Consider the following 57,671-nt stretch of genomic DNA (forward strand, 5'->3'; position numbering starts at 1 on the left):
TAGTAGCTTAACAGATTTTATAATGCTTGGATTTAAATTAAAATCTTCAAATGTTTTTTTATTCATATTTATTACCTTGTCCTTTAGTTATTGTTATATTGTAAGCTTATTTACTATTCTTTGCAAGTAACTATATAGTTATTATGAACCTTAAAGAGGGTAGAAATACTAATAAAAATAATAACTCTAGGTTTTAACTAGAGTTATCAATAAGACTATAAATTTATAGTTTCCTTTAATTCATAATTATTACATACACTTTCCTGTGGCAACATAACTTTTAATCCATTTGGAATTATATTAAATTCTGCATGATTTGTTCTCAACAGTTCTCCATCCACATTTAAAGCAAATTCCATAGGTGAGGAAATAATAGCTTTTTTACAATTATGATAAGAAACTTGTTTAATATCTTTTATATTACCATCAAGGGCTTTTTTTATAGAAAGTAATAATTTTAAAATAGTAACTTTTTCAATACTGCAAATGTCTAAATTACCATCAAAGATATTGGCATCAGGGGTAATATAAAAACCACCACCATAACATTTCCCATTTGATATAGCTAAAAGAAAGGTCTTTTGAGTTATATGTGTATTATCTACTAAAATTTTTAAATCCATAGATTTAAATTTAAAAGCAGTATAAAAAACACTAGTTAAGTATGAAAGTCTATTAGGGAAAAATTTATTATGCTTAAATTTTCTAGCATTGTAATTTACCTCTGCATCAAATCCTACAGAAGAGATATTAAGATAATATCTCTGATTTACAGAGGCTAAATCAACAGAACAAAGCTTTCCATTAATTAATAAGTGGAGATAATTATCAACTGTTAAGTCTCCATAAAGGGTCTTCACAAAATCATTACCAGTGCCACAAGGAATAATAGACAATAAGCTATTTGTGCCAATTAAACCATTAAGAACTTCATTAACAGTACCATCTCCACCAATAGCAAACACGTGGTAGGTGTCTTGTGAGCAGTAATCCCTAGTGATTTCTTCTCCATGACTTTTATATTGAGTTAACTTTATATGGAACTCTATATTTTTATCTTTAAAATATTCTTCAATTCTACTAATGTACTCTAATCCTCGTCCTTTACCGGCAACAGGATTAATTATAAATAAGTATTTCATAGAGTATACCCCCATGCAATTAATTTTTTAGTGGTTCATAATCAAACCTTAAACTTTAGATTCAATTCAAAATATAGTTTTATAATTTACCTACGTTTATTTTAGCATTTATCAATAATAAAGTCTAAACAAGATTTATGTAAGATAAGAAGAAGTTTAAATTTTAATAACAACTTTTAAAGTTTTGAATAGGATATAGTAGCGAAATTTTAACGCATAGCTAAATTAATACGGATTTTCCGTAGGGTTTCAATACCTAGGATAATAAAAGGGGTGATTATTATGGAGTGGTTACTTACCCTAAGCCCTGTGTATCAAGCATTACTTGCAACTTTATTTACTTGGGGAGTTACAGCGCTAGGGGCAGCATTGGTGTTTTTCTTTAAGAATATAAATAAAAAAGTTTTGGATGCGATGATGGGATTTGCCGCAGGAGTTATGATTGCAGCAAGTTTTTGGTCTCTTTTAGCTCCAGCCATTGAAATGGCGGCTGAAGCAGGAGGTGTTATCTGGCTTCCACCAGCTATTGGATTTATAGCAGGAGGAGTATTTTTACTTTTAGTTGATAGGATAATTCCGCATCTCCATGTAGGTTTTAAGACAGAAGAAGCGGAAGGTATAAAAACAAGTTGGAAAAGAAGTGTATTACTAGTTTTAGCAATAACTCTTCACAACATTCCAGAAGGTTTAGCAGTAGGGGTCGCTTTTGGAGCCGTAGCTGCCGGGCTTCCATCAGCAAGTTTAGCAAGTGCCATAGCTCTTGCTATAGGAATTGGGATTCAAAACTTTCCGGAGGGGGCAGCGGTATCTTTGCCATTAAGAAGAGAAGGTTTTTCTAGACTAAAAAGTTTTGCTTACGGGCAAGCATCAGGTATAGTAGAGCCAATTGCTGGAGTTATAGGAGTTATAGCAGTAATGACTATGAGATCCCTATTACCTTTCGCACTTTCATTTGCAGCAGGTGCAATGATCTTTGTAGTTATAGAAGAATTAATTCCAGAATCTCAGTTGGGAGGAAACACAGATTTAGCTACCATTGCTACCATCATGGGATTTGTTGTAATGATGATTTTAGATGTAGCTTTAGGTTAAATTATATTTAAATTATTAAAAGACTTAAGATTTAAGATAAAAATTCTTCTAATATGAAATAATAATATTAGAAGAATTTTTAAGTTTTTAATAACATTTTTTAAGTAGGATTATTAAATTTTCCTTAGAGAGAGTTTTAGGGGGAAAGTAAAGTTTGTTATAATAAAGGTAGTTTTGAACCAGTAAATTCTGTTTCAAAGCCATTGAAGAAATTAAGTTATCTATTACTTAAAAAGTTAAAAATGTTAATTAACTTAAATGTAAATATTATATAGACAATATATATGTTTTTGAGTAATAATTATTATATATAAATTGCAAAAAAATTTTTATATTACTCAATAAGCTAAAACCAATTTGTATGAAAGAGAATGCAAAAGAAGTTTTATTATTAGTGTAGTATCTTTATTGCAATATATATATTAAAAAGTTTTGTTGTAATTAATTATTAAATTTGAAGTTAGAGACAGACTATTAAATGATGATTTTTTATATTAAGATATGAACTAAAAAGCAAGTATAGGGACACAGAGTTGGAATTTAACTTATACATGAGTCCTAGCCTGTTCCCTTAAAGGTTTATGAAGATGGATAATTTAAAGTACCATCATAAAATCCTATGACAAGTAATATAAGTTAACTTATATTATGTTTCAAATCTGATTTAACTTAAAATAATTATAGAACTGAAGAGGTGGAAATACATTGAATAAAGTTATCGGAAGTAAAGTTAAAGAATTAAGAACGCAAAAGAAAATGACTCTAAAGGAGTTAAGTGAAAAAACTAATTTATCTACAGGCTTTCTTTCTCAACTTGAGAGAGGACTTACAAGCATTGCTACAGATTCACTTTTAAGTATCGCAGAGGCACTTGAAGTAGAACTATCTTATTTCTTTTCAAGTACGAAAAGAAGGGAAAGAGTTATTCAAAGAAGTTATGAAAGAGAAGTACATAATATAGATAACTGCATATATGTAAACTATGTTTTATCAAATAGTATAAACGATAAAACAATGTTGCCTAGACTTATAGAAATATTACCTAATTCTAGTGATGAAGAATTATCTTCCTTTCATCATGAAGGTGAGGAGTTTATTTATGTGCTAGAAGGAATACTTACTTTGTTTATCAATAATGAAAAACAAAACTTACATCCTGGTGATTGTGCTCATCTTGATTCAAAAGCATGTCATAACTTTACTAACTATACAAATAAAGTTACTAAAATATTAATTGTAAGTATACCTAATCATCTTAATGATTCAAACAAGTAAGGCATAAATAGGAGGAAGTTATGAACAAAAAAATTGGTTTTATAGGAACTGGAAATATGGGAAAAGCAATGATTGGAGGAATAGTAAACTCTAAGCTTGTTCCATCAAACAATGTAATTGTCTATGATTTAAACACTGATAAACTTAATGCTATAAGGGATGAGTATAACGTAGAAATAGTCAGTAGTGAAGAAGAAGTTGCAATGAGCTCAGATATATTATTTATAGCAGTAAAACCTAATATTTATGATTTGGTATTAGAAAAAATCAAAGGAAAACTAACAAAAGATAAAATTATCGTTACTATTGCAGCTGGAAAAACTATAAAAAGTGTAGAAGAAGTTATAGGAAAAGAGTATAAAGTAGTTAGAACTATGCCAAACACTCCTGCTTTAGTTAATGAAGGAATGAGTTCTCTTTGTGCTAATGAAATTGTTTCTGAGGAAGAACTTAATCAGGTAAAAACTATTTTTGAAAGCTTTGGTAAAGCAGAAATATTACCAGAACACCTAATTGAAAGCGTTATAGGTGTTAGTGGCTCTTCACCAGCATACACCTTTATGTTTATAGAAGCTCTTGCTGATGGTGCTGTACTAGCAGGAATGGCTAGAGATAAGGCTTACAAATTTGCCGCACAAGCTGTATTAGGAGCCGCTAAGATGGTGCTAGAAACAGGAAAACATCCAGGTGAATTAAAGGATATGGTGTGCTCACCAGGTGGCACAACTATAGAAGCTGTTAGAACTTTAGAAGAAAGAGGCTTTAGAAGTGCAGTTATTGAAGCAATGATAAATTGCATGGATAAATCAAAAGAAATGAGCCAAAAGTAACAGGAGAATATTAAAATATAATAACAATGAAGCTCATACATAAAACACCCTCATAATATGAATAATTATTATGAGGGTGTTTTTTTATGAAAATATGAAAAATTAAAATTAGAACCAAGGAGATTAATTAAGTCATTTAAGGAAGAAACTATAATTAAATATGAAAGCAAATAAACTAAGGAGGATATTATGAGATATATGCAAAAAGCTTTAATTTTATTATTAACCATTATTTTCATTAAAGCTTCTAATATAGAGGTGTACGGACAATCAATGAAAGTTGAAAAGATATATGAAATTCTTATAATAAACTCTTATGACAGAGAACAACTTTGGGAAAAAAATATAATATCGGGATTTCAAAAAAACTTGAATGGTAAATTTAATGTTATATATACAATAGAGTACCTAGACTTAAAAAGTAACAATTCTAATGAATACTTTAAAGAATTAAGTGATATTTTAAAGATAAAATACAAAGAAAAAAACTTTGATTTAATACTTGCGTCTAATGATGAATCATTAAATTTTATTAGAGAATATCATGAAATATTGTTTAAAAAAATTCCTGTGGTTTTTCTTGGTGTAAATAGCAAAATAGAATTAACCTCTGAAGAACAAAAATACTTTACAGGACTTTCAGATAATGTAGATGAGAGATTAAATATAGATATTATAAAAAAACTTTACCCTGAAATAAAAACTATTAATTTCTTATTAGATGATACTACTTATTCGAGAAATACTAAAATAAGATTAGAAAATGTTAGGCCTTATTATTATGATCTAGAATTTAATTACATTGAGGGTGTAAAGATAGATGAGGTTATTGAAAAGGTTTCAATGACTTCAAAACCCTGTGTAAACTTAATAATAGGAATTTTTTCAGATGGAGACGACAAAGAATCTTTCCCTAAAGAAGCAGTAAAAAAGTTAAAAGCTACTAATAATTATCCTATATTTTCAAAGTCTGAAAATTATTTAGGTCAAGGAGTTTTAGGTGGAAAGATGGATTTAGGAGAAGAACATGGAAAAATGGGAGCAGATATTGCTATGAGAATTTTAAGGGGAGAATCCATGAAAAATATTCCTATTCTTGAGGAACCTCCAGGAACGTACATCTTTGATTATGAGCAGATGAAGAAGTATGGGATTTCTATCAATGAAATACCACAAAATAGCGTAATAATAAACAAAGGAAATTACGAAATGATGGTAGTTGCTGGGGGAAAAGCTAAAGTCATACTAATGATGAATGGTTTAATAATAATAGTGTTTTTAATAGTTTTTTACAATATATATCTTAGAAAAAAAGGTGAAAATGATAGAAAAACTTATAATGAAGTTTTAAAATATGATAAGTTAAAAACAGAATTTTTTTCAAATATTTCTCATGAGCTTAGAACCCCATTAAATGTAATACTTAGCACTGTACAATTGTTAGAGGTATATATAAAACAAGGGAGAATTAAATTTGAGGATGAGAATTCCAAAAAGAAGATAACATACATAAAGCAAAATGGATATAGGTTGTTAAGACTGGTTAATAATATTATAGATATAACTAGGATAGAATCAGATTTTTATGAGTTACAATTAAAAAATAAAAATATAGTAGAAGTTATAGAGGATATTACCTTATCTGTAGCTGATTACATAGAGGGTCATTCTATTGAACTTATATTTGATACAAATGTTGAGGAAAAGATTATGGCTGTAGACCTACAGAAAATGGAAAGAATAATGTTAAACTTATTATCTAATGCTGTGAAGTTTACACCTAAAGAAGGTAGTATATTTGTAGAACTCCAGGATCAGGGAGAAAAAGTTAAAATTTCAGTTAAAGATAATGGAATAGGAATTCCTAAGGATAAACAAGGAAGTGTATTTGATAGATTTGCCCAAGTAGATACATCCCTTTCAAGAAAAAGTGAAGGAAGTGGTATAGGACTATCACTTGTGAAAGCCCTAGTGGAGCTTCATAGAGGAAGTATCCATATTGAAAGTGAGGAAGGACAGGGGACTACATTCATTGTAGAAATACCAGCAGAGATTGTTGAAAATGAAAATTTAGGAGGAGAACATAATTCAAATACAGAGTTAAAGAACAAAGTCATATTAGAGTTTTCTGATATATATGATTAGTAGAACAATGTAAAAATAAATTATATATAGACATTATTAAGCTATAAATTTTTTTGAATTTTAATATACTACAGGAATTTATAACTTACATAAATTATAGTAAATATTCCTACCAGGATATATGGATATAAATAGGGATTTAGTTAAAAGAGTTAAACCTCTTATGCTAAATCCCTGTCTTTATTTTTTACATCTAGGGTGAAAAGTAGTCATCCCCTAAAATCTTTCCAGGGATACCAACCACAGTTTTATTTTCTGGAACAGATTTTAAAACCACAGCATTAGCTCCTATTCTGGAGCCTTTACCAATATCAATAGGACCAAGAATTTTGGCACCTGCACCTATTATAACATTATCTCCTATAGAAGGGTGCCGTTTCCCTTTTTCTGTGCCAACTCCTCCTAATGTAACACCATGATAAATAGTAACATTGTTGCCGACTTCAGCAGTTTCTCCTATAACTACACCCATTCCATGGTCAATGAAAACTTTTTTGCCAATTTTGGCACCTGGATGAATCTCAATACCTGTAAAGAATCGAGAAATTTGAGATATTAACCTAGCTATAAAATAAAGTCTTAATCTGTAAAGTTTATGAGAAATATTGTGAAAAAATAGGGCATGAAGAGATGGATATAAAAAGACCTCCATCACGCTTCTAATTGCAGGATCCTTTGAAATTATATTATCTATATCTTCTTTAAGTCTATTGAACATATCACCACTACCTAAAAATTACTGAAAAAGACCCATGGATAAATACTTTTCCCCACTATCTGGTGCTATTACAAGGACTTTTTTCTCTTTTCCTAATTCTTTAGCAAGATCCAAAGCTACAGAAATTGCTGCTCCGGAAGAAATTCCTACTAAAATCCCTTCCTCACTAGCTAATAATCTTGCTGTATCGAAAGCGACTTCATCACTAACAGTTGAAATTTTATCAACAACCTTACTATCATAGTTATCAGGTATAAAACCAGCGCCAATACCTTGTATCTTATGGGGTGAATGAGTACCACCAGATAAAATTGAGGACTTTGAAGGCTCTACAGCATTAATAAGGATTGAACTTTTAAGCTCTTTTAATCTTCTGCCAACTCCTGTTATAGTACCGCCAGTACCAACACCTGCAATAAAAGCATTCAAGTCGGGTATATCTCTTAAAATTTCTTCTGCGGTTGTTTTATAATGCTTGTTAGGGTTTGCAATATTTACAAACTGTTGAGGTATAAAAAAGCTATCATCCACAGCAATTTCTTTAGCCTTTTCTATAGCACCTTTCATGCCTTTGGCACCTTCTGTTAGAACAAGTTCTGCGCCATAAGCTTTAATCATATTTCTTCTCTCTACACTCATAGTATCAGGCATTATTATTATAACTTTGTAACCTTTTAACTTTCCAAGCATTGCAAGAGCAATTCCTGTATTACCACTAGTTGGCTCTACAATTGTACTATTTGGTTTTAGAAGACCTAACTTTTCTGCTTCTTCTATCATTCCCAGTGCTGCTCTATCTTTAACACTACCAGCAGGGTTGTATTTTTCAAGCTTTACATAAACCTCTGCCATGTCTTCATGAACTATATTATTTAATTTTATTATTGGGGTATTGCCTACCATTTCTAAAACACTATTATATAACATTTGATTTCCTCCTTAGGCTTAATTTAATATTATTTATAACACAAATACATCATAATCAATAAAACATAAAAACTTACGAAATGGACTAAAAACATAATTGAAACAATACTAACAATGGTAAAGTATTCCTGGAAATTTAAGCGCTTAAATCCTCATACATATTGAAGTTAGTATAACCAGAATAATCAATAAAAAAAGCCTCGTCTCTATAATATATAGAGACGAGGCTTTGTATGCCTTCGCGGTTCCACCCTAATTAGATATAAAATATCTCACCTCATTCAGGTACAAAAATACCTTATCGCTATAACAGGCGAACCTGGATGGTCTTACTAAAACTTTCAGACTTCTGCTCCAAAGGGCACTTCACATAAATCATCAGTAGAAACTTCACACCATCGTTTCCTCTCTGGAACTTATATCTATGTTACTTTCCTTTTTCAATGCATTTAATTCTTAGTTAATTACTCTGATTTATATTTATATTATATGACAAAAATAAAATTTGTAAACCCCTAAATTGTGAAAAAATAAAAAATTACTTTAGAAACTTTTAATAATAATTAAATAAATCTATATAGATATGAAGGTATGTACTAAATAAAAAAAACAAAGGTTAAATTTTCAATTAAATTTATTCTTAATTTAATAATATTTTATTTAAAGAATTATAAAAAAAGCTTAAATTATGAATAAAAGAACCCTTAAAAATAAGAATATAGTTAAATTTTTGTAAAAATTATGTGTATTTTTTTTGTTGAAATGGAAAAATCTCAATATTATAATTGATACATAAGTGTACAAATATTTAAAATATTACAAAATGTACTGTTTTTGGATGTTATGTACATGTAGAAATAGGGGGTTAATAATATGAAGGATACTTTTAGAAAAAGTATGTCTAAAACTCTGGTTGGAATAGTTGTTTCAACAATAGTTCTAGGAAACCAAGTAGAAGATGTACAAGCTCAAGAGAATGGGGATACTCTATTAAGAAATGCTATCTACAAGAATATGAAAAGGGACTCTGTCTCAAAGAACATATTTGTAAATGATGAAAAAGAAAATGCTAGCGAGTTAGTAAGAGTCATTGTTGAAGTAGAAGCTCCAGCTGCAGCAGAAGTGGCAGGAAGTGCGAAGGCATCAGGTCAACAGATAAATGCAGCTAAGTCAGCACAGTTACCGGTTATGGGGGAAGTAAAAAAGATTATTGGTACTGACATTAAAAACTCATTTGGTAATTTAGTTAATGGTTTTAGTATAGAGGTTAGAAGAGGCGAATTAGAAAAGATTGAAAATTTGTCAGGAGTAAAAAATGTAACGGAAGTTAAAAAGTACAATGTAGATATGAACTCTGCTAAAGAACTTACTCAAGCAGAAAATGTTTGGAAAGATTATGGATATCAAGGAGAAGGCATGTTGATATCTATAATTGACACTGGAATAGATCATACTCACAAAGATATGAGACTAGACCAAGATGGTAAAGACAAAGCAAAGCTAAGTAAAAGTGCAGCTGAAGAAAAAATAAAAACTCTTGGTAAAGGAACATACTTAAGTGAAAAAGTTCCTTTTGGATATAATTATGCTGATAAAAATAATACAGCAAAAGATAATACTGATAGTATGCATGGAATGCATGTAGCAGGAATTGCAGCTGCTAATGGAAGTGATGAAGAAATAAAGGCAGGAAGTGCAGTTGATGGAGTAGCACCAGATGCTCAATTGTTAGCTATGAAGGTGTTTTCTAATGGGCCATTAAGTGCAGGAGCATACTCTGATGACATAGTAGCTGCAATTGAGGACTCAGTAACTCTTGGGGCAGATGTAATTAACATGAGTTTAGGATCTAGTTCAGGTTTTATGGACTCGGAAGATCCACAACAAATAGCTATAGAAAGAGCAACTAATGCAGGAGTTTCTGTTGTAGTTTCCGCAGGAAACTCTCAATATTCAACTGCACCTTATAAATTTAATTCTATGACAGATATAGGAATAGTAGGCTCACCAGGAGTTGCTAAAGATACTCTTCAAGTAGCAAACTTTGAGAATAATAGTATTACATCACCAGCTTTAACACTTAATGTAGATGGAGCTAAAGCTGGAATGTTTGGATATTCCCAATCAGATGCGCCAGTTTATACTGCGTTTAAACCGGATCAACAGCTAGAAGTTGTACTTTGTGGATATGGTGCTCCTGGTGATTTTGATGGAAAAGATGTTAAGGGTAAAATAGCCTTAATTGAAAGAGGCGGGGCTAAGAGTGCTGGTTTCGTGGAGAAGAAGGAACTTGCTCGTCAAGCAGGAGCAGCAGGAGTTATTGTTTATAATAACGTTAGAGATACTAAGGCAGAGGAAGAATCTTATATAAGCATGGCTGCAAATCCTAATGGAACAATTCCTGGATTGTTTATTAAACGTAGTTCAGGCTTAGCAATAAAAGGGGCAATAGATGCAGGAAAAACTGTAAGATTAACTTTTGGTGCAGAAACAATCTCAGAAGCAAATAGTGGTGCTGGGGATTTTGATAGCAGTACTTCTTGGGGAGTAACTCCAAGCTTAGATTTCAAACCAGAAATATCTGCTCCAGGCGGAGATATTTACTCTACAGTAAATGATAATAAGTATGAAACTATGAGTGGAACATCAATGGCTGCACCTCATGCCACTGGAGGACAAGCATTGATAATTCAAGGAATTAAAAAGAATAATCCTAGTATAAAAGGTAGAGACTTAAGCAGACTTGCTAGATTTACAGCTATTAATACTGCAGAGGTTAAGATGAATAAGTTTGATCCAACCACACCTTACTCTCCAAGAAGACAAGGTGCTGGTATGATGCAAATTGAAAATGCTATTAAAAATAATGTTATATTAACTTATAAGAAAGATGGTAACGCTGTTACTGCTTTAAAGGAAATTGGAAAAACAACAACCTTTGAATTAGAACTTGAAAACTTAGGGGATAAGCCTGTGACCTATGATGTAGAAAGTCTAGGAGTTTTAACAGATCAGTCTGATTCTATTAGCTCTATGCACTATGTTGAAAAAATAAATCAGGCAAGTGTGAAGTTTGACGTGAGCAAAGTAACTGTACCAGCAAAAGGAAAAGCAATGGTTAAAGCAACATTAGATGTGGCAGATGGAGTTTCAACCGAAAGATTTTTAGAGGGATTCATTAAATTCAATACTGCAGATGCTCCAGACTTAGTTATGCCTTATATAGGATATTATGGAGATTGGAGTAAGGAAGAAATTTTAAATATACCTATGTGGGAAACTAGTACAAAGGATCATCATTTATATTTAACTGATGCTAATAAAAGAGCATTGAAGTCTACTGTAGTTACTCAAGTTACTGAAGGAGATAAGGTTTACACTTCTTATCTTGGATATGATGGAGTAACTGGCAAGTATAATGAACCAAAAATTGATAAGAATACAATTGCAATTTCACCAAATGGAGACAAACAAGGAGATGTAATAATACCATCATTATATCATTTAAGAAATGCTAAGAATACAGTGGTAGTAGTTCTTGATAAGGATGGTAAGGAGCTTGGAGAAGTTGCTAAGCAGTCTAACATAAGAAAAAGAGAATATGCAAAAAATCCAAGTAGAGCAACTTTAATGGATCTTACTTGGGATGGAAGTATATATAATAAATCTACTGGAAAGAATGAAATATTGCCAGAGGGACAATATACAATAGATATAAGATCATCAGTGGATTTACCTAATGCAAAACCACAAAGCTTTATAGTTCCAGTAAAAATCGATTTAACAGCTCCAAAAATTGAAATTAAAGATGTAACAAAAGTAAGTGGAAACACTTATAAACTTCAATGGACAATGGAGGATATACAATCAAATCTAGAAGTTGGTGGAGCTACCATATTTGTTGATGGAAAAGAAGTTGCAGTAGACTGGAAAAAAGTAAATGTAGAAAATGGCGTTTATAGCTATGACTTAGATTTGACTAGTGGAGCATTAGAAATCACTGTAGGTGCTTTAGACAGAGCACAGAACTTAGGAGTTGCATCTAAAAAAGTGATGATAAACCTTCCACCAGCTAAGGTAACCTTTGAAACTGCTGCAACAGGTGAATTTGTTTCAGATTCTGCTGAAACCTATGTAATTAAAGGAAAGTTAAATAGGCCAGTTAAAGAGTTTACTATTGGGGGAGAAAATGTTGTATTGAAGGATGACTTATCATTTGCCCATGAAGTGAAATTAAAGCAGGGAATGAATCAAATAGGAGTCTATATAAAAGATTTCGATGATAAGGTTATAGCTGAATACGCTATAAAAGGAGAATGCGATACAATTTCTCCAGTGATAAACTTAGATGTGGCAAATGTAGACAATGATAAGAATACTTTGACAATAGCACCGAATCAGAAAAAGATAAATATAAAAGGTAAAGTATCTGATAATACCTTTGGATATAAGTTTTATATAAATGGAGATGCCCTAATAAACGTAAGTAACAGTGTTGCAGGAATTGAATACAATGAAAGAACATTTGAGAAGGAATTGGACGTTAAAGAAGGCGATATTGTACAGATTAAGGCTGTTGATTTATATGGACATGAGACTATTAAAAATTTAAAAGTTGAGATAGATAATGTTGCACCAGCAATTACTATCTCAGGAGTTGAAGACGGAAAAGTTTATGAGAATTCAGTAACACCAGAAATTACTGTAGATGACTCAAAAGCTATTGTAGAGCTTAAACTTAATGGGGAAAGTTATGTAAAGGGGACTGAAATTAAAAAATCAGGAAAGTATGAACTTCAAGTAAGTGCAACTGATGCAGTAGGAAATAAATCTGAGAAAGTTGTTAAGTTTGAAATCAAAGAAAAGGCAGCGAATAACACAGGTGGAGCAAACAATGGAGGCACAACTTCAGGTGGAAATACGGCAACAACTACTGGCGGTACTTCAAATGGTACAGTGACTGCAGGTATTCCACAAGCTGGAGCAGCAATGGGAGCTACGAATACAATTGCTGTAGGAACAATTTTATCAGTTATTGGGGGCGCAATATTCACATTATTTAGACGTAAACAAAAATAGCATTCTAAAGAAGGTCTACTTTATGTAGCCTTCTTTTGTTTATGGTAAGCATAATTTGTTTTATACTAATACAGTATTATGATAAAATTGTTATAAATATTAAATATATATGGATATCAATCTGTTTTAACAATTATTTTTAGTGTAAAATTAATTGAAAGTTTAAAGTTGAAAGTATTTAGTTTAGTATAAAATAAGTTTATAGTTAAAGATAGAGAATATGCTTTTTTATAAATTTGGCAAGCTAGATGATATAAAATATTATTTTAAATATAAGGAGGAGTAGTTTTGATATTAACTCAGCAGATTAACTTTTTAACTAAATGTGCAAAAAATATGGACAAGTTTCAACTGTACCTTAATATTGGTGATAAGAAGATAAGTTGTGAGCCATCATTAGCTTTAAAAAAATATTATAAATGGAGTTTGAAGTATTTATATAATGAGGACATGGAAGAAGGGGAAATAGAAGGTTATCTAAAGAAAATTATAGAAAAAGAAGATTATAAGGCTTTAATAAAAATGGAATATACTGATTTTAGAAACCTAGTAGTAGCTTACTACTCTTTAGGTGAAATGTATTTTCATGAAAATCAAGTAGAGTTAGCTAAAGAGTATTTTGTTAAGGTAATTGAGATTCTAGAGGAAACCTTAAAGTCAGGAAATAGATATGCTCATACACTAATGATTGAAAAAGATGATGTAAGCTTTTTTGAACTTATGATGTGGGCTAAAAAGAATTTAGCAGATATGAGGGAAGATACAGCATCAATTGAAGAATATGATGGGATTATAAGTGAAGGAGAACTTCTTTACCTTCAAAAGAATTATTCAATATACATAAGATGCAAGAAACTTGAAATAGTAGATAGAGCTTATGAAGCCGCAAGAAGTATTATCAAAGTCTATCCAGAGTATGAAAATGTAAATATAGATGCAGTAGAGTTTTTAAGAGAATCAAAGAGCTATTATAATGCATTAGACATTGCTATCAATGAATATAAAAGAACTGAAGAGGATAGATGGGTTGAGCTAGTTGAAAGTTTATGTGAAAAACACGAAAACTTCAATATTCAGTGTTTAGAAAAGGTCATTAACTTTCTAGATTTACTTCTTTGGAACTTAAAACTTAGTTCTTGGGGAAGTATTGCAGTAAAACTTTACGAAGCTATAGACTCTTGGGACACTGCATTAAATCAGTATGTAAGATATTTAAATAGTTCATTAAATAAAGTGAATTATAAAACTACAGATTTCTCCTACTTTCCTCACTGTATTGATATTATAAATAAAGTATTTAATCATATTAAACTTAATAAGTATGAAAATAAGGAGTTAAGATCATATGAGTTTAATTTCACATTTTTATTATTAAATGCAGCTATGAAGAATAAAAATTATGAAGATGTTTTTGAGAGCGTTACAAAATTAAATTTTATTTCAGGAGAAAATAACGAGGAAAAAAAATATATCGAAACAGTTATAGGAGAATACAAAAAAACATGTATTGAAAACTTGACCTTAGAAAGAGAAGATTTACAGGAAAAGCCATGGTTGTATCTATGGGAAAAGTTAGATTACTCAATTAAGCAATATGATGAAGCTAAAGATTGTCCTTTATTAGGAATTAATGCTAAAGTTTCAGATATGAAAAATGAAAGTGATTTGAAAGTCAATTTTTATAACTTTAAGGATTCAATATTTAAGGAAATCTCAAATATTGAAGAGAACATTACTAGGGAAGATGAAATAGTAAGTAATAAGCTTAAGGTTATGGAAGAAGGAATTTATGAAAATAAAACCATTGAAACAGGTATTGATACCGATCTAAAAGAGTTTGAAGAAAAAATTAAAAATGATTTAGAGTTTTTAAAGGAGTATAGCCATAATAAAATGAGCATAGCTATACCAGATTTGTTGGAAAAAAACTTAAGTGAAATTGATAAATTTGAGGATATAAAAACTGTAAGAAGTCTTTCAGAAGAAAAATTTAAGGAAGTTATAATAAAATGGTGTGATGAGAACCTAAATAGTTTACTATGGGAACAATTCAATGTTTACTTAGCTAAGTATAAAAATATTTACTTAGAGCATATGAGCATAATAAAAAACATTGAAGAAAATAGAAAAACTGTAGCTACTGTTTATGAGGAATTCACTAAAGAGATTTTACCAATAGAAATTAAAACTCCTGAAGAGGTTTTAGAAAGCTTTAAGAGCCATTACAGTGACTTCTCAAATGGAGTAAACTATGACATAAATATTTTTCCTCAAGAAAGTTTAGTTCAAAATTTTGCTCATTCTGCAAAAGGTTTATTTAAAAAGCCCGAGGATAAGATACAAATCCTAAGAAGTAGGATTAAAACTACAATTATTGAGGTGAAGTTAGATATAACTAATAAGCTAGTAGGAAACATATTTAAGGGGCTAGAGGATTTATGCTTAACACTTCAGAAGGAAGTTCATAGTTTATTTGGAGAAATATTAAAGTATACTACTAAAGATATAGAAATTATAGAAAAGAACTATGATAAGGTTAAACTTTATTACGAAGATTTAAAAAAACGTAATGAAGAGATGGATACTTTATTAGGCTTTATAAAAGCAGAAGTGAATAAATATGAAGCTCAATTGTCCTATAACATAATATATAGCAATGGCAAATGTTATAGAGTAAAAGGTGATTAGAGATATTAAAATAGGAAACCAAGATGGACTCATAGGTAAGATAACTTATATATGAGTCTATCTTGGTTTTCTTAACCTTTGTGTAGATAAATAAATATCTGCCTAAAGATATACAGCAAGATAGTAATTTATTTAACAATCTCATATTTTGATGAAGTTAAATGAAAATTACTCTTAAGGCCTTCAGTTAAATATAGTTTATGGTCTTTTGAAACAAATATAGCTTCAGTACCAGGTTGAGCATTGATAAATTCTAAGCCTTTGTCAATGCCTAGGGCAAAAAGAGTAGTGGAAAGAGAATCACCATCAATAGATTTATCCGTTAGTATGGATACTCCAAGTATTTCATTTTCATAGGGGTAGCCAGTCTTAGGGTTTAGTATGTGATGATATTTTTTTCCGTTTGATTCAAAAAATCTTTCATAAATACCAGAAGTTACAATAGATTTATTAGTGACCTCAATATAACCAATGCTTGAGCCTCTTGCATCTTCAGGATCTTGAACACCAATTTTCCAGTTGGAGCCATCAATCTTTGAACCTACAGCAAAAATATTCCCACCCAAATCGATTATTGCACTCTTCACATTGTTTTTAGTTAACAGGCTAGCAACTTCGTCAGCAGCATATCCTTTTGCTATGGCACCTAAATCTATTATCATATTTTCTCTTTTTAGGAAAATTGATTTATTATTTTCATCTAAAACTAAATCCTTATAATTAATTAAGGCTTTTTTTTCACTTATTTCTTCTTCAGTAGGAAGTTTTGCAGCATCTGTGCCTATGCCCCAAAGCTTAACAAGTGGACCAATTGTAATATCAAGAGCACCACCGGACAGTTTTGAGTACTTTAAGCCTTGAGAAACCACTAAAAAGGTATCATTACTAACTTCTACAGGGGCTTTTCCAGCCATTTCATTTACCTTGTCAAGTTCAGTGCCAAGTTTGTTAATGCTTAAGATGTCCTCTAATTCCTTTAATCTTGTAAAAGCTTCATCCAAGATTTTTGGATCCTTATTGTCATACAAACTTATAGTACAAGCTGTACCTATAATAACTTCAGTTTTTGCTAAGGGTTGCCCCTTGCTTGTTGAATTATTAGACTTACAACCTGATAAAGATAAAGTTGCAATAAAACACAATATAAATATAAGGAAAGATTTAAAAGATTTCATTTCATCCTCCAATAATATAAAATTTTAGCAGATGCTAAGCTATAGTATTAATTTATAGTTTACACTAATTTTAAAAATAAATTATAAGACTTTAACCATAGCCTAAAGGGTGAAGTACCTTAGCTTTATGAGAACTTAATGAATTTCTACTTTGAAAATTTGCATGTAAAAACAATAAATTCTTTAGCAGCAAAGGAGGTTAGGTTAATCTTATAGTTCTCTTTTAGAACTTTTAATAAATAAGGTTGATTAATAATAAAGTCAGTAAAAATCTTATGAGTAACATTATAAGATTTTTATTCACAGATGTAAATAAAAAAGCTGAGCGCTGCTTTATACTCCTAAATCTTTTATAAAATCCTCAGTGAAAGTGAATACTAGAAGAACATTTTATGTTATACTAGTTAATGTATGTAAGCCTTTATTTTGGCTAGACAAATTTATTAAAGTTGTTACTAGAATGGATGATAAGATGAAGATTGTGAAGAAGTGGGATGTAATAATTATCGTATTATTAGTAGTAATTTCATTTATACCATACTTGATTTTCATATATGGAGAAGGTTCAAGTAATGGAGAGATTTATGCAATAATCTCAGTTGATGGTAAGGAACAAAAAAGGATTAGATTAGATAACCATACTACCACAGAAGAATTTAATATAACTACTCATGAAGGAGTTAACAAGATTAAAGTTGAAGGAAGTAGGATTGGAGTAGTAGATGCAGATTGTCCAGATAAGGTCTGTGTATTACCTGGATTGGTAAATAGACCAGGAGAGCGGATTGTTTGTCTACCACATAGAGTGGTGATTGAAATTAGGGGAAGTAAAAATACAAGTGACACGGAAGACTTTATTTCTCGCTGAGGTGATTAAATGAAAGATATAAGAAAAATGACGTATATATCCTTATTGGTAGCAATGTCCTTAGTATTGCATATATTTGAAAATATGATTCCAGTACCATTCATAACTCCAGGAGCTAAGCTTGGCTTGGCAAACATCATAACAGTTATAGCATTATACACTCTAAATTATAAGGAAACCTTCCTAGTTTTATTGCTTAGAATAATTCTATCAGTAATGTTTGGAGGAAGTATATCAAGATTAATTTATAGTTTAAGTGGAGCAATTCTTAGTTACTTAGCTATGGTTGTTACAAAAAACATAGGAAAGAATCATGTAAGTATCATAGGGGTAAGTTCTGTAGGGGCTGTATTTCATAATATTGGACAACTAGCTGCTGCTGCATTGATAGTTAATACTTTTGGCGTAATGCTATATCTACCAATTATGACTATAGCCGGAGTAGGTACAGGGATTTTTGTTGGGTTAACAGGTAATTTTGCTGTAAGTCATTTAAAGAAAATATCAAAACAAATGGGGTTTGATTTTATATGAACATTGATGAAGAGTTACTGAATTTTATTTTTGATAGCTTTGAAGAATGTATTGTGGTTGTTGATGAAAATGGAATTGTAACTATGATGAGTAATGGGTATAAGGAGTTTTTAGGTTGTACTAATCCAGAAGGTAAGCATGTTACAGAGGTAATTCCAAATACTAAACTTCATATTGTAGCGAAGACAGGTTTAAAAGAATTTGGAGAAATACAAGAAGTAAACAGTCACAGAATAATATCTATTAGAGTACCTATAGTGCTAGAGGGAAAATTGAAGGGTGCTATCGGCAAGATTATGTTTAAGGATTTAAATAACTTTAAAATACTTAGTAGCAAAATCACAAATTTAGAAAAAGAGCTTCAGTATTATAAAAATGAATTAGACAGCGAAAAAAAAGCAAAATATACTTTTAATAATTTAATGGGAAAAAGTATAAAGTTTCAGGAAGTAGTAAATTTTGCACAAAGAGCAGCAAAAGGGGATTCCTCTATACTTATTACAGGTGAGAGTGGAACAGGAAAGGAACTATTTGCTCAAGCTATACACAATGGAAGTAAAAGGGCACTTAAGCCTTTTGTAAAAGTTAATTGTGCTGCTATTCCAGCTGAGCTTTTTGAATCTGAAATGTTTGGATATGAGGAAGGAGCATTTACTGGAGCAAAAAAAAGTGGGCTTAAGGGAAAATTTGAAATTGCTAATGGGGGAACTATACTTTTAGATGAAATAGGTGATATGCCATTAAGCATGCAAGTTAAGCTTTTAAGGGTATTACAAGAAAGAGAAATTATAAGGGTAGGTGGCAATGAAGTTATAAATATTAATGTAAGAGTTATTGCTGCCACAAATAAATCCTTACAAGAACTCATAGAACAAGAAAAGTTCAGAGAAGATTTATATTATAGATTAAATGTTATACATTTAAAACTTCCACCTTTAAGAGAAAGAGCCGAAGATATAGAATTGCTAGCAGATAGCTTAAGAGTAAAACTTTGCAATAAATATGGCATTTACTCAGAAGGGGTGTCTAAAGAAGCCTTAGAATACTTAAAAAATTACGATTGGCCTGGTAACATACGACAGCTTGAAAATGTTATTGAAAGGGCTATAAATCTTTTAGATACAGAACTTTTAATTCTACCTAAACACCTTCCAGATAAAATAGTAGAAACTAAAGGTAAAAAACATAACATTGATAATAGTGACTTGAAGGAAGCAGTTGACGAAATGGAAAAGGAAATAATAGTTAGTACCTTGGAGAAAACTAAAGGAAATAAGAACCAAACTGCCAAAATTCTAGGTATTAGTAGAGCGGGACTTTATAAAAAGATAAAAAGATTAGGGTTAGAATAATATAAAGTTGTGTAATAAAATCATAAATGTGTCAACTTAAGTGCACATGTAAACCTTGTTTACATGTGCTTATATTTTGTAGAATTAAAAGGGGATATTAATAAAATAAAAATAAGTTAACATAAAGTTAATAATAAAAACATGGTAACATGTTGAGATTCCTTTAAGTGATTAATTTAACATAGATGTTATAAAATTAACAAGAAACCCTTGAAAATACTTGGCTCCAATGTTGTGTATACTTTGTTTACAGTGGATAATTATAGGGAAAAGCAAGGCCCTTGGTATAACAGGGTTTTATTGACTTTGAAAGTTGGCATGAAAATTGCTATAATAAATATCGTGGAAATATAAAATTTATAAATAATAATTATTAAATTTTAAATATAATATTTGTTGATTTAATAGGAGGAATTAGTTATGAGAGAAGTAGTTATTGTTAGTGCAGCTAGAACAGCCTTAGGAGCTTTTGGTGGAAGTTTATCAAAACTATCTGCAGTGGAGTTAGGTACAATTGCAGCAAAAGAAGCTATAAAAAGAGCGGGAATTAATCCAGAAATAATTGAAGAAGCTGTAATTGGTAATGTATTAGGTGCAGGACTAGGACAAAATGTTGCTAGACAAGTAGCTATACATGCAGGATTAAGTGAAGCATCTTCAGCTATGACTATAAATAAAGTTTGCGGATCAGGATTAAGAGCTGTAAGCTTAGCAGCTCAAATGATTAAATCAGGAGATGCTGATGTTGTGTTAGCAGGTGGAACAGAGAGCATGAGTAATGCTCCTTATATAGTTCCAAGTAATAGATGGGGACAAAGAATGGGAGATGCTAGTCTTGTAGATATAATGATTAAAGATGGTCTATGGGATGCTTTTAATGACTATCATATGGGAATAACAGCAGAAAATATTGCAGAACAATGGAACTTAACAAGAGAAATGCAAGATGAATTTTCTTTAAATAGCCAATTAAAAGCAGAGGCTGCTATAAAAGCTGGAAGATTTAAAGATGAAATAGTACCAGTAGTAATACCGCAAAGAAAAGGGGAACCAGTAGTATTTGATACAGATGAATTCCCTAAATCAAATATGACTATTGAAAAACTAGCTAAACTTAAACCAGCCTTTAAAAAAGATGGTACAGTAACAGCTGGTAATGCTTCAGGAATAAATGATGGTGCTGCAATGTTAATTGTAATGTCAAAAGAAAAGGCAGAAGAATTAGGGGTTAAGCCTCTTGTAACAATAAAATCTTATGCTTCTTCAGGATTAGATCCAAAGATAATGGGTTATGGTCCAGTTCCATCAACTAAAAAAGCTTTAGATAAAGCAAATTTAAAAGTAGAAGACTTAGATTTAATTGAAGCAAATGAAGCTTTCGCAGCTCAATCTTTAGCAGTTGGAAAAGACTTGAACTTTGATATGAGTAAGGTAAATGTTAATGGTGGAGCTATAGCTTTAGGACACCCAATTGGAGCTTCAGGAGCAAGAATACTTACTTCATTAATTTATGAAATGATTAAAAGAGATGCTAAAACTGGTCTTGCAACCTTATGTATAGGTGGAGGACAAGGTACAGCTCTTGTAGTTGAAAGATAATAAAATTATATATAATAATAAGACTTCCTATGACATCCTATGTTATAGGAAGTTTTTATTATTATGAACTTATTAATAATAAAAATATAAAACTGCAGCAAATAATTAGTCTTTAATTAGGTTTAGAAAACTAAACCTAAGGTTTATCTAGCAAAGATATATTGCTTTCTTAAGTAATTTTGCATAAGTGTAAAATCATTTTCAATTTAAAGCACCTTATGAAGTTTAAGTATTAAAAGTTAGGTTATGCTCAGTATTATGTTTTAAGAGTATTAAAGCTAAAACTTATCCATAAATTTACTTTAATAATGTAAATGTAAATTTTATAAATCTACATATCAATGAATTAACTTTATTAGAATTAATAGGCTATTATGTAAGTTTTATAAAAGAATATTTTGTGGATTACTACACACCATAAGTATTAAGAATACATTATGAAAGGAAGGATATTATGAGCAAATTAAAAGGAAGATTACAGAAAAAAACAATCCTAGTGGTTTTGGTAATATGTTTATTAATCTTAAGTATTACAGCATATATAAAGTATTCCTATTCTGTTTCTAGCCAATTTAAAAATGCCATATATCCCGGAGTCAGTGTAGAAGATATCGATATGAGTGGAAAAACAATGGAGGAAGCTGAAAATATTCTTATAGAAAAATATGACAAGCTATTGGAAAAAGGTAACATTAGTATAAAGGTTAAAAGTAATGAATATAACCTGCCATACAAAGAATTAAATGTGCATTATAACACTAATGAAGTAGTAAATCGTGCTTTTAATTATGGAAAAGAATTAAACTTTTACAGTCAATACAAACTTATAAAGAATCCTAAAAACATAAAGTATAATTTAAGCTTAGCATATAAAGAAGAACCAATTAAAGCTTTACTTGAAAAAATAGATAAGACTTTAAATAAAGAGATATTAGATGCATCAATTAGAAAAAATGGAGAGAGTTTTCAAGTTCAAGAAGAAAAAAGAAAAGAAGAAATAGATGTAAATAAAGCATTAGGGGAAATTGTAGAAAAAATTAATAAAAGAGAACTTAATATAAGTTTGGAACCAACAGTGAATGTTACGAAACCTAAGATTTCTGCTGAGGAATTAAAAAAAATTGATAGTATTATATCTTCCTTTTCAACAAAGTTTATTCCTAGTGAAAGATCTGTAAATATTGAAATAGCAGCACGAGCTGCTAGTGAAATAGTAGTTATGCCAGGAGAAACTTATAGCTTTAATGGTTTAGTTGGGGATACAACCCCGGATAAAGGCTATAAAGAAGCACCAGTAATAATTAATAAAAAATTAGAACCAGGTTATGGTGGAGGAGTGTGTCAAGTATCTACAACGCTTCATAATGCTATATTAAGAGCAGGAATAATCCCAATAGAAAGAATGCATCATTCTATGCCAGTAGCTTATGTTCCTAAAGGAACAGATGCAACAGTTTTTTACAACACTGTTGATTATAAATTTAAAAACACTTTAAATTACCCACTTTACATTCATAGCTATATAAATAATAATGAATTGGTGTTTAATATTTATTCTAATTCTAGCCTTAAGAATAAAAGTTATAATATTGTTAGTGATGTTTATAAGGAGATTCCTAAGAATACTAAATATATTAAGGATAGTAAGCTAAAAAAAGGTGAGGAAGTAATAGAGAATAAAGGTAGCAATGGATATAAAGTAAAGGTATATATGATTACCTATGAAAATGGAAGAGAAGAAAATAAAAGATTACTATATGATGATTATTATAAACCAGTAGAAAAGATAGTAAAAAGAGGTTTAGGGTAAATGAAGAAGTTTAGAAAGAGCTTAATTAAAAAGTATTAACAAAACCATAGAATTTTGTTAATACTTTTTTTACATTTATGGTGAATTTTCTTATTTTTAAAAATTAAAAAAACTATAAAGCTTATCTAGTATTAACTGGTAAAGTTGGGTTAAAAAATTAATAGAAAAATAATTATATACTAGAAATATTCAAGTGAAAGTTACATTTTTTTATGATATACTTATAAGAGAAATTGTAACATTATAATTTATTATAGAAAGGGATGTGGCTATGGATATAAATTTGGAGAAAAATGAGAATAAAATTAGTGGCACTCCAACAAGTAAAAAACCAAAAGATCAAAAGAGCAAAAAGAAAATTATAGTAATTTCTTCTGTAGTTGGAATACTTGCTTTATCTTTTGTTGGTGCTACTTCATATATGTATGGTACCATTAACAAATACGAAAATATAGTAATGCCAAAAGTTGCTGTAGAGGGAATAGATATTTCTGGACAAACTATTGAAGAGGCTATGAAGGCTATTGGAGAAAAGTATGAAAAAGAAATAGCAAACAGAAATATTAGTATTAAAGCAGCAGATAAGGAGTACTCTATAAAGTATTCAGATATTAATGTGCAGTACAATGTGGAAAATACAGTTAAAGATGCTTTCAACTATGGTAGAGATTTAAATGCGGTTAACAAATTTAAATTAATAAAAAATGGTGAAGGTAAAAACTTTACTATGGAATTTACTTATAATAGTGAAGTTATAAAGGATAAAGTTACAGCTATTGAAAAAGAAGTTAATAAAGAAAAAAAAGATGCTACAATAAAAAAGGCTTCTGGTGACCAATTCTCAATACAAGAAGAAAAGGTTGGAGCTAAATTAGATGTACAAGCACTTATGGACGAGTTAAATACCAAAATTGCTAGTACAAAAGAAGGAAATATAGAGGTAATAGCTAAAGTAAATGAAGATGTACCTAAGGTAACTAAAGAGCAATTATCAAAAATTAATGCTAAAATATCATCTTTTGATACAAGCTTTGGAACATCTGCATCAAGCAGAGCCACTAATATTTCACTTGGTGCCAAAGCTTTAAATGGTACTTTGTTAATGCCAGGAGATAAGTTTAGTTTTAACTCAATAGTAGGTAACACCACTCCAGATAAAGGATATCAAAAAGGTGGCGCATACGTAGGGGACCAAGTAGTAGATGATTACGGCGGAGGTATCTGCCAGGTATCAAGTACATTGCACAATGCAGTATTACTGGCGGGGATAATACCAGATAGTAGAAGAAACCATAGCATGCCAGTAGGGTATGTAAAACCAGGCTTAGATGCTACAATTTTCTATGGCGGAACAGACTATATTTTTACAAACTCAACACAATATCCAATTTATATAGAAGGATATACAACGGGTGGTAGAGTATATTTAAGTCTATATTCTAATTCATCCTTAATGGGAAAAACCTATAGTTTTCCAACAGAAACCTATGATCATGTAGCAGCACCAGTAAGATATGTAGATGACCCAAGTTTAGAAGTGGGAAAAGAAGTTGTAGATAAACCAGGGACTAATGGGTACAAGGCAAAGGCTTATAGAGTAACTTATGAGAATGGTAAGGAAATAGCAAGAGAACTTTTAAATAATGATACTTATAAACCATCTCCTAGGATTATAAAAAGAGGAACTAAACCAGTGGCGGCTAAACAGCCTACTACACCTCCTCCAAGTAATCCTGAGGGTTCAGCGACAACTACGCCAAATCAGAATACTGATACTACCCAGAAACCAAACCCTTAATAGAAACAATTATTTAAGCATAACATAAAAAAAGATCTACTGATTGTAGGTCTTTTTTCTTTAAATTCTATCTCCATAAAAATCTAGCTTAAGTTGTGATAAAAATGAAAGAAAATAGAAAGAAATAGATATAATAAATAAAGTAACCTATAAGATAGATATAATAAAAAGAAGCCACAATACTAAACAAAATATCGTAGCTTCAAATTTAAGGGGGAATACAATTTAGAGTATATAAGTAGTATATTAAATAAATGATTTTTGGTGCAAAAATATATCAATACATGAATAATTATTACCATGAGAGGAGTGAAAAAATGAGCAATTACTTTATAGAATTTGAAAAACACCTTATGGAGGATGAAAAACCTTCTGAATATTTTAATAATCTTATAGGGTTGGGTACTTACCCTAAAGAATATCCTTTTAATATGATTAGTGACCTTATTAAAACAGAACAAAATTTAGAGTATCATCCAGAAGGAAGTGTGTGGAATCATACTATGATGGTGGTGGATGAAGCAGCAACAAGAAAAAATCATAGTGAAAATCCAAGAGTATTTATGTGGGCAGCTTTACTTCACGATATAGGAAAGGGTCCAACTACAAAGATTAGAAAGGGAAAAATCACTTCCTATGATCATGATGAAGTAGGAGAAAGGATGGCAAGAGAGTTTTTAGAACATTTTAATGAAGATAAAGAATTTATAAGAGAGGTAACTGCTTTAGTTAGATGGCACATGCAAATATTATTTGTAGTAAAGGATATGCCTTGGCAGAATGTTGAGAAGATGGATGAAGAAACCTCTATAGAAGAAATTGCATTGCTAGGAAAGTGTGATAGACTAGGAAGAGGGGACATGAATAGAAACACCATTGAAAAGGAAGAAAAAAATGTTAAGGCATTTTTAGAGAAGAGTAAAAAGAAATTAAGTAGAAAAGTTAAAAAATAAAGTGATTTTAAAGTAATGTAAGAATTTAAGTGATCTTGCATAAAGTTTAACTGGATTAGTGAAAGGAACGATTTTAGTGAAGGAAAAGATTTTAGAGGCTCTAAAAAATAGCGAGGATTTTATATCTGGAGAAGAATTAAGTAGAAGGTTTGGAATTAGTAGAGCAGCAATTTGGAAACATATAAAAACTATTAAAGACCAAGGATATAAAATTGAATCTATATCTAAAAAGGGATATAAATTAGAGTATTCTCCAGATTTATTAACCTATGGAGAGGTAAAAAAGTATTTAGAGACAGAGGAGATGGGAAGAAATTTCCTTCATTATGATAGTATAGATTCTACAAATATTTTAGCTAAAAAGTTAGCACAAGAAGGTGCAGTCCATGGCACCGTAATTTTAGCTGAGGAGCAAATTTCTGGGCGTGGAAGACTTGGTAGAGCTTGGGTGTCGCCGAAATCCACTGGTATATGGATGACTGCAATTTTAAGACCTAATATAAGTCCTTTTATGGCTTCTAAGCTTACTTTGATTGGTGCTGCAGCGGTAGAGAGAGCAATGGAAGAGGTAGGCATAGAGGCTTATATAAAATGGCCAAATGATATAGTGTTAAATAGTAAAAAGGTTTGTGGAATACTAACTGAAATGAGTGGTGAAATGGACAGAGTTAATTACATAGTAATGGGCATTGGGATAAATGTTAATACAAATAGTTTTCCAGAAGAAATTAATAGCATAGCTACTTCTTTAAAGCTAGAAACCGGAAGAGAAGTAGATAGAAAGTTATTAGTAGCAGGTATATTAAATAATTTTGAAAACCTATATAATGAATTTATCATAGAAAATAATTTTAATCAGGTTATAGATATATGTAGAAAAAAATCTGTACTTTTAGGTAAGGACGTTAGACTTATTAATGGGGAAAATATAAGGAAGGCTAAGGCTATAGATATCGATAATGATGGTGAATTAATAGTTCAGTATGAAGATGGAGTGCTTGGAAAGGTGTTGTCCGGAGAGATATCTGTGAGAGGGTTATATGGATATGTTTAGCCATATTTGCAAGATGATTCTTCAGACTTCTTTATAATTCATTGATGAAAAAGGTTTCAAAGTATAAACTACCAAGGAGTAAAAATATTCCTTGGTAGTTTTATTATTTTCTTAGTAAATAAGTAATTTGAAATTATATTACTTGTGCAATACCCAAGTATCATTTAACCACTTGTATATTATCATATTGTCAAATTAAAGGTTAAGGAAAGTTAAAAGTTATGGCCTTAATGAAACATTAGGAAAGGTAATATTCATGGAATTAATTTAATAGAGCATTATACTTCAACTTTTATAAAAATAGTTAAAACTATTCATAAAAATGTAAGCTGGCAAAAATATTATTCTGGCATATTTCAAGAATTATATAGGAATACCATCTTTCTTTCCTTTTGCTAGTTGGAGAACCGGGGTTTAGCATCAGCACCTTTTTCCTTGTGGAAATGCTAGGCTGATGGCTATGTCCATAAACAATTATATCCACATCATCATCAGAAAAAGCATAGTAAGCATTATCTATAGTAGTACTTCTCATGCCATGACCATGATATATTCCAATTTTATAGTTTTCAACTTTTAAAATTTCCTTCTCTTTTGTAATTTCTCTAATGGAAGCTTTATCATTATTTCCCCAAACTCCAAGGAATTTTTGTGTTTTCTGAAGAAGAGTCACAGCTCTTATATCTGTATAATCGCCAGCATGAATGATAAGATCCACAGAGGATAGTCTGTTTTTAATTAGAGCTTGGAGTTTATCACCATGTTTATGAATATGTGTATCAGAAATTATTGCTATCTTCAAGTTTATCACCGCCAAAATTTGTTTTTAGTACATAGATATTCGAATTTAATTGGTAGCTTATTCAGTTATAATTATAATCCTAATATTAAGGAAAATGAAGGTTTGAATAAAGCTACCTTGAAATAGGAATATCCATATAAAAAGTTTTTAAGTTGTTAAAAAAATGAGAAAGGTATACTGAAACAATTAAAAAAGTTTCACTATAGTATAGTTTATTTATCTTCTTTCATTCCTGTTACAAAATATAATTTTATTAATAGCTTATAAATAGAAGATAAACCACAGCTTAATTTAAAATAAACTTAAACTATTATTACTTTAAAGTAAAAGACTATTAGAATTTGGACGTGGCTTATCTATAGATAACTAAATTTAACGCTTATTTTATCAGGAAAACTATACTGGCTATCTTAAGGCGCTTTTGAAGATGAATAAATTAATTTTAAACTAAGAAAGTCTATATTAAAATTCCACTAATTATAATACAATTATTCATAGGAAAGCTTAATTAATAAGTTATACAGTATGAAGTAGGGAAGTTAGTTACATATTCTAAAATATAGTTTTAACTTAGTAATCTATATTTAATCTTTATAAAATTCTGTAGGGAAGGAAGCACACAATGAAAAAGGAAAAATCAGGGACTGACATTGTAGATAGAAGAGGTATAGGAACTAATAATGAAAAAGCCCTTCATTCAGATATAAAAAAGTTATATAGTGATGAAAATTCAAAAGTAGAATATAAGGTTGGAAGTTATATTATTGATGTTATTAAAGAAGATACCTTTTATGAAATTCAAACTAAAAACTTTTATGCTATAGGGAGAAAGTTAATTGATATACTAGAATATAATAAGGTAGTGTTAGTTCATCCAATAGCCGTGGAAAAGTACATAGTAACTCAGGATAATGATGGACAAGTTATAAGCAAAAGAAAATCTCCTAAAAAGGGAGGTTTAGAGGATATCTTTAATGAGTTAGTAAGTACTCCTTACTTATTAGGTAAGGAAAACTTTAAACTTGAGGTTTTAATGACTATTGAAGAAGAAATAAGAAGAAAAGATGGAAAGGGTAGTTGGAGAAGAAAAGGAACTAGCATAGTAGATAGAAAACTAGTAGAAGTTGTAGAGAAACATGTTTTTAACTCTCTAGAAGACTTTAATAGATTTTTGCCAAAGGAACTGCCTGAGTATTTTACTAATAAGGAATTAGCAGAAAAATTAAATTTACCAGTGCAAAAGGCAAGAAAAATAACTTATACACTAAAAAATGCAGAAATTATAAAAGAATGTGGAAAACGTGGAAGAGAATTATTATATTGTAGATAACTTTAAAGAAAAACAGAGAAAATATTTGACTTTAAAAGAGCAAATATTTTCTCTGTTATTTATAATACCTATTAGGTATAGGTATTATATGAGGTTTCTTTGAATATGGATTCTTACTTATTGAAACCTTAACCTTATATACTTTTTCTAAATTTTCCTCTGTGAGTACTTCTTCAGGGGTTCCTATAGCCACAATTTTTCCGTCATCAACAAGAATTAATTCATCACTGTATTCTGCGGCCAGATTTAAATCATGGAGTACGGTGAGGATTGTAAGCCCAACCTTTGAATTTAAGGCTTTTATGGTATCCATTATTTCTAGAGCATGATGTATATCAAGCATAGATATAGGCTCATCTAAAATTAAAATCTTAGTCTCTTGAGTTAAGGCTCTAGCAATGAATACTCGTTGACGTTCACCACCACTTAAGAACTTTATGTTTTTATCCTTAAGGTGAAAGGTTTTAGTAAGTTTTAAGGCATTTTCAGCTATCTCCATGTCCCTTTGGCTTTCTTGTTGAAATCTTCTAAGGTAGGGGTAGCGTCCCATAAGCACAATATCCCATACTGTAAAGTCAAAGTTACTTTCGTTATCTTGAGGCACATAAGACATGGTTTTGGCTAAGTCTTTATAATTATAGGTTAAGATATCTTTATTTTCGATGAAAATTTTATTTTTATCGATTCCTAAGGAATTAGAAATATTTTTAAGTAAGGTAGTTTTTCCAGAACCATTTGGACCAATAATTCCATAAAATTTTCCTGTTTCTATAGATAGTGTAATATTTTTCAAGATGTCCTTATCTACAACAGAATAGCTTAAATTTTTAACTTCAATAGATTTTTTATTTTCCTTATCCATTACATCACCTTGTTTTTATTTTTATATAAAAGATATATAAAATATGGAGCGCCAAAGAAAGAAGTAATAGCACCAATAGGAATTTCTGTAGGAGCTATAAGAGTTCTTGCTAAGGTATCACATATTATCAAGAAAGCCATACCATAAAGACCAGATAGTGGGATTAATCTTTTATGATCAGCTCCGTATAGTATTCGCACAGAATGAGGTACAATTAGCCCCACAAAACCAATAATACCAGTAAAAGATACACTAGTTGCAATAAGTAGTGAGCTTATCACTAGGAGAAGTTTTTTTGTTTTTTCTGTATTAACTCCTAAGTTCTTTGCTGACTCCTCACCAGTAGAAATTATATTTAACTCACGGGAGTTAGCTATAATTACTATAATCATAGGTAGAGATAGTATAAGTACTAGTAATACTTTATTCCAGTTGGAAGCTACTAGGCTTCCAAGGCTCCAAAATACTATTTTATCTATTTGTTTGGTGAAAAGAACCATTAATAAAGAAATTATGGAAGAAAGAAAAAAGCTTACGGCTACACCAGCAAGAAGAAGATTCACCGTGGGAGCTTTATTTCCAACTCTAGCAATGCTATAAACTAGATAAGTGGTCAATAGTGCACCAACAAAGGCTAGGCCAGCAGTGTTATTAAAGTGAAATACTATGCTAAGAGCAGAGCCTAAAGCTGCTCCAGAGGAAATTCCCAAAATATAAGGGTCAGCCATTGGATTCTTGAATATACCTTGATAGGTAACTCCAACTACAGAAAGATTAGCTCCAATTAGTGCACCAAGAAGTATTCTTGGAAGTCTTACTTTCATTACTATAGTATAAGAAGTTTCAGGAATGGAACTTACATCAACAAAATTACCTACAAAAGGAATTTGGGATAAAATTACTTTAAAGGTGTCAATAGGAGTAATGTTTGCAGCACCAAAACTTACAGCTACTACTACTAAAGCTAACAGCAGTAGTCCTATACCTATGTAATTCCAAAATATATTCCTTTCTTTAAAAAGTTTCATATTATCCCTCATTTCCTTTAGGTATCTGAAAACAAATAATAAGTGAAAATGCACTATCTAAGGGTCTGCTCATATGGTATAACACAAAACAGACAAGCACACTGACTTATTTATTTTTTAAAGATGCCTTATATTAAATATGTATAAAAGTATGCCCTATAAAAGAGCATACTTTTTAAATCTTTTAGCCATATAATTATGAAGGTAAAGATAATCCATACTATATGTCTTAAGGGGCAAACCTTCAATTAAAATCTAGTTCATAATTAATGTTATATCCCTATGCTATTAAATTTATTTAAATAGTTCTGGATGAAGAAGTTTAGTCATTTCCTCAAGTCCAGTAGCTAGTCTAGGTCCTTGTCTTACTATGATATTCTCATCAATTTCAAAGACTTTACCCTCTTTAACTGCTCTCAACTCCTTGTATTTAGGATCGTTGATTAAGTTGTTTTTAGCACCAAAATTGCTTGTGCAGATTATTATATCAGGGTCATTTTCAACGATTTTTTCAAAGCTATATTGCCAGCCTTGAAGATCCTTAGCGATGTTTTCTCCACCAGCTAGCTCAATTATTTTATTAATAAAAGTATCACCACCGGCAGTGAAATCTCCATTAGCGCCAAAGTCTACAACATAATAAACTTTTGGTTTATTAGTTATACTTTTAGTTTTAGTTTCAACAGTAGAGATTTTTGCTTTCATATCATCAGTAATTTTCTTAGCTTTATCAGTTTCGCCTAAAACAGTTCCTATCTTCTCAATTATAGTAAACGTTCCCTCAAAGCTATCTTTTTCATAAACAGCAAGAACAGTAATTCCTAAATCTCTTAATTTATTAACTACATCTTCTTTTACATGTGTAGAGGCTAAAACTAAATCAGGTTTTAAAGAAACTATTTTCTCCACATTTGGTTCCATAAGAGATCCAATAGATTCAACTTTTGAAACTTCACTTGGGTAGTCACAGAAATCAGTTCTTCCTACTAACTTATCTCCAAGACCAAGAGCAAATACTATTTCAGTAGTGTTTGGACCAAGAGAAACTATTTTCTCAGGTTTCTTATTAATAGTAACTTCTTTTCCATAAGAATCAGTGATAGTCATTGGATAAGTAGTTGCTGATTTATTTTCTTTTTTTTCTTCATTAGTAGCAGGTTTGCTACAACCAACTAATAAAGAGGAAATAAAGATCATTGATATAAACAAACTAAAAAGTTTTTTCATTGATTTCATTTTTTCATCTCCTTAAAATTTTTCCAGTAAATAAAAAAAAGCCCACAAAGAGGCTGGTTGACGAATTGCATCCATCTCCTTTCCCTCCGAAAGTGATTATCGATTTCTAGGTAGGTCTCCTGGCTTATGGTTCATCCTTAGCTTACCTTCCCGTTTATCACAGTGGTATTCAAGCTTTGTCACCATATACAGTAGCGGGGGCTGCAGTGTTTCACACTTTCCCTTTTATGCTTTTATAAGCACCTAAAAATAAATATATTAAATTTGTAAAAAATTATGAGAACTTTTTTACGAATTATCTAATAGAATTGTAAAACCTTAATGGTTAAAAGTCAATAGAAAGTTATGGTAATATCACAGATATACACATATATTAGAGGGTTTATATAAGCAAGTGCTTATATGGTAATAAGAAAATTTAGAAGAAAAAGGTTAGTAATAAGATAAAATCCCAATTTAAATATTAAGAAGGTTGTAATAGAGAATTTATATGTAAAGAAGTGCTTAGAATAAATTATTTGTTAATAATTATTATTAATAACTATGGAATTATAATCAGTATTTTAGTATAATATATTTATAAATTAAAAATTTAAGCTATAATAAATATATAAGTCAAAATATAAGGAATTTTGTAGAAAACTTTTAGTTTTATGAACTATATATTTTTGAATCTTAAGAAGGAGTGAAGTAATATGAGTAATGAAATCCTTAACATTATAAAGGATAAAACTTTGACCTACGAGATGAAGGTACTTAATTTAGCAAGAGCAGCAGAAAATAGTTTAGACGTTTTAAATATGAATGAAAAAATAAAAAACTACAGAGATGAAGGCCTTATTTGTGACTTAAATGAAGGATTAGCTCCTTATAGACCAAGATACATTGTACCAGATTATGAAAAGTTCATGAAGCAAGGCAGTGAGTTTTTAAGATTAGAGCCTGCTACAAGTATTTGGGAAGCTGTAAATAATCTATTAATACTTTATAAGCATGTACCATCCATAACTTCCTTTCCAGTATATGTAGGAAATATAGATTATTTATTAGAACCTTTTGTAAAAGATGAAAAAGAAGCTTATGCTGCAATTAAGTTTTTCTTAAAACACATAGATAGAACTATTACAGATTCTTTCTGCCATGGTAATATTGGGCCAAGAGCAACTAAAGCAGGAAAAATTATATTAGAAGTTGAAAGAGAACTTCAAAATGCTACACCTAATATAACTTTAAAATATAGTGAAGAAACTAGCGATGATTTTGCCATAGAAGCAATAAAAACTGCACTTTCTTGTGCAAAACCTAGCTTTGCAAATCATAGAATGTTCTCTAAAGAATTTGGAGAAGACTATGGTATTGCTAGCTGCTATAATGGACTACACATTGGTGGAGGAAGTTATACTTTAGTTAGAATGATTTTATCAAAGGTAGCAAAAAAGGCTAAGAATGAACAAGACTTTTTAAATAATGTGCTTCCAGAAGCTATGGATGTTATGTTAGATTACATGGATAAAAGAATTAAATTCATTGTAGAAGAAAGTAACTTCTTTGAATCAAACTTCCTAGTTAGGGAAGGATTAATTAGCAAGGATAGATTTACAGCTATGTTCGGCTTAGTAGGCCTTGCCGAATGTGTAAACACTCTTTTAGGTGCAACAGAACAAAAGGATAGATTTGGACACAGTGAAGAAGCTAATAAACTTGGTGAAGCTATTATAAGTAAGATGGAAGAAATAGTGAATAATCACAATAATCCATACTGCGTTCCAACCAATGGACATTTCCTTCTTCATGCACAGGTTGGAATTGAAACAGACTGCGAAACAAGTCCGGGATGCAGAATTCCAATTGGAGAAGAACCAGTGCTACATGAGCATTTAGTGCAAAGTGCAGTATTCCATAAGTACTTCCCATCAGGAATTGGCGATATCTTTAAATTTGACACTATGTCAAAAAATAACCCTAAATCTATCTTAGATGTGATAAAAGGAGCCTTCTCTTTAGATATGAGATATTTCTCACTATATTGTGATGATTGTGATGTAATAAGAATCACAGGATATTTAGTTAAACGTTCAGATATTGAAAAGTTAGATAGAGGAGAGCAGGTTTTACAAGATACAGTGGCATTAGGTTATGGTGCAGTTAAAAACTCAAAAATTCTTGAAAGAAAGCTAAGACACAATGAGTAAATTTGCCCTAGTAAATAAAATAATTCCCTTTAGCAATGTAGATGGAGAGGGGAATAGAACAGCTATTTTTCTTCAAGGATGTAATTATAACTGCCTATACTGCCATAATCCAGAAACCATAAATCATTGCAATAACTGTGGACTTTGTGTTCCACATTGTGAATATGGAGCTTTATCTAAAATAGAGGGAAAAGTAATTTATGATATAGAAAAATGTCAAAACTGTGATAGATGCATTGCTGAATGCAAAAGAAATAGTAGTCCTAAAATAACTCCAATGACAGTGGCGGATATACTAAAGTATCTGCAAAAGACCAGATATTTTATATCTGGAATTACTGTATCTGGGGGAGAATGCACACTACAAAGTGATTTCTTAACAGAACTTTTTAGAGAAGTTAAAAAAATGGGACTTACTACCTTCATAGACACTAATGGCTCTACGCCCATATATAATAACAAAGAGCTATTAGAAGTGATGGATAAGACAATGATAGATTTAAAAGCTTATGACAGTGAAGAAAACAAAATGCTTACAGGGCTAGAGAACCAAACTGTTATAGAAAATATAAAGATTCTAGGAAAGCTGGATAAGGTTTATGAAATTAGAACGGTGGTAGTTCCACAGGTTTTAGACAGTAAAAAAACTGTAGATGAAGGAAGTAAGCTCCTTGCCAACATAAACCCTAATATAATTTATAAACTCATTAAATATAGACCACTTGGTGTTAGAGAAAACTTAATAAAATCCTCTGTGCCAACTCAGGAATATATGGAAGAGCTTAAGGAAATAGCAATTTCAAATGGATGCAAAAATGTAATAATTGTATAAAGAAAAACTATATAATGTAAACAGCCCCTTGTTTAGAAAACAAGGGGCTGTTTATTCATTGCACTAATTTTATTATATAGAATATATTTAAAATTATTTAACAAACTTGCTTCCATAAGTATTTAAGTGAACTTTTTCATAATTTAAATCTTCCTCATTGTTAGCTGGTTTTGCTTCATCTGGATATCCTATGGATAGGATGGATAAAACTTTTAGGTTTTCTGGAATTCCTAATATCAGTCTAATATATTCTTCAGCTGAAGCTGACTCATTATGATTTCTTTCCCTAATCTGAATCCAGCAAGAGCCAAGTCCTAGATCGTAGGATAAAAGATGTATTATTGTTGATGCAATTGAGGTGTCCTCAATCCAAACATCACTAATATCAGGATTTCCAAGAATAACTATGCCAAGCTGTGCATTTTTTAAAAAACCTCCACCAGGTTTTGAAGAAGATAATTTTTCAAGAATAGCTTTATCTTCTACCACAACAAATTCCCAAGGTCTTAAATTTCTAGAAGAAGGAGATAATAAAGCTCCTTGTACTAACTGAAGAACCTTTTCCTTTTCAATTTCCTTGGTGGTATATTTTCTAATACTTCTTCGTCTTTTTAATAAATCTAACATTTTTATACCTCCTTTTTATTTTCAGATGCCTTAATATTATTATAACAGTAAAATATTTCTATACTATAAACAATATGGCTAAGATACATCAATAATATAATAAACTAGTAATATTATGTATTTTTCATATAAGGAGTCCCATATTAGAGGCTCCTATTGAAATGATTAAATAGTGAATTAAAGAAGTAACGTTTAAGTTAATTTATTAAATGATATATGATTGTAATTAACACAAAATTTAAAACTAAATCACAATATTTAAAAACTCTAGATATAAAATTATTGCTAGTGTCAAAAATACCTAATATAATTATATTAAATTTCGAAAGGGGAAAGTATGGATTAAGGCATCTGAAAATAAATAACAAGTCAAGGATGTGAAGGATATTTTGAGTTCACAAGCAAGCTTGTGCTGACAAGGAAACAGGTTCCTCAGATAGTAGGGCTATCAAAGGGTTCTGTTGACGCAGTATAGCACAAAATAGACGAGCAGATTGACTTACTTATTTTTTGAAGATGCCTAAGTGCAAATCCGTATACAAATTCTATGGAAAGATTAATAAAGGTAGTAAGTGATGGAGATATTTCTTTAAAGTATAAAGGTACTCCAATAGAAAAACTTCTAAAATATCATAATTTAGGGTATTCTTTTGATGAGTATGAAAAGGCTGAGCTATTAATAGGTATGTGTATGGATAATAGAAAGCAGCTAAAAATTCCTAATAACTTTTCGTATATTATACGCTCCGGTGGTGGAAACTTGCGTTATAGTGAATTTAAGGTATCCTATGCCATTGCAGTGGGAGGGGTAAAAGCCATAGCTTTAACGGGTCATAATAACTGTGGTATGGTTAATTTAATGTCTAAAAAAGATAAATTTATTAAAGGTTTAGTGGAAAATGCAGGTTGGGAAGAAAAACAAGCAGAGGAACACTTTAGGAACTTTGCTCCAATGTTTGAAATTGATAATGAAATAGATTTCCTACTAAGTGAGGCAAAAAGATTAAGAAACAAGTATCCAAACATACTTGTAGCTCCGTTATTTTATAATGTGGATGATAATCTTCTGTATTTAATTAATGAAGATTAACATTGATTTTCAATAGGTTAAGCTGTATAATGAAATACGATAAAACTAAATGGACAGTTCGGAAGCCTCCTGTCTTTAAATAAAACTACGGCATTGAAATCTTTAAACCCCTTTGTAAATTTATTTACAAGGGCTAATTCTCATTCGTTAAAGATTACAAGGCTGTCATTTTGGCAGCCTTATTTATTTGTGCAATAAAGTTAGCTTACAACTAGATATTAGAGTAAGATCTATACTAATTTGGTTGTTTAAGAAGCTAATTCATTTGAAAAATTTAATTTTAGTTTTAGTTTCTAGAAATCTTCTGAGACTATATAAATTAAGCAACTTATATGGATTTATATTTTACCTTGCGCAAATAATAATGCTGAAGTTAAATATGGGAGCTAGCCCACTGTTAAATATAACTGGCATCTTCAAAAAATAAATAAGTCAGTATGATTGTCTATTTTGAGTTATACTGAGTCAACAGAACCACTAGATAGCACCACTATCTGCGGAACCTGTTTCCTTGTCGATACAAGCTTGCTTGTGAACTCAAAATATTCTTTATATCTTTGACTTGTTATTTATTTTCAGATGCCTTATAGGGGGAAAATTGAAATGAATAATAATGAAAATTTAGTGAAATTGCTAAAAATGGCTTTAGTAGCTGCTATATATGTAGCGCTTACCTTTGTTTTTGCACCATTGTCTTTTTTAGGTGTACAATTTAGATTTTCTGAAGTTATGGTATTGTTAGCTTTTGTAGATCCATTATACATACCTGCTCTTACTATAGGATGCTTTATTTCAAATTTTTTATTGAGTCCTATGGGTATGGTAGATGTTATTATTGGAACTTTGGCTACATTATTTGCTACCATTGGTATAAGTAAAAGCAAAAATCTTTTTATTGCATCCCTTTGGCCAACAATATTTAATGCTTTCATGGTTGGGGCAGAGCTATATTATGTGTTAAACCTTCCATTTTGGTTATCTACACTTCAAGTAGCAATAGGGGAATTTACTGTGGTTTCAATTGTAGGAGTAGTAATATTTAAGTATATTTTAGATAATAAAAGTTTACTTAAGGCTTTGAAGCTGAAATAAAACAAGTAAATTTAAAATTCCTTGCGAGGATTTATGTAGGGAATTTTTTTAGTCGGAAAATACATAGATTCATAAAAATTATTGTTTGACAATAATATATTTAAGACATATAATATTTTATATACAAATTTAGTATAATTTTTAGAACTATTGTATATTATAGAAGTAACACAAAAACAAAAACTATGATAAGAAGAGTAGATATAAGAAGTAGTTAAAGCGAGTTGGTGAGGGTGGAAGACCAATATGAAGCTTATATTGAAGAACATCTTTGAGTTTCTAACCGAAATCCTTTGGAGAGTAGACTTAGACGGCATCATACCGTTATCCTTGAACAGTATCGAGAACTCTCCGTACTGATAGAGCCGGTGATTTTTATCACAAATTGGGTGGTACCGCGAAATAATGCTTTTCGTCCCTTTACTTAGGGATGAAAGGCTTTTTTTATTTTAAAAAAGATAAAGCAAAACAAAGTAATTGAAATCACACTAGAAGAATTTTAATTTAAATAAGTTTAATCTATAAAAATATAAGTAAACCTCAATTTTAAATTGAAGATGCTTAATTTTTAATATATAAATAAACAAACTTTGGTTTGTAATAATATAGGAGGAGTTATTATGGAAAAAGTATTAGTAAAACAACTTTACAGAGAAACTGAAAAGTTTGCAGAAAAAGAAGTAGCTATTTCTGGATGGATTAGGACTTTAAGATCTTCAAAAGCCTTTGGGTTCATTGAAGTAAATGATGGAAGCTTCTTTAAAAATGTTCAAGTAGTATTTGAGGATGCTTTAGAAAACTTTAAAGAAATAGAAAAGTTAAGCATAAGCTCATCTATTACTGTAATAGGAAATGTGGTTTTAACTCCAGAGGCAAAACAGTCTTTTGAGATTAAAGCTACAAAAATAGTGGTTGAAGGAGAATCCTCTAGTGATTATCCACTTCAAAAGAAAAGACACAGCTTTGAATATTTAAGAACAATAGCACACTTAAGACCAAGAAGTAATGCTTTTTCAGCTGTATTCAGAGTACGTTCTTTAACAGCTTTTGCAATTCATAAGTTCTTCCAAGAAAGAGGCTTTGTGTATACTCATACACCAATTATAACTGGAAGTGACTGTGAGGGTGCTGGAGAAATGTTTAGAGTTACAACAATGGATCTAAACAGCATTCCAAAAACTGAAGAAGGAAAAATTGATTATAAACAAGACTTCTTTGGAAAAGAAACTAACCTTACAGTTAGTGGACAGTTAGCAGCAGAGGCTTATGCTCTTGCTTTTAGAAATGTTTATACTTTCGGACCAACTTTCAGAGCAGAAAATTCAAACACTCCAAGACATGCAGCAGAGTTTTGGATGATTGAGCCAGAGATTTCTTTTGCAGATTTAAATGATGATATGGAACTTGCAGAGGATATGATAAAATATATCATTAACTATGTAATGGAAAATGCTCCAGAAGAGATGGAATTCTTCAACAGCTTTGTAGATAAAGGCTTAATTGAAAGATTAACTAATGTAGCAAATTCAGAATTTGGTAAGATAACTTATACTGAAGCTGTGGAGCTTTTAAAGAAAGCAGATAAAGAGTTCCAATATCCAGTTGAGTGGGGCTGTGATCTTCAAACTGAACATGAAAGATATATTACAGAAGAAGTATTCAACAAGCCAGTATTTGTTACTGATTACCCAAAGGATATAAAAGCTTTCTATATGAGAATGAATGATGACAACAAAACAGTGGCAGCTACAGATCTTTTAGTGCCAGGAGTTGGAGAACTCATTGGTGGAAGCCAAAGAGAGGAAAGACTAGACCTTCTTGAGAAGAGAATAGAAGAGCTAGGACTTCATAAGGAAGATTACTGGTGGTATTTAGAGCTTAGAAAATACGGTGGAACAAAACATGCTGGTTTCGGACTTGGTTTTGAAAGAATGATTATGTATTTAACAGGAATGAGCAACATTAGAGACGTAATACCATTCCCAAGAACTACAGGAACAGCTGAATTCTAAAATAAGAAATTTTATTACTAAGATAAATTAATATTTTCAAGGGTTTAAGGCTTTTGCTTTAAGTCCTTTTTTGTTATTGGAAACCTTTTGACGACATAAAAAAGAGAGTAATAAAATTACTCTTAAATACATGAGTTAATAAGCTTTTGTGCAAGACATATCTTATAATTAGGTAACATGCAAATATTTTTATACTTTTAATTATGCAAAGGTACTCAATTTACATTTCTTTAATACTTTAATATCGATTTCATTTTTTCCAGTAGTTTCTTTAAGAACTTCTACTGTTTCAGCAAGGTCAGTTACAGTTTTAGCGGTAGTAGTTACTGCAAGTTCTATAACCTCAAGCCTTTCACCAATAGTTTTGCCATCCTTATCTTTTGCCCTATCCAGTTGTTCTGAGAAGGATTGTTGAACTTCAGCTAAAGTTTTTATATCTGTTTGGATTTTTTCAAGTTGCACAGAATTTTTTTGAATTTCTGTTTCTATTCTCGATTGACCTTCAAGTAATTTAATTAAAATATCTTTTATTTCATTTTCCATGGTAGTACCTCCCAGTTATCTATTATATCAACATTTTACATCCTTAGTCATTAACAAGTATTTTTGTAATTTATTTATCCTTTTCATAATTGGATTATAATTATATATTAGCAATGAAGCTTAAATATACTTAAAAATAGATTTTTTAGAAAGGTGTATATAACAGGTGATTATACCAGTGCTTTCCATAGTTTTATATGATAACTTATTGCACCACTAAATTCATAGGTTTGTAAGCATAGAATAATTATAAAACTTATAAATCCCTACTGTCAATTAAAAGGTATAAAAAATATAAGGGAAGTGACAAAGGGAGTATTTATTGCAAAGCTATAGATATATGGAAATTAGTTATTTATGTATTCATAGCTTTTATATTATGCGAAAATATCATAAAAATTCATTAAACATGAATAAATTTACATAAATATAACATATTTACTTTCTATAACAATTGTAGTATAATATCATTGGGTAACAATGATAAACGTAAAATATACTATAATTATTCTTATATATTTTAGATTTATTAAGACTAATTATATAAAATAAAGATTTTCTAAATTTGATGTACACATTTTTAGAAATGAGCATAACTCTTTGCCGTAGTAGGTTGAGAGTTTTTTATTTGTGAAAAAATAAATATAATTTTAAGTTTATTAATATACTATATGTTAAGGAGGGTTCCAAATGAAAAAAACAATTTATGAATATGTAATGATTACTATAGGACTTATATTGGTTGCAGCAGGAGTTTACTTCTTTTTAATACCAAATGATTTAGCAGCAGGTGGGGTTACAGGTCTTGCGATGGTTATTAATTATTACTTTCCAGTGCTAAATGTTGGAGCTATAATGCTAGTTTTAAATGTGATTTTATTTATAATTGGTTTTATATTTATAGGCTCTGGTTTTGGAGTTAAAACCATATATTCAAGCTTAATGCTTTCTTTTATAATATCGATTATGGAAACAATATTTCCAATGAGTGGTCCGGTAACTGAGGATATATTTATAAACCTTATTTTTGGTATTTTAGTTGGAGCTATTGGTATGGCTATAGTATTTAATCAAAATGCCTCTACCGGTGGTACAGATATAGTGGCTAAAATATTAAATAAATACATGCATTTAGAGATAGGAAAGGGTCTTTTACTAGCAGACTTATTAGTTACTCTACTAGCTATAGCAGCTTTTGGTGCTACAGTAGGTATGTATTCTTTACTTGGAGTTATAATAAATGGATTTACAGTAGATTCAGCTATTCAAGGGTTAAATATAATTAAGAAGGTTGAAATAGTTAGTAGTAAAGGAATAGAAATCAAAAACTTTATAATAAAAGAACTTGATAGAAGTGCAACCTTATATGATGCAAAAGGTGCTTATTCCCTTCAAAATAAAGAGGTAATAACAACTGTTCTTGGAAAAAGGGAAGTTATTAGATTAAAAAACTTTATTAAGGAAATTGACCCAAAAGCCTTTATAATAACTTATAATGTTCATGAAACTTTAGGTGAAGGTTTTACTGATTTAATGGAATAAGATAGTAACTTAAACTAGAAGCAGAATCTTGGTATAACTAGGTTTCTTCAAATTAAAGTTAAAAGATAATATAATTTCATAAAAAAAACACAAGCTATTAACAAAAGTTAATAGCTTGTACTTTTTAAGATTACTTCTATGTTCAATTATTCTTGAACTGGAGCTCCTACTGGACAAACGCTAGCGCAAGCACCACACTCGATACAAGCATTTCCATCGATTAGGTAGATTCCATCTCCAGCGCTTATGCAGTTAACTGGGCATTCAGCTTCACATGCTCCACAAGAGATGCAAGCATCAACAATTTTATAAGCCATAATCAAAAACCTCCTTTTTCTTAAATCAACATAATAATAACATATTTTCAGAAAATAATAAAGAGATTTATATAATTCTACAGGATGATTAAGTAGAGGGTTTATGTAAACAAAATAATTATAATTTTAAAATAAGCAGGAGATTATTAGTCTAAAATAGGAGCACTAACGGGACATACATTGGAACAAGCCCCGCATTCGATACAAATATGTTCATCTATAATAAAAATATTATCACCCTTTCCAATGCAATTCAAAGGACATTCAGGAATACAAAGACCACAACAGGTGCAAAGGTTAGTAATTTTATAAGCCATAGAGATCCTCCTTAATAAGCATACAGTTATATTATGAAGCTAGAACTGAATCTTTAAACCTTAAATATAGAAATAAAAACTTATATAAGTTAGAATAATTTTAAATAATAACGCAGAGTTAAAGTTTCTATAGAAATAACTTATTACTTAGGATACAATACATAATATATTTATATGTTACTTTCTTAGATAAACAAGTAACTGTAGATTTTCTAGATATAATGCTAAAAGGAAATTTACTCATTTTAACAGCTAAAGTCAATAAAACAAGGGCTGTTTTTTCTAGGTAGTTAAAGTTATGGATTAATAATTTTTTCTAACTTACAGTTAGGTAATAAGAATATTTTGCTATAGAGGTGTTTATATATGAAATTAGTAGGAAAAGTTGCGTTAATAACAGGAGGAACCAGGGGCATTGGAAAAAGTATAGCCTTAAAATTTGCTCGAGAAGGTGCTATTTTAGCACTAAATTATGTTAATGATGATGAAAGAGCTGAAGAGACCTTAAAGGAAATTAAAGAAATGGGGGCTTATGGTATTTTAATAAAAGGAGATGTGAGCAATTATAATTTTGCTTCATCCATGATTGAAGAGATAATTAAAACCTTAGGAAAAATTGATATACTAGTAAATAATGCAGCTATATCCAAGGTAGGACTATTCATGGATATGGAAGAATGTGATTACAATAGCATTATGGATATTAATTTTAAATCCGTATATAATACAAGTCATAATGTGATAAAGCATATGATTGGCAATAAAAGAGGTAATATTATAAATATCTCCTCCATGTGGGGAAACTTGGGAGCTTCCTGTGAGGTACTATACTCTTCCTCTAAAGGAGCAATAAACTCCTTTACAAAATCTCTTGCAAAGGAAGTTGCACCAAGTAACATTAGAGTTAATGCAGTAGCTCCAGGTGTTATTAACACTGATATGAATGCTTGGTTATCAAAGGAAGAAAGAGAAGAACTTATTAGTGAAATTCCCCTTGGTAGATTAGGGAATGGAGAAGAAGTGGCAAAGGTAGTAGTTTTTTTAGCTAGTGAGGATTCTAGTTATGTTACAGGGCAAATAATAAATGTAGATGGAGGGCTTCAATAATATTAAATTTTTATTAAAATGAAGCAATTAACCTTCACTAATTAAAGATTTATACTATAATAAATATAAAATTCATATGTCCTAATATAGAAGAGAAAGGAATTAGAAGAATTAATGAATAATTTTGGAGATATACTAAAAATTATATTGATTGTTGTTTTATTCATTGTGTTTTCACCAGTAATATTTGGAGTCTTTGGTTTCTTTGTAAGAAGTTTGTTTTTTATTATCATATTGGCAGTGATAGTTATTTCAGGCGTAGTAATTTACTTAAAATATAAAGCTAAGAAGTTGGAAAAAGAGTATAGGGATGATCCAAATTTAAAATATTATTATAATGTAAATAAAGATGATTATGAAGAAAATAAGGATGATACAGTTATAGATTATAGTGATTCAACTATTATTGACGTGGATTATGAAGAAAGTCAAGATAGTGAAGATAAACAAGAAAATCAATAAAGGTTAAATTAAAATGCAAAACTATAGTATTTGAAGTAAAGTGAATATGGCTTTGCTTAGGAGTTTAATAATGTTAAAAAAGCAAGGAAATCACAGTGATTTTCTTGCTTTTTTCATAATTATGGTTAGTTAAAATTAGTTTCCTTCATGAGTTTTTAAATAATCAATTTCTTCAGGGTTTAAATTTTTTGTGGATAATAATAGGTCTACAGCAGAGGAGGGGAGGAAGACTTCCTCTTCGCCCTTATCAAAAGGAATTCCATTGTAAAGAGCTACGAAGTATCTCACAGACTTTGTACCTATTTCTATTTCAGAACCCGAATAAAGAGCTTCTAAATCTTTAACTTTAAGGTTAATATCATTTAGTTTAAAGCTGGTAATAAGGTCTTCTTCTTTTACATTATAAAGACTTGAAATTTCCTTAAAGGAATACGAGCCTCTAATATCTGCAGGGTCATATTTGCTAATGTTGGCACTAGAGGTAATCTTAGCAGGCTCTGCACTTCTTTCTGTTTTCCAAAGAGAGAAAGATTTGGATACCTGTATTCCACCAAAGAGAAATAGAATAATAAGTAAAGGCATAAATTTATTTTTTATATGTGATTTTTCAGATTTCATTACTAGGGTATTCTGCTTTGGACATATATTTTCAGAAGTACATTCCATACAAGAAATACATTCTGTAGAGGAAATTTTAGTGCTATCTGATATGGTTAAGTTCATAGGACATTTTTTGTCACACAATTTGCAGGATATGCAAGTGCTATCATTTCTCTTTATAGTAAATAATCTAAATTTATTAGTGATTCCTAAAACTACCCCTAGAGGGCATAAATATTTACACCAAGGTCTTTCTATAACTAAGGATGCAACCAAAATTAAAACTAAAATAATTATGCTATAAAGAGCAACCTCTCCAGTCCAAAAGCTAAATAGTGCATGGTAAGGATCAAAATCTAGAAAGGCAAGTTTAACAGTTGTTGCTGTAGCATACAGGGTCAATAGTAAGATTATATAAGGACCAAAGGATAAGAGCTTATGGAGTTTTGGAGAAATAAAACTATTGTACCTTGTTTTAAAAAGCCTTCTTCCAACTTTTCCTATCCACTCTTGAATAGCACCTAAGGGACAAATCCACCCACAAAAGACCTTCCCAAACAGTAAAGAAATAATCAGTATTAAACCAGTTATTATTAAAGTGGATTCATGTAACTTAGGTAATAGTTTGCCAGAGGTTAAAAGAGTATATAAAGTTTCTATTCCGCCAAAAGGACAAATAGCATGAAGCGAAGCTGTTGGAATAAATGATAGGGCAATTCCTTTTTCTGATAATCCATGATTTACAGCTATTAGTGCAATTAAAACAAAGAAAAAGCTTTGAGTAAATAATCTAATTTTCTTTTTCAAAGTAACCCCTCCCGAAAGTTAATATTATAATTTGAAGTGCAAAATTTATAGGTCTCCAGAAGTAAGATACAGATTATATATTATATTATCTTATCTAGGTTGGATTATAGTATTTACAGATGAATAAAGTAAACCTTCATCCCAAAAACCATGCCTATAAGAAACAGTACTATTTTATTTTAAGCTGTAGTTGTAATGAGTTTTTCATGGAATTGTGATATATTTGTGAAATTTAAGCATATAAAAAAGCTGACTCATTTGAGTCAGCTTTTATTAGTAGTTAGCTACATCCTGTAGTTGTTCCACAATCTTGGCAAACCTTGCAAGTGCCATTTTTAACTAATCTAGTACTTGAACAGTGAGAACAAACCTCAGAGTAAATTCTTTCACCTGTAATTGAAGAAGGATCTTCAATGGAACTTGAGATTTCATTTTCAGCTATAAGAGTTCTAGCTCTGCTAGTAATTCCCTCATAGTTGTCAGGCTTAACCTGGCATCTAGAAAAGTCTCCAAGCTCTATATCGATGATTTTACTAATTAAATCAGAGATAGAGGATACATTTTTAATGTATGGATGCTTTTGAACGAAACCATAAGGCTCATATTTTTGACCTCTAAGCATTTTAGCAATATCACTAGCAGGAACATGATATTGTAGCATTACTGAAATTGACTTAGATAAGGAATTTAAAAGTCCAGTTATAATAGTTCCTTCTCTATCCGTAGTCATATAAATTTCAGATATTTCCCCATGCTCATTTCTATTAACTGTAGTATAGATTTTAACATCATCTATTTGAGCTGGATGAGTAGTGCCAAATCTTATTCCTTGTAGCTTTTCTCTAGTTGAAACCATAGATTTATGCTGTAAGTATTTTGCTCTTTCTAATAATTGATTGTAAGTTAAATCTTCTAAAGAAACTTTATCATCTTCGTTTAAACTAGTAGAGTTAAGAGGTTGGCTTGCTTTACAACCATCTCTATAAAGGGAAATTCCTTTTACTCCAAGCTTCCAAGAAGTTAACACAACTCTTTTAAAATCATCAATTGAAGCAGTTTTAGGTAAGTTAACAGTTTTAGAGATAGCTCCAGAAATTAATGGAGTTATTGCAGACATCATTAGAACATGGCCCATTGGTTTAATATATCTGCTACCGCTACCACATTTATTTGCAGTATCAAATATAGCAAGATGTTCCTCTTTAAGGTGAGGAGCACCTTCAATTTTGCCATCTACAATTTTTTCATATTCAAAACCATTTTCTGTAACAGTCTCTTTTCTTAATATATATTCAACTATGTCTTTAATTTCTTCCTCATTATAACCTAAGTTATCTAGTGAAGCTTCAATAACAGGGTTTACGATAGTCATAAAACCGCCCCCTGAAAGCTTTTTGTAAATAAAATGAGAGAAGTATGGCTCAATAGAGGTAGCACCACAATCCATAGCAAAGGAAATTGTACCAGTTGGTGCAATTACAGACACTTGAGCATTTCTAAAGCCATATTTTTCTCCAGCTTCAATAGCTTCTTTCCAAAGGTTTCTTAAGGCTTTAGAAAGATGTCCAAGATTATTTTTCTTTAATATTTCATGATCAACCTCTAAAGGCTTATAATGTAAATTCTCATAAGGAGTATTCACTGCACCAGCAACTCTTCCATGATTTCTAATTACAGCTAACATGTATTCCTTATTTATTTCGTACTTCTCAAATGGACTAAGAGCTTTTGCCATTAATGCAGAAGTAGCATAAGAAGTTGCTGTAAGAGAACCTATTAAGGCAGCGGATATAGCTCTTGCTTCTTCAGAGTCATAAGGGTGTCCCATAACCATCAGTAAAGAAGCTAAGTTAGCAATTCCAAGGCCAGTGGTTCTAAATAGATGGGTTTTGCGAGCAATATCTTCAGTTGGGAATTGTCCCCAGTGAATTGAAGCTTCAAGAGCTAGTTGAACTAAAGATACTAAGTGAATATATCCATCTAAATCAAAAGATTTATTGTTAACATCGTAAAATTTATAAATGTTTATAGATGCTAAGTTGCAAGAAGTATCATCTAAGAAAGCATATTCTCCACAAGGATTAGTGCAATTGATTCTATTGTACTTAGCACCATATGCTCCGTCTTCCCCAGCAGGGCAAGTGTGCCATGCATTGAAAGTGTCATCAAACTGAGGTGCTGGATCAGCACATTGCCAAGCAGAACTATTGAATAAATCCCAAAGTTCCTGAACTTTTACTTCTTTATCTAACTTACTATCCACTCTACCTTTTAGCATTAGAGTTTCATTAGGATGAACTTCAAGATTATCAACCTTGTTCATGAATTCATCACTAAATCTAATAGAGTTATTTCCATTTTGGCCTGAAACAGTTTCATAAGCTTCACCTTCAAAGGTAGCATCATAACCCATTTTACCTAAGGCACGAACTTTATCTTCTTCTTTAGCTTTCCACTGGATAAAATCTATTATTTCTGGATGGTCTACATCAAGGCAAACCATTTTAGCTGCTCTTCTTGTTGTACCACCAGATTTAATTGCTCCTGCATTTCTATCAAAGCCCTTTAGGAAACTCATAACTCCAGAAGAAACTCCTCCTCCTGAAAGAAGCTCTCCCTTTGCTCTTAAGGAAGCATAGTTTGTTCCAGTACCAGAACCACCTTTAAATAGCTTAGTTTCTGTTACATATTGCTCAGAAATTGAATGATCACCCAATAATTTATCTTCAATAGACAAAATAAAACAAGCAGATGCTTGTGTGCGAGTGTATCCATCTTCACTTTTCACTACTTTTCCTAAATTTTCATTATAATAGAAATTATCTTGGCTTTCACCAGCAATACCATAGGATAGTTTAAGTCCAGTATTGAACCATTGAGGAGAGTTTGGGGCATACATTTGATTTAAAAAGCAATACGCTAACTCATCATATAGTATTTTAAATTCATCCTCTGTAGAAATTATTCCTTCATCCTTTAGAGCTTCACACCAAAAGTTTACTATTCTATGAACTACCATCTTCATGCTATTCTCATAACCAACTTCATTTGGAACCATTGCTTTTTTAAAATATTTAGAAGCAATAATGTCACAGGCATTTTGGGAATAATTCTCAGGGAACTCTAAATCTTTCATATCAACGATTACTGTATTGGATTTATAATCCTTTAAAAATACATCAACTTTTTTCCATTGAAATAAATCATATACAGTAAGATTTTTATCTATATCTAGTGGTTTTGTGTAATATCTTTTAATAATATTATTTATGCTCTTCATAATAAATGCTAGTCATCCCAACGAAAAGACCAGCAAAGTCACCCCCTATAAAATAAAATGATACACAATATGTAGTTGTTTATTAATAGTGTACTACTATATGTGGTATTATATACCAAAGTAATTAATTAATCAACTGCAAAAATGGCCCTAACTTCATAGTAAAAATTTGTAAAAACAACTACACTCTTTGAGTTTCTAGGATTTAAAAGGAATTGAATTTATAAAAAAATTTTTATAAAAAAATTTCAAGGAATTTGCTTGACATTTAAAATTATGTTCATGTTTTAGAGTATTAAAGTAAGCTTTTATTTGTTTAGTTTTTTTATGTTTCATTAAAGCTAAAGAGTTCCTTAGTCAAAGATTGACCTATTTATCTTCAAAAAGCCTTAAGAGAAACAAAGTAGGTTCCAATTATAAGTTTACTGTTAAATTTGGTTCCTTATAAGTTAAAACTATGTATAATATAAGTTTTTACTTTTTTCTCTAAATTTAATAATAAAACTATCTAAAATTAAATTTTATAGTAGCAGTATACTTGAAAATATTTTTAGGTTATTCTTATTATATCGAAGTATTAATGATATAATAAAGGGTAAACTTATATAAATTTTGGCAAATGATTAATACAGATATTGGAAAGGAGAAAGCTATGATAAAAAGCTACAAAGGAAAAATGCCTAGCATAAAAGAATCTTGTTTTATTGCAGAAAATGCTACTGTAATAGGGCAAGTTAGTATTGATGATAATGCAAATATATGGTATGGAACTGTAATCAGAAGTGATATGGATTACACTACCATAGGTAAAAATACAAACATACAAGAAAATACAACTGTACATAATGATTTTAACACCCCAACAGAAATTGGAGATAATGTAACCATTGGACATAACTGTGTAATACACGGGTGCAAAATAAATAACAATGTTTTAATAGGTATGGGTTCAATTATATTAAATAATGCAGAAATTGGCGAGAATACTATTATAGGAGCTGGAAGTTTAGTAACTCAAGGAAAAAAGATTCCTAGTGGAGTGCTTTGTATTGGATCCCCAGCTAAGGTAGTAAGAGAATTAAGCTCAGAAGAAATAGCTTCTATAAAATCTTCCGCTATTCATTATTTAGACATGGCAGAAGAACATAAAAAACTTTAGGCTTTAACAGCATTTTGGAAGTTTCAAATCCGCCATCTTCTAAAGTGGTAGTTGCTTAGTCTAGATAAGTTCCTTTGATGGCAGTCTAAATCTGCTTCCAAAGCTGTTAACAAAATGAACTTGTTCATTATTTAAAATAAAAAACAAAGAAGCTAAAAGTTATAAAGATTGATTTAAAGGTTTAGGAGGGTTAAATAGTGATTAAATTAGGTGCTTTGGATAAAATGACTACAGAAGAAAAATATAAATATATGTTAATTTTACTTGAAGGACAGTTAAGTTCTGAAAGTGATCTTTACGCTAACATATCTAACGCTAGTGCAATTATTTATGCAGTTATGGATAAACTAAACTGGAGTGGGTTTTACTTTATGCGTAATGGTGAACTTGTTCTTGGACCTTTCCAAGGAAAGCCTGCTTGTAACAGAATAAAAGTTGGTAATGGAGTATGTGGCACAGCAGTAAGCACAAAAAAAATACAAAGAATAGCTAATGTTCATGAGTTCCCAGGTCACATTGCTTGTGATAGTGCTTCTAATTCAGAAATCGTAATTCCGCTAATTAAAGAGGATAAAGTCTATGGGGTGCTAGATATAGACAGTCCAGTACTCAATAGATTCACAGAACTTGAGGAGAAATATTTAACTAAGTTTGTAGAGAAGTTAAATATTTACATCAACTGGGAAAATTTATAAAACAGGAGAAGAATATGATAGAAATAGGAAAGATTAATAAACTAAAAATTGTTAGAACCAGCGACTTTGGATATTACCTAGATGGTCATGGCAAAACAACTTCAGATGACATATTGCTACCTATAAAAAGTGCAGTAGGGGAACTAGAGCTAGGAGAAGAAGTAGAGGTATTTGTTTACAGAGATTCGAAGGATAGGATAATATCTACTATGAAAATGCCAAAAGCTATGGTAGGAGATGTAGCATATCTTCAGGTGGTAGATAAGTCTAAAATAGGTTATTTTATAAGCATAGGTTTAGAAAGAGACGTTCTAGTGCCTTTTAAGGAAATTACCTATGACTTAGAAGTAGGAAAGAGCTATTTATTTTATATTTATTTAGACAAAACCGGAAGAATAGCTGCAACTACTAGAGTGGATAGCCATCTTCATGATACAACTACCTATAACATCGGAGAAGAAGTAGAGGGTGTTGTATATGGGGCTCATAAAAATGGTAACATAGTAATTGCTCTTGAAAATATTTATAGAGGAATTATCTTAACAAAAGAAAGTTTTTCAAAGGTGAAAATGGGAGAAACTTTAAAGGTTAGAGTTAAAAGATATTTTGAAGATGGAAAAATAGAAGTTACTACAAGAAAAAAAAGACTTGAAGAGAAGAGTGACCTTGAGGAAATTGTTTTAGACTATATTAAGTCAAATGACGGCTTTATGACCTACAATGATAAAAGTGATGCAGAAGATATAAAGAAGCAATTTAACACTAGTAAGAACGCATTTAAAAGGGCTCTTGGCGGTCTTATGAAAAAGGGATTAATAACCCAAGATGAAACTGGATCAAAGTTAAAATAAAAAAACTGATGAAAACTCATCAGTTTTTTTGTTTTATATATTTTTAAATAAATTACTACTTACGTCTAAATAATTTCAATATTTCATTAAGCACAAGAACTATTAAGCTTAATGCTGCTACAAAGCCCCAGTCGCCTAAAGTTAAAGGTACAACCTTAAAAATTTCAGCAATTGGTGTAATGTATATTACTGCAAGTTGTAGAGCAATACCAATAATTATTGCACCAATCATATACATATTAGAGAATATACCAAGTTTGAATATGGATTTATTCTCACTTCTCATATTAAGAGCATGAACTAATTGAGTACCACTTAATACAACGAAAGCTAAGGTTTGAGCATGCATTAAAGCAGCTGGATTATCGCCAACCGTTGTAAGAGTAACTTCAGCACCACCGTAAGTGTGAACACCATAAACGAAGGCAGCTAAGGTTAAGATACCAATTAACACACCATTAAATAATAGGGTAAATATAGAACCTTTAAAGATACTATCTTTAGGATTTCTTGGTTTCTTTTTCATAACATCCTTATCACCTGGGTCAACTCCAAGAGCAAGAGCAGGGAAAGAGTCTGTTATTAAGTTTACCCAAAGAATATGAGTAGCATTTAATGGAGCAGCCCATCCTAAAAGTATAGCAAGGAATAGAGAAACTATTTCTCCAGCGTTACAAGAAATTAAGAACACTACAGATTTTTTAATATTGTTAAAGATATTTCTACCTTCTTCTATAGCCGAAACAATTGTAGAGAAGTTATCATCAGTTAAAACCATATCTGAAGCACCTTTTGCAACGTCAGTACCAGTAATACCCATGGCAACTCCAATATCAGCTGCTTTTAAGGAAGGCGCATCATTAACACCGTCACCAGTCATGGATACAATATTTCCTTTAGCTTTAAAGGCTTTAACTATTCTAACCTTGTGTTCAGGAGAAACTCTAGCGAATACTCTTAAAGAATCAATTCTATTAGCAAGTTCCTCATCATTCATGCTATCAAGCTCAGCACCCGCAACAACTTGATTAATATTATCAGCAATTAGAAGTTCTTTAGCTATAGCAAAGGCAGTATTCTTATGGTCTCCAGTAATCATTATTGCCTTAATGCCTGATTGCTTACAAAGCTCAATAGAATCCTTAACTTCTAACCTTGGAGGGTCAATCATACCAACAAGTCCAATGAAGATTAAATCCTTTTCTAGCTCATCTATTTCAATATGAGTAGATGGAACAATCTTAAAGGCAGAACCTAAAACTCTAAGAGCGTCATCAGACATTGCAGTGGCAGCCTTTAAAAACTTCCCTTTAAGTTCTTCTGTTAATGGTACAATTTCACCGTTAATATAAGCCTTTGTGCAAAGAGTTAAAAGGTTATCTGTTGCACCTTTTGTCATTACGTAGTAGTTGTCACCATAATTATTTACAGTGGTCATAAGCTTTCTATCTGAATCGAAAGGAATTTCATCCATTCTTTTGTGAGTTTTTTCTAAAGCTTCTTTAAACAAGTTAAACATATTACCAGCTTCTAGCAGAGCAATTTCTGTTGGATCACCAGTTTTTGAAGTTTCTGTAGCAGTAGCATCATTACAAAGCACAATATTTTCTAATAGCAATCTTTGAGTTTTATTTTCAATATTTAGCTTTGAAATATCATCTAAGGTATCATCAGCAAAAAACTTAACTACAGTCATTTTGTTTTGAGTTAAAGTACCAGTTTTATCTGAACAAATTATATTTACAGAACCTAGGGTTTCAACAGCAGGAAGCTTTCTAATGATAGCATTTTCCTTTATCATTCTTTGAACACCTAGAGCAAGAACTATAGTAACTATAGCAGCAAGACCTTCTGGAATTGCAGCAACTGCTAAACTAATAGAAGTCATGAACATGTTACTAAAGCCTCTACCTTGTAGCACACCTACAGTGAACATAAGCACACAAATTACGATGGCACCAATACCAAGAATTTTTCCAAGCTCTTCTAGTTTCTTTTGAAGAGGAGTAAGCTCATTTTCACTTTCATCTAACATCTTAGCAATTTTACCTATTTCAGTATCCATACCAGTGGCTACTGCTACACCAATTCCTCTACCATAAGTTGCTAGAGTTGACATGAAGGCCATGTTTTTCTTGTCTCCAAGAGAAATTTTTTCTTCATGTAAAACTGAATTAGCGTTTTTATCAACAGGTACAGACTCTCCAGTAAGGGCAGATTCTTCGATTTTTAAGTTTGCACTTTCAATAAGTCGAATATCACATGGAATAAATCTACCTGCATCAATAATAACTATATCACCAGGAACTACTTCTTCAGATGGAATTTCTTGAAGTTCTCCATCTCTTTTTACAATAGCTTTTGGAGTGGAAAGCTGCTTTAGTGCATCAAGTGCTTTTTCAGCTTTAGCTTCTTGGATCATTCCAACAAAAGCATTAACAAGAATAACAATACCGATAATTACTGCGTCACCAATTTCGTGACCTACAACTACAGATAATATAGCTGCAACTATTAAGATATAAATTAAAATATCGTTTAGCTGAGCTAAAAATAATTGAAGAGTTGTCTTAGGCTTTTTAGCAGCTAGCTTATTTAACCCGTACTTTTCAGTGTGTTCCTTTACCTGTGAAGAAGTAAGACCTTTAGCACTATCTGTACTAAATTTTTTTATTACTTCTTCAGAAGTTTCATTAAAATACATCAGCATCACCTCATAAAATATTATTTACTTACATAAATTTATTATTTATAAAAATATTTATTAAGCAGCATTAAATTAATTTATTATAAGTATTAAGGGTAAAGAAAGGAGTTCAATATTAAGTTACTAATTAAAAATATTTCTCCAAAAGGGAAGCACAAGATAAAAAGTATAGCAAGTTTATAAAACATTTTTCTTATAAGGAAATTCAACTTATAAGTTAGTATTTGATTTTAAACTTATTTATATATTTAACTTATAATTGCAAAAAAATTAGTAATTTAATATTAGAAAATATTATACCATAATATACCATAACTATTAACAATTTATTTAAAACTTGGAAGTATTTATAGTGATGGAAATAAAAGAGACTCATGTATAATGCAATTTGCTTTATACATGAGTCTCATCATTTAAGGCAAGCCAGACTTTAAAAGTCACGATGTTGACTTTGCCACACAATCAATGGTGCTAATTACTCCCTCATAAATAAAAGTACATAATGAGTCAGTGTTAAAATCTAACTTATAAAAATATACACAGACTTCCTTAGGACTTTTAAAGGATTATATTAAATTTTGTATTGAAAGCCTTTAATAAGCTTCATAAATATCTCTATAATATATATATACATTTTTTTAGGCAATATGTCAACAATAGTCCATAGGTTTTAACAAATTTTCTTTACACTAAACATTATTGATTAAGGCTTAAACTGCTAAAACCTTGGGAAATTTATCCTGACATATAAAAATATATTAACTATGCCATGAGAGTTGGAATAAGTCCGTAGAATATGGTTCCCAAAACACCAGCAATTACAATGATTAGGATAGGATGAATTTTTGTCTTATAAAGTAGTCCTCCAATAATTAGTGCAATAATTAAGCTGTTTAAATCTCTATAAGATTCAAAACCTAATGAGAGAAATACTGAAATTATTAAGCCAATTAGGGCTGGACGCATTCCAGATAAGGCAGAAGACAGTAGGTGAGATTCTTTAAATTTATTAAAAAATATATAGGCTAAAGAAACTAAAATAAAAGAAGTTGTAACTACTCCTAAAGTTGCAACAATACTTCCTAAAACTCCTCCAACTCTATACCCTACAAAGGTAGCTGAATTTATAGCAATGGGACCAGGCGTCATTTGAGAAATACCAATTATATCAATAAATTCACTTTGACTTATCCATTGATTAGTAGTGACGATTTCCTTCTGAATAAGGGGAAGCATAGCATAGCCACCGCCAAAGCCAAAGGTACCAACCTTCAAAAAGGCTATATATAGTTTAAATAATAGACTCATTTAGTCCACCTTCTTTCTGTTAGAAATAATCCCATAAATTCCAGATACCAAAATAATATACACAGGATTTATATCAAAAATTAAAATTGCAGCAACCGTTACAACTACAATTGCAATATTTTTAAAAGTCTTACTTACTACCTTAGAAATGCTATTTACACCAACTAAGATAAGAAGTGGAACTGCAGCGTTAATTCCCTTAAATACTAATTCCACAATATATAAGTTTCTAAACTTACTAAAAAATATAGCAATAATTAATATAATGATAAAGGAAGGAAGGACTACGCCAAGTAGACCAAGAACAGCACCAAAGGGGCCACCTAGTTTGTAACCAATAAAAGTACAGCTGTTCACAGCAAGGGCACCAGGAAAGGTTTGAGATACTACAATTACATCTATAAACTCCTCTTTACTTAGCCACTTATTTTTAGTAACAACTTCAGTTTCAATAAGGGGTATCATAGCGTAACCTCCACCAAAAGTGAAACTGCCAATCTTAAAAAAGGTTAGGAACATCATAAATAGTCGTTTCATTAAAAATACCTCCATGTTTAAATCAGTAAAAAGCCAAATAATATTGCACTGGTGCCAAATAAAACACCAATAAGGGTTTAGGTATTAAAATCAATAACTAAATTATAAACCTTATTTATTATAGGCGCAAATTTACTGGATTAAACTGAATTAATTAATTATAATAGTTATAGAGAGGTAAAATTGAAATAATTGTATACAGTTAATAAATAATTCACTGTTTAAATAAAGATATTTTGAAAGGAGTTAAAGACATGGAAATATCCAAAATAAGAAGAAGTACCCCTGTGAAACAAGAAGGAATCTCCATAAGTAGCAAAAGTGATTTCACAAGAAACTTTAACTTTGCACGTCAACAAAAATCAGAAGAAGAATTAAAACAAATGTTTAAGGATATAAAAAATAAGGGGAATAGATTAGCAGTGTCTAAGTGTTATGCTGATGTTAGAGCATATAAGAGAGCTATAAAAGAATATCTAGAATCCATGCTAGCTTTTATGTATTCGGTGAAAAAGGATATAAGCTTTTGGCAAACTCAATATTATGTAACCGTAGAAAGTGTTGATAAGAAGCTTGAAGAGTTAACAGCTATGCTACTTAGTGAAGAAAAGGAAAATTTAGATATAGCAGGAACTATTGATGAAATAACAGGACTAATTGTAGATATATATAAATAAAGAATATTACTTGTAAATTTCATTTTTAAATGCATAGCTATTAGCTTATTACAGAGGGTGTAGTTAAAGGGTAAAAGTATTAAGAAATGTGGTAAAGGGTGAGAGAATAAAGGGGTTATTTCACTAGTAAAAGTGATTATGTTGGAAAAAATACAGTATAAAGGATGAGTTAAATGGAATTTTTACCACAAGGGAAAAGAATTAAAAAAATTAGAAAACAACTTAGAATGAAGCAAGATGATTTTCAAGATGAGAACATGACTAGAGGATACTTTGGAATGATAGAGGTAGGAACTAGAAGATTAAATAAAAAAACTGCTAAATTTATATTAGAAAAGTTAAAAGCTAGGGCTGAGGAAATAGGTATAGCCTTAAATATTGATGAAAACTACTTACTTATGTCAGAAGAAGATGAGGCTAGAAGCTTTTGCGAAGATAAATTAAAAAGAAATCCTGCAGAAGAAGAAATTAAGGAAGTTATTTCTATTTCAGAAAAATACTCTTTAAAGAAAATTAAAGCAGAGGCATATAGAACTTTAGGGGATATAAGATATAAAGAGTTCAAATTTGGAGAAGCATTTATAAATTACAGTGAATCAGCAGATGTGTGTAAGGAAATA

At 30.6% G+C, this 57,671-nt stretch carries 46 protein-coding genes, 1 riboswitch and 2 other annotated features (2 of these 49 only partly in view); of the genes, 28 read left to right on the forward strand and 18 right to left on the reverse strand.

The window, feature by feature from the left end; all coding sequences use genetic code 11:
• Positions 1–66, reverse strand: the 5' portion of a protein-coding gene (locus tag B3040_RS07520; RefSeq protein ID WP_291571796.1) for a DEAD/DEAH box helicase. The gene continues 1,362 nt to the left of window position 1, outside the view; 66 of the gene's 1,428 nt are visible here — the first part of the coding sequence; the start codon lies at positions 64–66; its stop codon lies off the left edge, out of view.
• A gap of 149 nt (positions 67–215) precedes the next feature.
• Complete coding sequence (locus tag B3040_RS07525; protein ID WP_291571799.1) at positions 216–1,142, reverse strand: diacylglycerol/lipid kinase family protein; 927 nt, start codon at positions 1,140–1,142, stop codon at positions 216–218.
• Between the two features lie 282 nt (positions 1,143–1,424).
• On the opposite strand from B3040_RS07525, the gene B3040_RS07530 reads away from it, so the two are divergent.
• The 4 genes from B3040_RS07530 (at position 1,425) to B3040_RS07545 (ending at position 6,484) form a co-directional block, all read left to right on the forward strand.
• A complete protein-coding gene (locus B3040_RS07530) occupies positions 1,425–2,234 on the forward strand; it encodes a ZIP family metal transporter (RefSeq protein WP_291571801.1) in 810 nt (269 codons plus the stop codon).
• 705 nt (positions 2,235–2,939) lie between these two features.
• Entirely contained in the window at positions 2,940–3,509 is a 570-nt protein-coding gene (locus tag B3040_RS07535; RefSeq protein ID WP_291571803.1) for a helix-turn-helix domain-containing protein, read from the forward strand.
• 20 nt (positions 3,510–3,529) lie between these two features.
• Positions 3,530–4,339: a pyrroline-5-carboxylate reductase gene (gene proC, locus B3040_RS07540; RefSeq protein WP_291571805.1), complete on the forward strand. Its 810-nt coding sequence runs from the start codon at positions 3,530–3,532 to the stop codon at positions 4,337–4,339.
• A 189-nt stretch (positions 4,340–4,528) separates the two neighbouring features.
• Positions 4,529–6,484: a sensor histidine kinase gene (locus B3040_RS07545; protein WP_291571807.1), complete on the forward strand. Its 1,956-nt coding sequence runs from the start codon at positions 4,529–4,531 to the stop codon at positions 6,482–6,484.
• Between the two features lie 193 nt (positions 6,485–6,677).
• On the opposite strand, the gene epsC is transcribed toward B3040_RS07545, so the two are convergent.
• The gene (epsC, locus tag B3040_RS07550) at positions 6,678–7,202 is read right to left on the reverse strand and encodes a serine O-acetyltransferase EpsC (protein ID WP_291571809.1); all 525 of its coding nucleotides are present in this window, start codon (positions 7,200–7,202) and stop codon (positions 6,678–6,680) included.
• An 18-nt stretch (positions 7,203–7,220) separates the two neighbouring features.
• Complete coding sequence (cysK, locus tag B3040_RS07555) at positions 7,221–8,129, reverse strand: cysteine synthase A (protein ID WP_291571811.1); 909 nt, start codon at positions 8,127–8,129, stop codon at positions 7,221–7,223.
• 214 nt (positions 8,130–8,343) lie between these two features.
• Positions 8,344–8,582 (reverse strand) — a binding site (T-box leader).
• Positions 8,583–9,002: 420 nt separating this feature from the next.
• Here cysK and B3040_RS07560 point away from each other — a divergent pair.
• A complete protein-coding gene (locus tag B3040_RS07560) occupies positions 9,003–13,208 on the forward strand; it encodes a S8 family serine peptidase (protein ID WP_291571813.1) in 4,206 nt (1,401 codons plus the stop codon).
• Positions 13,209–13,496: 288 nt separating this feature from the next.
• Complete coding sequence (locus B3040_RS07565) at positions 13,497–15,896, forward strand: hypothetical protein (protein WP_291571815.1); 2,400 nt, start codon at positions 13,497–13,499, stop codon at positions 15,894–15,896.
• 128 nt (positions 15,897–16,024) lie between these two features.
• Here the strand turns inward: B3040_RS07565 and B3040_RS07570 are convergent, their stop codons facing one another.
• Positions 16,025–17,071, reverse strand: coding sequence for an FAD:protein FMN transferase (locus B3040_RS07570; protein ID WP_291571817.1), 1,047 nt, complete (start codon positions 17,069–17,071; stop codon positions 16,025–16,027).
• Between the two features lie 460 nt (positions 17,072–17,531).
• Between B3040_RS07570 and B3040_RS07575 the strand changes: the two genes are divergently transcribed.
• The 8 genes from B3040_RS07575 to B3040_RS07610 all read left to right on the forward strand — a co-directional run bounded on the left by B3040_RS07575 (position 17,532) and on the right by B3040_RS07610 (position 27,039).
• Positions 17,532–17,939: a NusG domain II-containing protein gene (locus B3040_RS07575; RefSeq protein ID WP_291571819.1), complete on the forward strand. Its 408-nt coding sequence runs from the start codon at positions 17,532–17,534 to the stop codon at positions 17,937–17,939.
• Between the two features lie 9 nt (positions 17,940–17,948).
• Positions 17,949–18,473: a Gx transporter family protein gene (locus tag B3040_RS07580; RefSeq protein ID WP_291571821.1), complete on the forward strand. Its 525-nt coding sequence runs from the start codon at positions 17,949–17,951 to the stop codon at positions 18,471–18,473.
• Entirely contained in the window at positions 18,470–19,825 is a 1,356-nt protein-coding gene (locus tag B3040_RS07585) for a sigma-54 interaction domain-containing protein (protein ID WP_291571824.1), read from the forward strand. Before B3040_RS07580 ends, B3040_RS07585 begins: the two co-directional genes overlap by 4 nt.
• 420 nt (positions 19,826–20,245) lie before the next feature.
• Positions 20,246–21,424 (forward strand): acetyl-CoA C-acetyltransferase, encoded by a 1,179-nt coding sequence (locus B3040_RS07590; RefSeq protein WP_291571826.1) that lies wholly within the window; start codon positions 20,246–20,248, stop codon positions 21,422–21,424.
• Positions 21,425–21,878: 454 nt separating this feature from the next.
• Positions 21,879–23,234: a VanW family protein gene (locus B3040_RS07595; RefSeq protein ID WP_291571828.1), complete on the forward strand. Its 1,356-nt coding sequence runs from the start codon at positions 21,879–21,881 to the stop codon at positions 23,232–23,234.
• Between the two features lie 271 nt (positions 23,235–23,505).
• A complete protein-coding gene (locus B3040_RS07600) occupies positions 23,506–25,032 on the forward strand; it encodes a VanW family protein (RefSeq protein WP_291571830.1) in 1,527 nt (508 codons plus the stop codon).
• A gap of 317 nt (positions 25,033–25,349) precedes the next feature.
• Positions 25,350–25,985, forward strand: a complete 636-nt coding sequence (locus B3040_RS07605) for an HDIG domain-containing metalloprotein (protein ID WP_291571832.1) — start codon at positions 25,350–25,352, stop codon at positions 25,983–25,985.
• 76 nt (positions 25,986–26,061) lie between these two features.
• A complete protein-coding gene (locus B3040_RS07610; protein WP_291571834.1) occupies positions 26,062–27,039 on the forward strand; it encodes a biotin--[acetyl-CoA-carboxylase] ligase in 978 nt (325 codons plus the stop codon).
• A gap of 310 nt (positions 27,040–27,349) precedes the next feature.
• On the opposite strand, the gene B3040_RS07615 is transcribed toward B3040_RS07610, so the two are convergent.
• Positions 27,350–27,841: a metallophosphoesterase family protein gene (locus B3040_RS07615; protein WP_414632525.1), complete on the reverse strand. Its 492-nt coding sequence runs from the start codon at positions 27,839–27,841 to the stop codon at positions 27,350–27,352.
• Positions 27,842–28,463: 622 nt separating this feature from the next.
• Between B3040_RS07615 and B3040_RS07620 the strand changes: the two genes are divergently transcribed.
• A complete protein-coding gene (locus B3040_RS07620; RefSeq protein WP_291571838.1) occupies positions 28,464–29,171 on the forward strand; it encodes a hypothetical protein in 708 nt (235 codons plus the stop codon).
• 55 nt (positions 29,172–29,226) lie between these two features.
• On the opposite strand, the gene B3040_RS07625 is transcribed toward B3040_RS07620, so the two are convergent.
• The 3 genes from B3040_RS07625 to B3040_RS07635 form a co-directional block, all read right to left on the reverse strand.
• A complete protein-coding gene (locus tag B3040_RS07625; protein ID WP_291571841.1) occupies positions 29,227–30,033 on the reverse strand; it encodes an ABC transporter ATP-binding protein in 807 nt (268 codons plus the stop codon).
• Positions 30,033–31,061 (reverse strand): FecCD family ABC transporter permease, encoded by a 1,029-nt coding sequence (locus B3040_RS07630; protein ID WP_017413281.1) that lies wholly within the window; start codon positions 31,059–31,061, stop codon positions 30,033–30,035. The genes B3040_RS07625 and B3040_RS07630 overlap by 1 nt, the downstream gene beginning before the upstream one ends.
• A 294-nt stretch (positions 31,062–31,355) precedes the next feature.
• Positions 31,356–32,297 carry an ABC transporter substrate-binding protein gene (locus tag B3040_RS07635; protein WP_291571844.1) on the reverse strand — a complete coding sequence of 314 codons (942 nt, stop codon included), beginning with the start codon at positions 32,295–32,297 and terminating at the stop codon, positions 31,356–31,358.
• Positions 32,298–32,389: 92 nt separating this feature from the next.
• Positions 32,390–32,559: riboswitch (cobalamin riboswitch) on the reverse strand.
• A 433-nt stretch (positions 32,560–32,992) separates the two neighbouring features.
• On the opposite strand from B3040_RS07635, the gene B3040_RS07640 reads away from it, so the two are divergent.
• Together B3040_RS07640 and B3040_RS07645 are read left to right on the forward strand one after the other, a co-directional pair.
• Positions 32,993–34,489, forward strand: a complete 1,497-nt coding sequence (locus B3040_RS07640; RefSeq protein WP_291571847.1) for a YjjI family glycine radical enzyme — start codon at positions 32,993–32,995, stop codon at positions 34,487–34,489.
• Positions 34,482–35,321: a YjjW family glycine radical enzyme activase gene (locus B3040_RS07645; RefSeq protein WP_291571848.1), complete on the forward strand. Its 840-nt coding sequence runs from the start codon at positions 34,482–34,484 to the stop codon at positions 35,319–35,321. The genes B3040_RS07640 and B3040_RS07645 overlap by 8 nt, the downstream gene beginning before the upstream one ends.
• A 93-nt stretch (positions 35,322–35,414) precedes the next feature.
• Here B3040_RS07645 and B3040_RS07650 read toward each other — a convergent pair whose 3' ends face one another.
• Complete coding sequence (locus B3040_RS07650) at positions 35,415–35,948, reverse strand: nitroreductase family protein (protein WP_291571850.1); 534 nt, start codon at positions 35,946–35,948, stop codon at positions 35,415–35,417.
• Positions 35,949–36,495: 547 nt separating this feature from the next.
• On the opposite strand from B3040_RS07650, the gene B3040_RS07655 reads away from it, so the two are divergent.
• The 3 genes from B3040_RS07655 to asnS all read left to right on the forward strand — a co-directional run bounded on the left by B3040_RS07655 (position 36,496) and on the right by asnS (position 40,142).
• A complete protein-coding gene (locus B3040_RS07655; protein ID WP_291571852.1) occupies positions 36,496–37,038 on the forward strand; it encodes a carbonic anhydrase in 543 nt (180 codons plus the stop codon).
• A 603-nt stretch (positions 37,039–37,641) separates the two neighbouring features.
• Positions 37,642–38,130, forward strand: a complete 489-nt coding sequence (locus tag B3040_RS07660) for a QueT transporter family protein (RefSeq protein ID WP_291571854.1) — start codon at positions 37,642–37,644, stop codon at positions 38,128–38,130.
• Between the two features lie 176 nt (positions 38,131–38,306).
• Positions 38,307–38,553, forward strand: a binding site (T-box leader).
• A 197-nt stretch (positions 38,554–38,750) separates the two neighbouring features.
• The gene (gene asnS / locus B3040_RS07665) at positions 38,751–40,142 is read left to right on the forward strand and encodes an asparagine--tRNA ligase (RefSeq protein WP_414632526.1); all 1,392 of its coding nucleotides are present in this window, start codon (positions 38,751–38,753) and stop codon (positions 40,140–40,142) included.
• 201 nt (positions 40,143–40,343) lie between these two features.
• Here asnS and B3040_RS07670 read toward each other — a convergent pair whose 3' ends face one another.
• A complete protein-coding gene (locus B3040_RS07670; RefSeq protein ID WP_291571856.1) occupies positions 40,344–40,685 on the reverse strand; it encodes a hypothetical protein in 342 nt (113 codons plus the stop codon).
• 690 nt (positions 40,686–41,375) lie between these two features.
• On the opposite strand from B3040_RS07670, the gene B3040_RS07675 reads away from it, so the two are divergent.
• A complete protein-coding gene (locus tag B3040_RS07675; protein WP_291571858.1) occupies positions 41,376–42,227 on the forward strand; it encodes a YitT family protein in 852 nt (283 codons plus the stop codon).
• Between the two features lie 146 nt (positions 42,228–42,373).
• On the opposite strand, the gene B3040_RS07680 is transcribed toward B3040_RS07675, so the two are convergent.
• Both B3040_RS07680 and B3040_RS07685 read right to left on the reverse strand, forming a co-directional pair.
• On the reverse strand, positions 42,374–42,544 hold the full coding sequence (locus tag B3040_RS07680; protein ID WP_017413272.1) for a DUF362 domain-containing protein: 171 nt from the start codon (positions 42,542–42,544) through the stop codon (positions 42,374–42,376).
• A gap of 146 nt (positions 42,545–42,690) precedes the next feature.
• Positions 42,691–42,861, reverse strand: coding sequence for a DUF362 domain-containing protein (locus B3040_RS07685; protein WP_017413271.1), 171 nt, complete (start codon positions 42,859–42,861; stop codon positions 42,691–42,693).
• Positions 42,862–43,227: 366 nt separating this feature from the next.
• Here B3040_RS07685 and ymfI point away from each other — a divergent pair, with 366 nt between their 5' ends.
• Entirely contained in the window at positions 43,228–43,968 is a 741-nt protein-coding gene (gene ymfI, locus B3040_RS07690; protein ID WP_291571862.1) for an elongation factor P 5-aminopentanone reductase, read from the forward strand.
• 114 nt (positions 43,969–44,082) lie between these two features.
• Positions 44,083–44,430 (forward strand): hypothetical protein, encoded by a 348-nt coding sequence (locus B3040_RS07695; protein WP_291571864.1) that lies wholly within the window; start codon positions 44,083–44,085, stop codon positions 44,428–44,430.
• 135 nt (positions 44,431–44,565) lie between these two features.
• Here B3040_RS07695 and B3040_RS07700 read toward each other — a convergent pair whose 3' ends face one another.
• The gene (locus tag B3040_RS07700; RefSeq protein ID WP_291571866.1) at positions 44,566–45,837 is read right to left on the reverse strand and encodes a 4Fe-4S binding protein; all 1,272 of its coding nucleotides are present in this window, start codon (positions 45,835–45,837) and stop codon (positions 44,566–44,568) included.
• Between the two features lie 280 nt (positions 45,838–46,117).
• Positions 46,118–49,117, reverse strand: a complete 3,000-nt coding sequence (locus B3040_RS07705; protein WP_291571869.1) for a vitamin B12-dependent ribonucleotide reductase — start codon at positions 49,115–49,117, stop codon at positions 46,118–46,120.
• Positions 49,118–49,769: 652 nt separating this feature from the next.
• Here B3040_RS07705 and B3040_RS07710 point away from each other — a divergent pair.
• The 3 genes from B3040_RS07710 to B3040_RS07720 all read left to right on the forward strand — a co-directional run bounded on the left by B3040_RS07710 (position 49,770) and on the right by B3040_RS07720 (position 51,822).
• Entirely contained in the window at positions 49,770–50,276 is a 507-nt protein-coding gene (locus B3040_RS07710; RefSeq protein ID WP_291572027.1) for a gamma carbonic anhydrase family protein, read from the forward strand.
• A gap of 197 nt (positions 50,277–50,473) precedes the next feature.
• Positions 50,474–50,971, forward strand: a complete 498-nt coding sequence (locus tag B3040_RS07715; protein WP_414632527.1) for a GAF domain-containing protein — start codon at positions 50,474–50,476, stop codon at positions 50,969–50,971.
• A 14-nt stretch (positions 50,972–50,985) separates the two neighbouring features.
• On the forward strand, positions 50,986–51,822 hold the full coding sequence (locus B3040_RS07720) for a CvfB family protein (protein ID WP_291571871.1): 837 nt from the start codon (positions 50,986–50,988) through the stop codon (positions 51,820–51,822).
• 55 nt (positions 51,823–51,877) lie between these two features.
• Here B3040_RS07720 and B3040_RS07725 read toward each other — a convergent pair whose 3' ends face one another.
• The 3 genes from B3040_RS07725 to B3040_RS07735 form a co-directional block, all read right to left on the reverse strand.
• Positions 51,878–54,526, reverse strand: a complete 2,649-nt coding sequence (locus B3040_RS07725) for a cation-translocating P-type ATPase (RefSeq protein ID WP_291571873.1) — start codon at positions 54,524–54,526, stop codon at positions 51,878–51,880.
• A 765-nt stretch (positions 54,527–55,291) separates the two neighbouring features.
• Positions 55,292–55,837: a chromate transporter gene (locus B3040_RS07730; RefSeq protein ID WP_291571875.1), complete on the reverse strand. Its 546-nt coding sequence runs from the start codon at positions 55,835–55,837 to the stop codon at positions 55,292–55,294.
• Complete coding sequence (locus B3040_RS07735) at positions 55,838–56,374, reverse strand: chromate transporter (RefSeq protein ID WP_291571877.1); 537 nt, start codon at positions 56,372–56,374, stop codon at positions 55,838–55,840. It lies immediately after the preceding gene.
• A gap of 254 nt (positions 56,375–56,628) precedes the next feature.
• Here B3040_RS07735 and B3040_RS07740 point away from each other — a divergent pair, with 254 nt between their 5' ends.
• A complete protein-coding gene (locus B3040_RS07740) occupies positions 56,629–57,051 on the forward strand; it encodes a YaaR family protein (RefSeq protein WP_291571880.1) in 423 nt (140 codons plus the stop codon).
• 173 nt (positions 57,052–57,224) lie between these two features.
• On the forward strand, positions 57,225–57,671 hold the beginning of the coding sequence (locus B3040_RS07745) for a helix-turn-helix transcriptional regulator (protein ID WP_291571882.1). It continues 840 nt past the right edge of the window; 447 of the gene's 1,287 nt are visible here — the first part of the coding sequence; it begins with the start codon at positions 57,225–57,227; its stop codon lies beyond the right edge, outside the window.

The sequence above is a fragment of the Clostridium sp. UBA4548 genome (assembly GCF_002387895.1).
In the GTDB taxonomy this organism is placed as follows: Bacteria; Bacillota; Clostridia; order Clostridiales; family Clostridiaceae; genus Clostridium_J.

What these genes read in the sequence shown, in the direction of transcription:
- B3040_RS07525 (WP_291571799.1), bottom strand. Translation starts at nt 1,142, where the DNA reads ATGAAATACTTATTTATAATTAATCCTGTTGCCGGTAAAGGACGAGGA.
- B3040_RS07530 (WP_291571801.1), top strand. Translation starts at nt 1,425, where the DNA reads ATGGAGTGGTTACTTACCCTAAGCCCTGTGTATCAAGCATTACTTGCA.
- proC (WP_291571805.1), top strand. Translation starts at nt 3,530, where the DNA reads ATGAACAAAAAAATTGGTTTTATAGGAACTGGAAATATGGGAAAAGCA.
- B3040_RS07545 (WP_291571807.1), top strand. Translation starts at nt 4,529, where the DNA reads ATGAGATATATGCAAAAAGCTTTAATTTTATTATTAACCATTATTTTC.
- epsC (WP_291571809.1), bottom strand. Translation starts at nt 7,202, where the DNA reads ATGTTCAATAGACTTAAAGAAGATATAGATAATATAATTTCAAAGGAT.
- cysK (WP_291571811.1), bottom strand. Translation starts at nt 8,129, where the DNA reads ATGTTATATAATAGTGTTTTAGAAATGGTAGGCAATACCCCAATAATA.
- B3040_RS07560 (WP_291571813.1), top strand. Translation starts at nt 9,003, where the DNA reads ATGAAGGATACTTTTAGAAAAAGTATGTCTAAAACTCTGGTTGGAATA.
- B3040_RS07570 (WP_291571817.1), bottom strand. Translation starts at nt 17,071, where the DNA reads ATGAAATCTTTTAAATCTTTCCTTATATTTATATTGTGTTTTATTGCA.
- B3040_RS07575 (WP_291571819.1), top strand. Translation starts at nt 17,532, where the DNA reads ATGGATGATAAGATGAAGATTGTGAAGAAGTGGGATGTAATAATTATC.
- B3040_RS07580 (WP_291571821.1), top strand. Translation starts at nt 17,949, where the DNA reads ATGAAAGATATAAGAAAAATGACGTATATATCCTTATTGGTAGCAATG.
- B3040_RS07585 (WP_291571824.1), top strand. Translation starts at nt 18,470, where the DNA reads ATGAACATTGATGAAGAGTTACTGAATTTTATTTTTGATAGCTTTGAA.
- B3040_RS07590 (WP_291571826.1), top strand. Translation starts at nt 20,246, where the DNA reads ATGAGAGAAGTAGTTATTGTTAGTGCAGCTAGAACAGCCTTAGGAGCT.
- B3040_RS07595 (WP_291571828.1), top strand. Translation starts at nt 21,879, where the DNA reads ATGAGCAAATTAAAAGGAAGATTACAGAAAAAAACAATCCTAGTGGTT.
- B3040_RS07600 (WP_291571830.1), top strand. Translation starts at nt 23,506, where the DNA reads ATGGATATAAATTTGGAGAAAAATGAGAATAAAATTAGTGGCACTCCA.
- B3040_RS07605 (WP_291571832.1), top strand. Translation starts at nt 25,350, where the DNA reads ATGAGCAATTACTTTATAGAATTTGAAAAACACCTTATGGAGGATGAA.
- B3040_RS07620 (WP_291571838.1), top strand. Translation starts at nt 28,464, where the DNA reads ATGAAAAAGGAAAAATCAGGGACTGACATTGTAGATAGAAGAGGTATA.
- B3040_RS07625 (WP_291571841.1), bottom strand. Translation starts at nt 30,033, where the DNA reads ATGGATAAGGAAAATAAAAAATCTATTGAAGTTAAAAATTTAAGCTAT.
- B3040_RS07630 (WP_017413281.1), bottom strand. Translation starts at nt 31,061, where the DNA reads ATGAAACTTTTTAAAGAAAGGAATATATTTTGGAATTACATAGGTATA.
- B3040_RS07635 (WP_291571844.1), bottom strand. Translation starts at nt 32,297, where the DNA reads ATGAAATCAATGAAAAAACTTTTTAGTTTGTTTATATCAATGATCTTT.
- B3040_RS07640 (WP_291571847.1), top strand. Translation starts at nt 32,993, where the DNA reads ATGAGTAATGAAATCCTTAACATTATAAAGGATAAAACTTTGACCTAC.
- B3040_RS07645 (WP_291571848.1), top strand. Translation starts at nt 34,482, where the DNA reads ATGAGTAAATTTGCCCTAGTAAATAAAATAATTCCCTTTAGCAATGTA.
- B3040_RS07650 (WP_291571850.1), bottom strand. Translation starts at nt 35,948, where the DNA reads ATGTTAGATTTATTAAAAAGACGAAGAAGTATTAGAAAATATACCACC.
- B3040_RS07655 (WP_291571852.1), top strand. Translation starts at nt 36,496, where the DNA reads ATGGAAAGATTAATAAAGGTAGTAAGTGATGGAGATATTTCTTTAAAG.
- B3040_RS07660 (WP_291571854.1), top strand. Translation starts at nt 37,642, where the DNA reads ATGAATAATAATGAAAATTTAGTGAAATTGCTAAAAATGGCTTTAGTA.
- asnS (WP_414632526.1), top strand. Translation starts at nt 38,751, where the DNA reads ATGGAAAAAGTATTAGTAAAACAACTTTACAGAGAAACTGAAAAGTTT.
- B3040_RS07670 (WP_291571856.1), bottom strand. Translation starts at nt 40,685, where the DNA reads ATGGAAAATGAAATAAAAGATATTTTAATTAAATTACTTGAAGGTCAA.
- B3040_RS07675 (WP_291571858.1), top strand. Translation starts at nt 41,376, where the DNA reads ATGAAAAAAACAATTTATGAATATGTAATGATTACTATAGGACTTATA.
- B3040_RS07680 (WP_017413272.1), bottom strand. Translation starts at nt 42,544, where the DNA reads ATGGCTTATAAAATTGTTGATGCTTGCATCTCTTGTGGAGCATGTGAA.
- B3040_RS07685 (WP_017413271.1), bottom strand. Translation starts at nt 42,861, where the DNA reads ATGGCTTATAAAATTACTAACCTTTGCACCTGTTGTGGTCTTTGTATT.
- ymfI (WP_291571862.1), top strand. Translation starts at nt 43,228, where the DNA reads ATGAAATTAGTAGGAAAAGTTGCGTTAATAACAGGAGGAACCAGGGGC.
- B3040_RS07695 (WP_291571864.1), top strand. Translation starts at nt 44,083, where the DNA reads ATGAATAATTTTGGAGATATACTAAAAATTATATTGATTGTTGTTTTA.
- B3040_RS07705 (WP_291571869.1), bottom strand. Translation starts at nt 49,117, where the DNA reads ATGAAGAGCATAAATAATATTATTAAAAGATATTACACAAAACCACTA.
- B3040_RS07710 (WP_291572027.1), top strand. Translation starts at nt 49,770, where the DNA reads ATGATAAAAAGCTACAAAGGAAAAATGCCTAGCATAAAAGAATCTTGT.
- B3040_RS07720 (WP_291571871.1), top strand. Translation starts at nt 50,986, where the DNA reads ATGATAGAAATAGGAAAGATTAATAAACTAAAAATTGTTAGAACCAGC.
- B3040_RS07725 (WP_291571873.1), bottom strand. Translation starts at nt 54,526, where the DNA reads ATGTATTTTAATGAAACTTCTGAAGAAGTAATAAAAAAATTTAGTACA.
- B3040_RS07730 (WP_291571875.1), bottom strand. Translation starts at nt 55,837, where the DNA reads ATGAGTCTATTATTTAAACTATATATAGCCTTTTTGAAGGTTGGTACC.
- B3040_RS07735 (WP_291571877.1), bottom strand. Translation starts at nt 56,374, where the DNA reads ATGAAACGACTATTTATGATGTTCCTAACCTTTTTTAAGATTGGCAGT.
- B3040_RS07740 (WP_291571880.1), top strand. Translation starts at nt 56,629, where the DNA reads ATGGAAATATCCAAAATAAGAAGAAGTACCCCTGTGAAACAAGAAGGA.